General features: G+C 66.9%; 59 protein-coding genes (1 of these 59 running past the window's edge). 26 read left to right on the forward strand and 33 right to left on the reverse strand.

Annotated elements, in window-relative coordinates; genetic code table 11:
• A partial coding sequence (locus BMX17_RS06945) for a transposase (protein WP_170845351.1) occupies positions 1-310 on the forward strand: 310 nt, incomplete at its 5' end.
• Here the strand turns inward: BMX17_RS06945 and BMX17_RS06950 are convergent.
• The gene (locus BMX17_RS06950; RefSeq protein ID WP_092658763.1) at positions 307-1,395 is read right to left on the reverse strand and encodes a hypothetical protein; all 1,089 of its coding nucleotides are present in this window, start codon (positions 1,393-1,395) and stop codon (positions 307-309) included. The genes BMX17_RS06945 and BMX17_RS06950 overlap by 4 nt on opposite strands.
• 399 nt (positions 1,396-1,794) lie before the next feature.
• Positions 1,795-2,796, reverse strand: coding sequence for a PLP-dependent cysteine synthase family protein (locus BMX17_RS06955; protein ID WP_092658764.1), 1,002 nt, complete (start codon positions 2,794-2,796; stop codon positions 1,795-1,797).
• 117 nt (positions 2,797-2,913) lie between these two features.
• Here BMX17_RS06955 and BMX17_RS06960 point away from each other — a divergent pair, with 117 nt between their 5' ends.
• From BMX17_RS06960 to BMX17_RS06975, 4 genes are all read left to right on the forward strand, one after another.
• The gene (locus BMX17_RS06960; protein ID WP_092658765.1) at positions 2,914-3,363 is read left to right on the forward strand and encodes a DUF488 domain-containing protein; all 450 of its coding nucleotides are present in this window, start codon (positions 2,914-2,916) and stop codon (positions 3,361-3,363) included.
• A 54-nt stretch (positions 3,364-3,417) separates the two neighbouring features.
• Positions 3,418-3,822, forward strand: a complete 405-nt coding sequence (locus tag BMX17_RS06965; protein WP_092658766.1) for a TlpA family protein disulfide reductase — start codon at positions 3,418-3,420, stop codon at positions 3,820-3,822.
• Between the two features lie 412 nt (positions 3,823-4,234).
• Positions 4,235-5,548 (forward strand): RNA-guided endonuclease InsQ/TnpB family protein, encoded by a 1,314-nt coding sequence (locus tag BMX17_RS06970; RefSeq protein WP_092658988.1) that lies wholly within the window; start codon positions 4,235-4,237, stop codon positions 5,546-5,548.
• Positions 5,549-5,626: 78 nt separating this feature from the next.
• On the forward strand, positions 5,627-6,667 hold the full coding sequence (locus BMX17_RS06975; RefSeq protein WP_092658767.1) for a hypothetical protein: 1,041 nt from the start codon (positions 5,627-5,629) through the stop codon (positions 6,665-6,667).
• 34 nt (positions 6,668-6,701) lie between these two features.
• Here the strand turns inward: BMX17_RS06975 and BMX17_RS06980 are convergent, their stop codons facing one another.
• A complete protein-coding gene (locus BMX17_RS06980; protein ID WP_092658768.1) occupies positions 6,702-8,936 on the reverse strand; it encodes a DUF2298 domain-containing protein in 2,235 nt (744 codons plus the stop codon).
• Between the two features lie 53 nt (positions 8,937-8,989).
• Complete coding sequence (locus BMX17_RS06985) at positions 8,990-11,131, reverse strand: thioredoxin domain-containing protein (protein ID WP_092658769.1); 2,142 nt, start codon at positions 11,129-11,131, stop codon at positions 8,990-8,992.
• A gap of 104 nt (positions 11,132-11,235) precedes the next feature.
• On the opposite strand from BMX17_RS06985, the gene purD reads away from it, so the two are divergent.
• Together purD and BMX17_RS06995 are read left to right on the forward strand one after the other, a co-directional pair.
• Complete coding sequence (gene purD / locus BMX17_RS06990) at positions 11,236-12,525, forward strand: phosphoribosylamine--glycine ligase (RefSeq protein WP_092658770.1); 1,290 nt, start codon at positions 11,236-11,238, stop codon at positions 12,523-12,525.
• Positions 12,526-12,584: 59 nt separating this feature from the next.
• Positions 12,585-13,139 (forward strand): acyltransferase, encoded by a 555-nt coding sequence (locus tag BMX17_RS06995; protein ID WP_092658771.1) that lies wholly within the window; start codon positions 12,585-12,587, stop codon positions 13,137-13,139.
• On the opposite strand, the gene BMX17_RS07000 is transcribed toward BMX17_RS06995, so the two are convergent.
• Together BMX17_RS07000 and dacZ are read right to left on the reverse strand one after the other, a co-directional pair.
• A complete protein-coding gene (locus tag BMX17_RS07000; RefSeq protein ID WP_092658772.1) occupies positions 13,136-13,915 on the reverse strand; it encodes a mechanosensitive ion channel domain-containing protein in 780 nt (259 codons plus the stop codon). The genes BMX17_RS06995 and BMX17_RS07000 overlap by 4 nt on opposite strands.
• Complete coding sequence (dacZ, locus tag BMX17_RS07005; RefSeq protein WP_092658773.1) at positions 13,915-14,727, reverse strand: diadenylate cyclase DacZ; 813 nt, start codon at positions 14,725-14,727, stop codon at positions 13,915-13,917. Before dacZ ends, BMX17_RS07000 begins: the two co-directional genes overlap by 1 nt.
• A 154-nt stretch (positions 14,728-14,881) precedes the next feature.
• Here dacZ and BMX17_RS07010 point away from each other — a divergent pair, with 154 nt between their 5' ends.
• Positions 14,882-15,706: an alpha/beta fold hydrolase gene (locus BMX17_RS07010; protein WP_092658774.1), complete on the forward strand. Its 825-nt coding sequence runs from the start codon at positions 14,882-14,884 to the stop codon at positions 15,704-15,706.
• A 744-nt stretch (positions 15,707-16,450) separates the two neighbouring features.
• On the opposite strand, the gene BMX17_RS07015 is transcribed toward BMX17_RS07010, so the two are convergent.
• Positions 16,451-17,761, reverse strand: a complete 1,311-nt coding sequence (locus BMX17_RS07015) for a cobyrinic acid a,c-diamide synthase (protein ID WP_092658775.1) — start codon at positions 17,759-17,761, stop codon at positions 16,451-16,453.
• Entirely contained in the window at positions 17,758-18,762 is a 1,005-nt protein-coding gene (locus tag BMX17_RS07020) for a nicotinate-nucleotide--dimethylbenzimidazole phosphoribosyltransferase (RefSeq protein ID WP_092658776.1), read from the reverse strand. Before BMX17_RS07020 ends, BMX17_RS07015 begins: the two co-directional genes overlap by 4 nt.
• 144 nt (positions 18,763-18,906) lie before the next feature.
• Between BMX17_RS07020 and BMX17_RS07025 the strand changes: the two genes are divergently transcribed.
• From BMX17_RS07025 to BMX17_RS07050, 6 genes are all read left to right on the forward strand, one after another.
• Positions 18,907-19,542, forward strand: a complete 636-nt coding sequence (locus tag BMX17_RS07025; RefSeq protein ID WP_092658777.1) for a class I SAM-dependent methyltransferase — start codon at positions 18,907-18,909, stop codon at positions 19,540-19,542.
• Positions 19,539-20,015: an Rpp14/Pop5 family protein gene (locus BMX17_RS07030; RefSeq protein ID WP_092658778.1), complete on the forward strand. Its 477-nt coding sequence runs from the start codon at positions 19,539-19,541 to the stop codon at positions 20,013-20,015. Before BMX17_RS07025 ends, BMX17_RS07030 begins: the two co-directional genes overlap by 4 nt.
• A gap of 2 nt (positions 20,016-20,017) precedes the next feature.
• Entirely contained in the window at positions 20,018-20,806 is a 789-nt protein-coding gene (gene psmA / locus BMX17_RS07035; protein ID WP_092658779.1) for an archaeal proteasome endopeptidase complex subunit alpha, read from the forward strand.
• A 114-nt stretch (positions 20,807-20,920) separates the two neighbouring features.
• Entirely contained in the window at positions 20,921-21,646 is a 726-nt protein-coding gene (locus BMX17_RS07040) for a ribosome assembly factor SBDS (RefSeq protein WP_092658780.1), read from the forward strand.
• 126 nt (positions 21,647-21,772) lie between these two features.
• Positions 21,773-22,705 (forward strand): S49 family peptidase, encoded by a 933-nt coding sequence (locus BMX17_RS07045; RefSeq protein WP_092658781.1) that lies wholly within the window; start codon positions 21,773-21,775, stop codon positions 22,703-22,705.
• Positions 22,698-23,777 (forward strand): motility-associated ABC transporter substrate-binding family protein, encoded by a 1,080-nt coding sequence (locus BMX17_RS07050; RefSeq protein ID WP_092658782.1) that lies wholly within the window; start codon positions 22,698-22,700, stop codon positions 23,775-23,777. The genes BMX17_RS07045 and BMX17_RS07050 overlap by 8 nt, the downstream gene beginning before the upstream one ends.
• Before the next feature lie 9 nt (positions 23,778-23,786).
• On the opposite strand, the gene BMX17_RS07055 is transcribed toward BMX17_RS07050, so the two are convergent.
• Positions 23,787-24,122 carry an FUN14 domain-containing protein gene (locus tag BMX17_RS07055; RefSeq protein WP_092658783.1) on the reverse strand — a complete coding sequence of 112 codons (336 nt, stop codon included), beginning with the start codon at positions 24,120-24,122 and terminating at the stop codon, positions 23,787-23,789.
• A 168-nt stretch (positions 24,123-24,290) separates the two neighbouring features.
• Between BMX17_RS07055 and hflX the strand changes: the two genes are divergently transcribed.
• Complete coding sequence (hflX, locus tag BMX17_RS07060) at positions 24,291-25,601, forward strand: GTPase HflX (protein WP_092658784.1); 1,311 nt, start codon at positions 24,291-24,293, stop codon at positions 25,599-25,601.
• On the opposite strand, the gene BMX17_RS07065 is transcribed toward hflX, so the two are convergent.
• The 6 genes from BMX17_RS07065 to BMX17_RS07090 all read right to left on the reverse strand — a co-directional run bounded on the left by BMX17_RS07065 (position 25,598) and on the right by BMX17_RS07090 (position 29,977).
• Positions 25,598-25,834 (reverse strand): hypothetical protein, encoded by a 237-nt coding sequence (locus tag BMX17_RS07065; RefSeq protein ID WP_244514945.1) that lies wholly within the window; start codon positions 25,832-25,834, stop codon positions 25,598-25,600. The two genes, hflX and BMX17_RS07065, sit on opposite strands and share 4 nt — an antisense overlap.
• Entirely contained in the window at positions 25,834-26,652 is an 819-nt protein-coding gene (locus BMX17_RS07070; protein WP_092658786.1) for a M48 family metallopeptidase, read from the reverse strand. The genes BMX17_RS07065 and BMX17_RS07070 overlap by 1 nt, the downstream gene beginning before the upstream one ends.
• A gap of 115 nt (positions 26,653-26,767) precedes the next feature.
• On the reverse strand, positions 26,768-27,322 hold the full coding sequence (gene moaC, locus BMX17_RS07075; RefSeq protein WP_092658787.1) for a cyclic pyranopterin monophosphate synthase MoaC: 555 nt from the start codon (positions 27,320-27,322) through the stop codon (positions 26,768-26,770).
• Complete coding sequence (locus tag BMX17_RS07080; protein ID WP_170845352.1) at positions 27,315-28,751, reverse strand: NAD(P)H-hydrate dehydratase; 1,437 nt, start codon at positions 28,749-28,751, stop codon at positions 27,315-27,317. The genes moaC and BMX17_RS07080 overlap by 8 nt, the downstream gene beginning before the upstream one ends.
• Before the next feature lie 2 nt (positions 28,752-28,753).
• Complete coding sequence (locus BMX17_RS07085; RefSeq protein ID WP_092658789.1) at positions 28,754-29,032, reverse strand: acylphosphatase; 279 nt, start codon at positions 29,030-29,032, stop codon at positions 28,754-28,756.
• Positions 29,033-29,068: 36 nt separating this feature from the next.
• Complete coding sequence (locus BMX17_RS07090; RefSeq protein ID WP_092658790.1) at positions 29,069-29,977, reverse strand: DNA-3-methyladenine glycosylase family protein; 909 nt, start codon at positions 29,975-29,977, stop codon at positions 29,069-29,071.
• A 142-nt stretch (positions 29,978-30,119) separates the two neighbouring features.
• Between BMX17_RS07090 and BMX17_RS07095 the strand changes: the two genes are divergently transcribed.
• Complete coding sequence (locus tag BMX17_RS07095) at positions 30,120-30,611, forward strand: DUF555 domain-containing protein (RefSeq protein WP_092658791.1); 492 nt, start codon at positions 30,120-30,122, stop codon at positions 30,609-30,611.
• A gap of 89 nt (positions 30,612-30,700) precedes the next feature.
• Here BMX17_RS07095 and BMX17_RS07100 read toward each other — a convergent pair whose 3' ends face one another.
• The gene (locus BMX17_RS07100) at positions 30,701-30,937 is read right to left on the reverse strand and encodes a UPF0058 family protein (RefSeq protein WP_092658792.1); all 237 of its coding nucleotides are present in this window, start codon (positions 30,935-30,937) and stop codon (positions 30,701-30,703) included.
• A 222-nt stretch (positions 30,938-31,159) separates the two neighbouring features.
• Between BMX17_RS07100 and BMX17_RS07105 the strand changes: the two genes are divergently transcribed.
• Positions 31,160-31,564: a translation initiation factor IF-2 subunit beta gene (locus BMX17_RS07105; protein WP_092658793.1), complete on the forward strand. Its 405-nt coding sequence runs from the start codon at positions 31,160-31,162 to the stop codon at positions 31,562-31,564.
• On the opposite strand, the gene BMX17_RS07110 is transcribed toward BMX17_RS07105, so the two are convergent.
• From BMX17_RS07110 to BMX17_RS07135, 6 genes are all read right to left on the reverse strand, one after another.
• A complete protein-coding gene (locus BMX17_RS07110) occupies positions 31,561-31,740 on the reverse strand; it encodes a DUF7836 family putative zinc-binding protein (RefSeq protein WP_092658794.1) in 180 nt (59 codons plus the stop codon). The genes BMX17_RS07105 and BMX17_RS07110 overlap by 4 nt on opposite strands.
• An 83-nt stretch (positions 31,741-31,823) precedes the next feature.
• Positions 31,824-32,804 (reverse strand): transcription initiation factor IIB, encoded by a 981-nt coding sequence (locus tag BMX17_RS07115; RefSeq protein ID WP_092658795.1) that lies wholly within the window; start codon positions 32,802-32,804, stop codon positions 31,824-31,826.
• 241 nt (positions 32,805-33,045) lie between these two features.
• Positions 33,046-33,855, reverse strand: a complete 810-nt coding sequence (locus tag BMX17_RS07120) for a DUF4397 domain-containing protein (RefSeq protein WP_170845353.1) — start codon at positions 33,853-33,855, stop codon at positions 33,046-33,048.
• A gap of 120 nt (positions 33,856-33,975) precedes the next feature.
• Complete coding sequence (locus tag BMX17_RS07125; RefSeq protein WP_092658796.1) at positions 33,976-34,278, reverse strand: DUF8036 family membrane protein; 303 nt, start codon at positions 34,276-34,278, stop codon at positions 33,976-33,978.
• Positions 34,279-34,332: 54 nt separating this feature from the next.
• Positions 34,333-34,608 (reverse strand): ArsR/SmtB family transcription factor, encoded by a 276-nt coding sequence (locus BMX17_RS07130; RefSeq protein ID WP_092658797.1) that lies wholly within the window; start codon positions 34,606-34,608, stop codon positions 34,333-34,335.
• A gap of 74 nt (positions 34,609-34,682) precedes the next feature.
• Positions 34,683-34,967, reverse strand: a complete 285-nt coding sequence (locus BMX17_RS07135) for a DUF357 domain-containing protein (RefSeq protein ID WP_092658798.1) — start codon at positions 34,965-34,967, stop codon at positions 34,683-34,685.
• 142 nt (positions 34,968-35,109) lie between these two features.
• On the opposite strand from BMX17_RS07135, the gene BMX17_RS07140 reads away from it, so the two are divergent.
• Entirely contained in the window at positions 35,110-36,162 is a 1,053-nt protein-coding gene (locus BMX17_RS07140) for an NAD(P)/FAD-dependent oxidoreductase (RefSeq protein ID WP_092658799.1), read from the forward strand.
• On the opposite strand, the gene BMX17_RS07145 is transcribed toward BMX17_RS07140, so the two are convergent.
• From BMX17_RS07145 to BMX17_RS25990, 3 genes are read right to left on the reverse strand one after another with little or no spacing between them, the layout of a single operon-like run.
• Positions 36,163-37,164, reverse strand: a complete 1,002-nt coding sequence (locus BMX17_RS07145; protein WP_092658800.1) for a hypothetical protein — start codon at positions 37,162-37,164, stop codon at positions 36,163-36,165.
• A gap of 46 nt (positions 37,165-37,210) precedes the next feature.
• Positions 37,211-38,275, reverse strand: coding sequence for a hypothetical protein (locus BMX17_RS07150; protein WP_139203440.1), 1,065 nt, complete (start codon positions 38,273-38,275; stop codon positions 37,211-37,213).
• A 54-nt stretch (positions 38,276-38,329) separates the two neighbouring features.
• A complete protein-coding gene (locus tag BMX17_RS25990; RefSeq protein WP_170845354.1) occupies positions 38,330-38,467 on the reverse strand; it encodes a hypothetical protein in 138 nt (45 codons plus the stop codon).
• A gap of 152 nt (positions 38,468-38,619) precedes the next feature.
• Here BMX17_RS25990 and BMX17_RS07155 point away from each other — a divergent pair, with 152 nt between their 5' ends.
• Positions 38,620-38,910, forward strand: coding sequence for a DUF7545 family protein (locus BMX17_RS07155; RefSeq protein ID WP_092658802.1), 291 nt, complete (start codon positions 38,620-38,622; stop codon positions 38,908-38,910).
• A 28-nt stretch (positions 38,911-38,938) separates the two neighbouring features.
• On the opposite strand, the gene BMX17_RS07160 is transcribed toward BMX17_RS07155, so the two are convergent.
• The 3 genes from BMX17_RS07160 to BMX17_RS07170 form a co-directional block, all read right to left on the reverse strand.
• Positions 38,939-39,601 (reverse strand): 2,5-diamino-6-(ribosylamino)-4(3H)-pyrimidinone 5'-phosphate reductase, encoded by a 663-nt coding sequence (locus BMX17_RS07160; RefSeq protein WP_092658803.1) that lies wholly within the window; start codon positions 39,599-39,601, stop codon positions 38,939-38,941.
• A 72-nt stretch (positions 39,602-39,673) separates the two neighbouring features.
• On the reverse strand, positions 39,674-39,934 hold the full coding sequence (locus BMX17_RS07165; protein ID WP_092658804.1) for a DUF7513 family protein: 261 nt from the start codon (positions 39,932-39,934) through the stop codon (positions 39,674-39,676).
• The gene (locus tag BMX17_RS07170) at positions 39,931-41,508 is read right to left on the reverse strand and encodes a Na+/H+ antiporter NhaC family protein (protein WP_092658805.1); all 1,578 of its coding nucleotides are present in this window, start codon (positions 41,506-41,508) and stop codon (positions 39,931-39,933) included. Before BMX17_RS07170 ends, BMX17_RS07165 begins: the two co-directional genes overlap by 4 nt.
• Positions 41,509-41,631: 123 nt before the next feature.
• Between BMX17_RS07170 and BMX17_RS07175 the strand changes: the two genes are divergently transcribed.
• From BMX17_RS07175 to BMX17_RS07205, 7 genes are all read left to right on the forward strand, one after another.
• On the forward strand, positions 41,632-42,906 hold the full coding sequence (locus BMX17_RS07175) for a Single-stranded DNA binding protein (protein WP_092658806.1): 1,275 nt from the start codon (positions 41,632-41,634) through the stop codon (positions 42,904-42,906).
• On the forward strand, positions 42,903-44,582 hold the full coding sequence (locus tag BMX17_RS07180; protein WP_092658807.1) for a hypothetical protein: 1,680 nt from the start codon (positions 42,903-42,905) through the stop codon (positions 44,580-44,582). The genes BMX17_RS07175 and BMX17_RS07180 overlap by 4 nt, the downstream gene beginning before the upstream one ends.
• Positions 44,582-45,328, forward strand: coding sequence for a metallophosphoesterase (locus BMX17_RS07185; protein ID WP_092658808.1), 747 nt, complete (start codon positions 44,582-44,584; stop codon positions 45,326-45,328). The genes BMX17_RS07180 and BMX17_RS07185 overlap by 1 nt, the downstream gene beginning before the upstream one ends.
• 66 nt (positions 45,329-45,394) lie before the next feature.
• Positions 45,395-48,220, forward strand: a complete 2,826-nt coding sequence (locus BMX17_RS07190; RefSeq protein WP_092658809.1) for a DEAD/DEAH box helicase — start codon at positions 45,395-45,397, stop codon at positions 48,218-48,220.
• Positions 48,221-48,249: 29 nt separating this feature from the next.
• Positions 48,250-48,747 carry a macro domain-containing protein gene (locus BMX17_RS07195; protein WP_092658810.1) on the forward strand — a complete coding sequence of 166 codons (498 nt, stop codon included), beginning with the start codon at positions 48,250-48,252 and terminating at the stop codon, positions 48,745-48,747.
• 69 nt (positions 48,748-48,816) lie between these two features.
• Complete coding sequence (locus tag BMX17_RS07200) at positions 48,817-49,401, forward strand: DUF8121 family protein (RefSeq protein WP_092658811.1); 585 nt, start codon at positions 48,817-48,819, stop codon at positions 49,399-49,401.
• A gap of 25 nt (positions 49,402-49,426) precedes the next feature.
• On the forward strand, positions 49,427-49,675 hold the full coding sequence (locus tag BMX17_RS07205; protein WP_092658812.1) for a DUF8145 family protein: 249 nt from the start codon (positions 49,427-49,429) through the stop codon (positions 49,673-49,675).
• On the opposite strand, the gene BMX17_RS07210 is transcribed toward BMX17_RS07205, so the two are convergent.
• The 5 genes from BMX17_RS07210 to BMX17_RS07230 form a co-directional block, all read right to left on the reverse strand.
• Positions 49,658-50,764: an alpha/beta fold hydrolase gene (locus tag BMX17_RS07210; RefSeq protein WP_092658813.1), complete on the reverse strand. Its 1,107-nt coding sequence runs from the start codon at positions 50,762-50,764 to the stop codon at positions 49,658-49,660. The genes BMX17_RS07205 and BMX17_RS07210 overlap by 18 nt on opposite strands.
• Positions 50,764-51,738, reverse strand: a complete 975-nt coding sequence (locus tag BMX17_RS07215) for an aldo/keto reductase (protein WP_092658814.1) — start codon at positions 51,736-51,738, stop codon at positions 50,764-50,766. Before BMX17_RS07215 ends, BMX17_RS07210 begins: the two co-directional genes overlap by 1 nt.
• A gap of 62 nt (positions 51,739-51,800) precedes the next feature.
• Entirely contained in the window at positions 51,801-52,856 is a 1,056-nt protein-coding gene (locus tag BMX17_RS07220; RefSeq protein ID WP_244514947.1) for an ABC transporter permease, read from the reverse strand.
• A complete protein-coding gene (locus BMX17_RS07225) occupies positions 52,846-54,726 on the reverse strand; it encodes a PrsW family intramembrane metalloprotease (protein WP_092658815.1) in 1,881 nt (626 codons plus the stop codon). The genes BMX17_RS07220 and BMX17_RS07225 overlap by 11 nt, the downstream gene beginning before the upstream one ends.
• Positions 54,723-55,010, reverse strand: partial view of an ABC transporter ATP-binding protein gene (locus BMX17_RS07230; RefSeq protein WP_092658816.1) — the final stretch only. The gene runs 588 nt beyond the window's last position; the window shows 288 of its 876 coding nt (coding positions 589-876); its start codon lies off the right edge, out of view; its stop codon occupies positions 54,723-54,725. Before BMX17_RS07230 ends, BMX17_RS07225 begins: the two co-directional genes overlap by 4 nt.

The following is a 55,010-nucleotide window of genomic DNA, read 5'->3' on the forward strand; positions in this document are numbered from 1 at the left end:
CGTCACCGCCGACCACGCAAAACATTTCATTTTAGCTGTATGTGAAGAGTTCGAAGATGATTTGATTGTGGTGCTTGATGGAGCACCGTATTTCCAGGCGTCGGCCGTCACGGACCTAGCGGCCCGTGACGACCTCGCCTTCGTGACGCTACCCTCGTATTCACCGGAGTTGAATCCGGTCGAAGAATGCTGGAGACAGCTGCAAAAGGCTCTTAGCAACCGTTTCTTTGACTCGCTCGACGAGCTAACAACAGCGATCGACACCGCTCTCGACAAACTCTCTGTTCCTAAAGTGAGCAATTACTTCTAGTGTCTACTATAGCCGCGCACCCACAGCACGACGCTGAGTAACGCCAGGACGGCCGCAGCAACCAGTGTGAGGACGCTCTGCAGGAACGGCGATCCCAACAGCGCACCCTGCGTTCGGGGCCGGGGCTCCGAACCGGGATCATCCGCGGGCGTCGCGCGGGTCTCCGGCGGTGGCGTCGTCCCTGCCATCCGCTGGGATTCCCGATTCGTCTTGATATCCGTCTCGGGGGACCCACTCGTCGTCGGTACCGGCGTCAGGGTCGTCGACTGTTCAGTTGTGGCCGTCGTCGTCTCAGCCGACCCCGAGTCCGATGTTGCGGTTCGGTTCCCGCCAGGAGTTTCCGTCCCGGTCTCCGTTCGCTCGTCCCGTGCGTCCGAGTCCGCCGGATCGGTGCCGTCAGGCTCGGTGTCCGTTTCATTCCCGTCGGCCGCCGGGTCCGTCTCGTTCGACCCGGATTCGGGGACGGTCACGAGCGCGAAGTGGCTCGTCGGATCGTCGACCCGCCGGTCGTAGCTCCTGGCGGTGACGAGGCTCGTTCTGTAGGTTCCGTTGGAGAGATTGAACGTCGTCACGTACGCCGTGCCGACGTGGAAGTTCGATTCGCGGTCGGCCACCTCGTCACCATCCATGTCGTAGACGGCGAGGGCGATTTGCCGAAGCCGCTCCGAACTCCCGACCCGAACGGTGAGGGTCGTCCCCGCTGTGGTCGCGGTGTAGGACTCGATCAACGCCGGTTCGTCGGCCGCCTCGCTCTCTGCAGTCTCGTTTTCGGCCGTCCCGTTCCCGGCCGTTTCGTTTTTGGTCCGATTCGTGTTGCCATCCGATTCGTCGCCGTTCGTCCCGTTCCCGGTTCCAGCGTCGGTATCGTCGGTCGAGGATTCGTTCGTCTGGCGAACGAGCAGTCCCGCCTCGAGTGACGACCCACCGCCTCCGTCACCGGCCGTCGCGGACGGCGCGTGACCGGCCGCCGCTGCCGTCGGTTGTCCCCCCGCGACGCCCGCAACTGGAACCGCGACGAGCAGACAACACAGGACGCCGACCAGAGCCTGCGATATCGTGGCATCGAACGCCGATTTCCCTGTCATAGTCGTTCCGGGCTGTGACGGACCGTGCCCTCACCCAGGCGAACCGTCCCACCACAGCCGTTCGTACTAGTCAGTCCGCAACCAGTTATTTAGAGTTTACAGTTCGTAGATTTATCGCCACCGACAGGTCGAATCATGGGCGAGTGGCGGAGGCGGTAGATGTGCCTGTCGCGGTCTCGGAGTCGGCACGCATCCGGCGCGCAAAGCGCGCCGGTTCACCGAAAGACGATCCTGCTCGCCTCGCTTCGCTCGGCTGTGCGGGCTGGGACTTTCGAGTGCTCACGAGAGCGGGGCTCTCGTGGCATCCCGAAAATCTCCGATTTCCCGCTTGCAGCCAGAAGTCTTCGACTTCTGGCGACGTCACGAGCGAGCGAAGCTCTCTCGAACGACAGTAAAAATTTAGTTACCGAACATCCCGGTCGACATATACCGCTCGCCGGAGTCCCAGAAGACGGTGAGGACGAGCGGGCAGTCGTCGAACGCCTCCGCTCCGGGGTCGGCGGGGCCGTCGCCGTCCATCACGATCCCCGTGTCGGGGCCCCCCTCGTCGGGTGAGGGTGGGCACTCGGCGTCGGGGTCGGCCAGTCGCTGGGCGACCCGTCGGGCGACGACGTTGGTCCCGCCGGAGGACTGCCCGACCAGAATCCCTTCCTCGCGGGCGAGACGACAACACTCCGCTTCGGCTTCCTCGATGCCGACGGTTTCGACCGAATCCAGCAGGTCGGTGTCGAGGTTGTCGCTGACGAAGCCCGGGCCCATGCCCTGGAAGTCGTCGGAGCCGGGTTCGCCCGTCGAGAGGACGGCGTTGGCCTCGGGTTCGACGGCGACGACCTCCATGTCGGGAAACTCCTCCAGCAGGCGGCGCGCGGTCCCGGAGAGTGTGCCGCCGGTGCCGACGCCGGCGACGAAGGCGTCGGGGGTGCGGTCGCCCAACTGCGCCAGAATTTCGGGACCGGTCGTGCGGTAGTGGGCTTCGGGGTTGGCGGGATTCTCGAACTGTCGGAGCTGGACCATGCCTTCTTCGGCTTCGAGGCGGTCGGCCCGCTCTTTGGCTTCGTCCATCTCGCCCTCGACGAGTTCGAGGGTCGCACCGTAGGCTCGCATGAGGTTGCGTCGCTCCTCGGATTTGGAGGCTGGCATGACGATGGTGATGTCGTAGCCCTTGGCGGCGGCGACGAGCGAGAGGCCGATCCCGGTGTTGCCGCTCGTCGGTTCGACGAGGTGGTCGCCGGGTTCGATCACGCCGTCGGCCTCGGCGGCCTCGACCATCGCCAGCGCCGGGCGATCCTTGGCCGATCCGCCCGGGTTCTTCGACTCGATCTTCGCGGCCACGGTCGCCCCCGGCGGGGACTTCACCTGCACCAGCGGCGACCCGACGGTCTCCAGAATCGACGAGTGCATTTGGAATCGCTATGCCACCCCGGCTTAAGTGCCCACTGCCGCCGGCAGGGCGTGCCTCGGTCGTTGACGCCTGGCCGGCCGTCGGGTTTTTTGCGCGCGGCCGTTCGAGACGGTACCATGGCACGACCGTCGGCCGCCGGCGAGGTCGCCGAGACCTACGTCGCCGCCCTCCAGCACGATCTGGTGGCGTTCGAGGACGCCGCACTCGTCGGCGTCGTCCGCCAGCCGACGGGCTGGTTCCACGGTGCGGTCGACGAGAATCGGCCGGCACTGGGGCCGCCCCAGGAGCTACTGGCGGAGACGAAACAGCGCCACGAGGACCTGAAGATGCAGGGGCTCTGTGACGAGGGCGCGCACAACGCGGCCTGGGACGAGGTGGGGTTCGAGGAACGGTACCGGGGTCACGTCCGCGAGTCCGCCGACGCGCAGGCAGCCCTCGACGACCTCGCCGAGCGCGTTCGAGACGGCGAGACCGTCGTCCTCGTCTGTTTCGAGGGCGAAGACAAGCGGTGTCATCGACACGTACTGGTCGAACTGCTGGACGAACGGCTTGCCGATGGGATCTGACGGTCGCCTGTCGGGAACACACCGGTTAAGGCCGCCGACCGCGTTGGTGGGGGTATGAGCGACGGACGACTCACGACGATGGAACCGGACCCGGTCTGGGACGAAGACTCCTACGAGGAGACGGTCGAGACGCTGCGCGACCTCGACGAGAGCGTGGTGTTCAAAGTCTGGGGCGGCGACTGGTGCAAGGACTGCCGGTCGCAGCTCCCGGCGTTCGGCGCGGCGCTTCAGGCGGCAGAAATCGCCGAGGACCGGATCGAACACTACCCGACCGAGAAGGAAGACGACGGATCGAAGACCGGTCCCGGCGTCGCGGAGTACGGTATCGAGTACATCCCGACGGTCGTCGTCGAGGACGCGGAGACGGGCGAAGAACTCGCCCGGTTCGTCGAGGACGCCGAGGTCCCCATCGCGGTCGCCCTCGCCGACGACCTCGCCGATGTCGAAACGACGGCCTGAGCGCGCCGATAACCGAATCGGACGCGATCCGCAACCAACGAACGAACAGTCGGTGACCAACTGGTAGCCAGCGCCTAGCCACGCTCCCGGACTCCGTAGGAACATCGTACTCCCGGCTCCCTGTCTCGGAGGTGGGGAGTACACGATTACTGACCTGTACTATTCGGAACATAACGAAGGGCGTCGGTGAGAGAGACTGATAGAGATAAGAGCGCATACTCCCGCCTTCCCGTGAGTGACGAGTGTTCCGACGCTCTGTCGGAACCGAGGAGCGAACAGGCGGGGGTCGAGCGGACAGCAGGGTGGGACAGTCCACCGTTCTATTGCAGTGCCGGATTTCCCACGATTTCACTTTCACCCTGGATGGCTGAGATATATGTCTCTCACAATCCAGAGATGGGGTACGGCGACGATGGGCGAGGTCACGAAAACGCTTGAACTGAAGCTTGTGGACCCGACCCTCCACAAGCGGCGGAAGCTTCGTGAGACACGGGACGCCTACCAGAACGCGCTTCAGGCCGCCTTCGCCGCTGGCTGTGACACACAGTCAGCGGCCAACGACGTGGTTGTCGAGTACGACCTGAGTGGCTACGCCAAAAACGCCCTCAAGCAGTACGTCCCACAACTCCACAACAGCTACGACGCCGACGAGCTTCACGACGACCACCCGGTGCGGTTCACCAACGAGGGACTGCAACTCGACCATCAGCCACAGAACGCGATCGAGTGGTACGTCAAAGTCCCGCACCACGAGGATTACCACCTCTGGATTCCAGTACGCGCCAATCCCGATCAGCGAGAGTGGCTGGAAGCGGTGTACGCTGACGATGCCGAGATGGGTGAAAGTCAGCTGTTCAAGCGCGACGGAACGTGGTATCTCCACATCACTGCTACCCGCGACGTGGCCGAGCAATCTGCGGCGTCCGCCGACGAGCAAACGCCCATCGGTGTAGACATTGGAGAAGCGAGTCTCGTCACGGTGTGTCACCGTGACGACTCTGGTTCTCCTGTTCGCCCCGAACTGTGGGCCGACGACGGCAAGGCCGTTCGTCGGCTCCGCAAAACCTACTTCACCGCCACAAGACGCCTGCAGCAGCGCGGCAGTGAGCGAATCGCAGACTCGTTCGGTGACGCTCTGTGGGACCAGATTGACGATATATTTCACCGCGTGACCCGCGAGGTTGTGGCATACGCAGAGTCCGTCGAGAACCCGGTGCTGGTGCTGGAAGACCTGACGGACATCCGCGAGAACATGGACTACGGCGCATACATGAATCGACGGTTGCACGGATGGGGCTTTGCCAAGCTCCATGCACAGATTCGCTACAAAGCCGCCGAGACGGGGATTCCCATCGAGACGGTGAATCCCCGCAACACGTCGAAGGCGTGCCACGCCTGCGGTGAACATGGCTCCCGGCCACGACAGGCAACGTTCCGATGCTTGAGTGACGACTGTTGGGTCGGTGAGTACCAGGCTGACGTGAACGGGGCGATAAACATTGCAGACCGCTACCGTAGTGGAGAGAGTCACCGCCGAAGCGACCGGAGTTCCCGGCAGAAGGCCGGTGACGATGACTCGGCTACGGATGGGGCCTCTTTGACCGGGCCACAAGACAGCCACGCCGTTAACGAATCGCGCAGCGATTCGTTCGCACACCAGAAATCTCCGATTTCTGGGGACAATGCTGAAACCCAGCAGGTAACGCGTGGAACGAATGCGTCTTGAAACCGACAGGCCGCAACACTCGGCCTGAAATCCCGTGGCGGGATTCCTCCGCGTTCACGCGGAGGAGGAGGTCAATCGATGCGCCGGAACACGAACGCGGGTCTCGACAGGCGGCAATTCATCAGTGGCGTCGCGGCGGGGGCGGGGGCGTTCGCCTCGACAGGGGTCGCAGTCGCGGGCTGTAAGGACCACGACACCCCGGACCTCGACGAGGTCGCGGCCGGGGAATCCGACAAGACCTACTACTGTCTGCAAAAGCGGTGGTTCTTCGAGAAGAAGTTCGTCGAAATCACGCCACTGAAAGGATCGATCCCGGTCGAAGAGCTGTACGGGTGGGACCGGACCCACTACAGTTCCGTCGGGACGAAACCGCTCCAGCGCGAGGACACCTGCACGCTCTTTCTCTACGAGGGACCGGAGGGGGACGTGAGTCTGGTGATCGTCCACGAGAAGTGGACGGGCGACAACGACGGCGGGGCGGCGTCGTTCACCTTCCTCGGCCTGCCGGAAGACGGCTCCTGGGTGGTGCAGGACGACGAGTACGACGCGCCGAGCAACTTCGACCAGTGGGAGACCGAGGGGCTGCTCCAGACCGTCCACTGGACCTGGAAAGGGGGCCGAAACGACGGCGGCGCGTACGGCCCGCTCGACGACGACCTCTACTTCCGGATCGACCCGTCGTTCAACGAGGACGCCGAACTCTACGGCGATGAGTACGAGGGCAGCGTCGAGAAGTGGCAAGTCCTCTCGGGCCGTCTCGACGACCCCGAGCGACACACGCTCTGGATGGACGAGGGCGCGAACTTCTTCAAGGACGTCTTCAGCCACCGCGACCACGAAGACTACTGGGAACAAAAACGCGAGGCGTGGGACGAGGACGGCAAAAAAGACGACGGCAAACACGACGAAGACGAGCAAACTGGCGACGAGGAGGGAACGGACGACGACGAGAAATCGGACGACGGTGGAGAGGAGGATCATGGAAACGACCACGAGGACGATGACGAAGGAGGCTGGTGGGACGACGACGAGGAAGATGACGACGAAGACACCGATGCTGACGACGGTGGTTGGTGGGAAGACGACGAAGACGACGATGACGACGATTGGTGGGACTGATTCGGCGGCGGCCGGCGGCTCGCAGTGACCCCGGTCAGTACTGGAGCGTCGACTGGTTCACACGATAGATCGTCACGGCGTCGTTCTCGAACACGGGTTCAGTGGCGTCGTCGTCGTCGAACCGGTCGGTGCCGTACCGTGCGCGTTCCTCCGGACCGTAGTAGACGTACCGGACACCGTAGCGGTCGAGGAGGCGGTGGCGATCCGATCGGCTCCCGTTGAAGATGACATCAGCGTCGTCGACACGACGCCAGTAGGCGTCGGAATCTCGGAAGCCAGCCTCGTGTGCCCACCCGGCCACGGTGGGGACGCCGGTCAGACTCGACGGGGCGTTGATCCAGTCGTAGTCCGGGCCGGTCCCGGAGCCGGGCGCGGTCAGCAACGTTGGCGTCCCCGACTGATCGTCGAGCCAGGTAATCGCGGCCATCCGGTCCGGATATCGCTCCTCGGCGAACCCGAGCGAATCCAGTGTCGGGTCCGCGACGCTGTTGTGCGGTTCGCCGTCACCGTCGGTCCACTCGACCACTGCGGCTGCGCCGTAGAGACCGGTCGAGAGGACAAGCAGTGTCACGACGACCGGCCGGAGATCGACCCCACCGACCCTGGGGAGTGACGGCCCGTCGCCGTCGGACAGCAGGCGGCCGACGACGACGGCGGCGGCCACGCCGAACAACAGCCAGACCTCGGCGTAGGTCTTGAAGAAGGTGTTCACGCGCCCGATTCTCGTCGGTTCGTTCAGGTAGACGAGTTCTACCAGGACGACGAGGGCGAAGCCAGCGAGCGCGAGGACCGCCTCGTAGCCGACCGGGGTGTCGGCGTCGGAGCGGCGGGCCCGCTGGAGGACGAACCAGGCGACCAGCACGAGGATGGCGAACACGATCACGCCGGCAAAGCCCGAGAGGAGGTAGTTCACCATCGCGACTGCGCCGACGACGATGCCGGCGCTCGTGCGGACCTCGGTGTCCGGCGTCAACCGGACCAGCAGGTACGGGACGAGAACGACGAGGAACGGGCCGTGGACGAGCAGGAGCGATCCCAGCGAACTCCGGGTCGGGAGCACGGCGACGGAGAGGCCGGTGGTCGCCGAGACCGACCAGAACGGCAGCGACCACACCACTGCCAGGAGCGCGACGAGGCCTGTCGACAGCGTCGTCGCGAGCGCGCGCCCGTCTCGGACGAACCGGACGACCGGAGCGTCGCCGGACAGCGGGACGCGTTCGCGCAGGCGGTCGAAGCCCAGCGACACGGGCGACGCGGGGGTAAAGTACAGTGTCAGCCAGACGAGGCCGAGAAGGATCGGGAGCGACCAGCCGTTCGTCACGGTCACGAAGCCGGCGATGGCCGGGACCAGTCCGAACACGACGGCCTGTCGGTACCGTCGCTTCTCCGCGTTCGTCCCGAAGTACGCGTACAGACAGGCGACGGCCAACAGCGAGAACGGTGCCGCGAGCATATGCGCGTGCAGGTCGCCGTTGAGGTAGGCAAAGAGCGGGAACTCGGTTATGGTTCCCGGCACGACGCGACTGGCTGGCCAGTAGTCCAGTCCCCCGATCGCCGCGGTGACCGAGCCGGTTCCGAGATTCCGGAGAAAGCGAACGGTGGGGAGGAAGTTGCTCGCGAAGCCGACGAAGAAGGCAGCGGCGAGCCCGGCGGTGCGACCGGCGTCCCAGCGCCGGCCGATGGCCCCTGCCAGCCCGTAGGCGGCAGTCACCAGCGCCGCGTAGAAGGTGGCCAGCGAGAGGTTGTAAGCGAGCCGTGCGGGCGTGCCGGTGAGTCGCGCCAGCAGCGAGGCCGTGAACTGCCCGCCGTAGTAGTAGCTGAACGGCTCGCCGGCGAACCACATATCTTCGGCCGGCAGGGCCGTCGCTCTGAGGTGTGCACGGAGCAAGCCGAAATCGAGGAACTTCTCGCCGCTCGCCGGGTCGACGGCCGGATCGAAGGCACGGAGCGTGAGCAGAAAGACGAACGCGAGCACGAAGAGACCGTAGGCGGGCAGGCCGGCCCGGAACCGGTCGCGCCAGTCCGTCCGGCGGGCCGTGACGACAGTGGCCAGCCCCAGCACTGTGAGGCCGGCCACGAGCCCGGCCGTGATCGAGCGGTGGCCGATCCAGAGCGCGACGCTACCAACCACGAACAGTGCGGCCGGGACGCCGAAGGCGGGCGCGTAGCGGCCGAGGTTCGCGAGCGGTCCGATCGTGATCAGTCCACCGGCCAGCCCGAGGACGAGACAGACCACCAGCCAGCCGACGACGACATCGAGGGGAATCACCCGTTCTCGGGTGGATGGCTCACAGCGCGGTCACAAAAGCACGGCGGCACCCGTCAATCTCCTGTCTCGAACCACTCTAGCGCCGCTCCGATGTCGTGGCGCGGCGGCGAGCAGGTGAACGCCCGGCAGGCGTACACCGTCGGTTCGCCGTCCCGTGCGCTCCGGTCGGCCCAGATCGGCGGCGCCTCGTCGAGATCGAGTCGGGCGAGCCACTCCGCCAGCCCGTCGGCGGTCGGCGGCCGGCGCGTCAGGATCCGACCCGGGAGGTAGGCCTCGCCGACGGCCGCCCGCCAGTCCTCGGGGAGGGGGTCGGCGGCGACGGTGAGTTCGTGACCGCCGTGTTCGTAGCCGTCGGCGGCCAGTACGAGCGACGCGTGCCGGAGCGGGTCGGACTCGATCTCGTCGCCGTGGGTCGCCAGGACGGTCTCGGCGATATCGGCGAACCCGTCACGGGGGCGGAAGTGATCGAGCGCGAGCAACAGATCGGCGGCGACGCCGGCGCTGGCGGGCGTCGACTGGTCGGTGAGCTCCTGCGGTCGCGCGACCAGCCCCTCGCCGTCGGCCGGCGTGAAGTACAGCGTTCCCGCGTCGGCGTCCCAGAAGTTCGCCTCGATAGCCCGCGCGAGATCCAGCGCGAACGCGAGGTGGTCGAGGTCGCCCGTGGCCTGATACAGGTCGAAGGCACCCCGCGCGAGGAAGGCGTAGTCTTCGAGGTAGCCGTCGACGCTCACGTCGCCGTCCTTGTACCGCCGGGCGAGCCGTTCTTCCTGTTCGTCCCACAGATGCTCCCTGAGAAATGCCAGTGCGTCGACGGCTGGCTCGGTGGCCTCGGGGCCTGCCACGAGGCCGGCCTCGGCGTAGGCCGACAGCATCAATCCGTTCCAGCCCGCGAGGATCTTCTCGTCGCGGCGGGGCCGCGGTCGCTGTTCGCGGGCCGCGTGGACGGCGGTCGTCGTCTCGTCGAGGACGCGCTCCACCGTGTCTGAGTCGAGGTCGTACGCGTCGGCGAGGTCGCCGATCTCCGCGACGACGGTCAGCACGGTCCGGCCCTCGAAGTTGCCCGGTTCGGTGACGCCGTAGCGGTCACAGAACAGGTCTGCGGCGGTGTCCGGGTCCACGGTATCGAAATCCGCCCCGGCGACGGCCTCCTCGACTTCCGCGGGCGTCCAGACGTAGAACGCACCTTCCTCTCGCTCGCCGGACTCGCCCTCGCTCTGGGCGTCGAGCGTGCTGAAGAAGCCGCCGTCGGGATGCTGGAGTTCACGGGTGACGAAGTCGAGCGTGTCGAGTGCGTACTCGCGGTAGCGCTCGTCGCCGGTCGCCTGGTAGCCCGCCAGCAGCGCACGGGGGATCTCGGCGTTGTCGTACAGCATCTTCTCGAAGTGGGGCACGGTCCAGTCCCGATCCGTGCAGTAGCGGTGGAAGCCGCCGCCGACGTGATCGTAGAGGCCGCCCTCGATCATCGCGTCGAGCGCCTCGGTGGCGACCGTGCGGAACTCCTCGCGGCCCGTCCGACGGTGAGCCCGCAGGAGGACGTGAACGCGGCCCGCTTGGGGGAACTTCTGGCCGCGGCCCCAGCCGCCGTGGTCGCGGTCGGCACCGCGGAGGGCGGCCTGGGCGGCCGCGTCCAGGGCCTCCGATGGCGCTTCGCCAACCGATTCGGGCGTCTCTTCGAGTTCGCCTTTGACCGCGTTCGTCCACTTCTCGGCGCGCTGTTCGAGTCCGTCGCGTTCGGTCTCCCAGCTCTCGGTGATGTCTTCGAGCAACTGGCCGAAGCCGGGCATCCCGCGCTTGGATTCGGGCGGGAAGTACGTCCCGACGAAGAACGGCTCGCCCTCGGGTGTGAGGAACACGGAGAGGGGCCAGCCGCCGGTGCCCTGGGTCATCTGGCAGATGGACTGGTAGATCGAATCCAGGTCGGGGCGCTCCTCGCGGTCGACCTTGATCGGGACGAAGTGCTCGTTGAGTTTGCGGGCGATCTCGGGGTCCTCGAAGGACTCGTCTTCCATCACGTGACACCAGTGACAGGCCGAGTAGCCGATCGAGAGGAAGATCGGGTCGTCACGGGCCTGGGCGGCCAGGAGTGCCTGCTCGTCCCACGGCTGCCAGTTGACGGGGTTGTCGGCGTGCTGGCGGAGATACGGACTCTCCTCGTCGTCGAGGCGGTTGCGGTCGGTGGGAGCCGCGTCGGTCATGGGACGGGGTAGGCACGCCGGGCACTTGAGGGCGGGGACCCGGGATTGGGGGCCCACAGCAGGCTATGGCAACGCTTACGTGAGCGTAGTTCGCGGGCTTTCGTATGACAGAGACCGTGCTGCTGGTGGGCGGTGGCGGTCGCGAGCACGCCATCGCTCGCGCGCTCGCCGATTCCGACGCCGACCTGTACGCCTGTGCCGGGAATCGAAACCCCGGCATCGCGGAGATCGCGGTTGGATTCGAGACACTGGACACGACGACGCCGCCTGCGGTCGTCTCCTACGCCGAGGACGTCGAGGCCGACCTCGCGGTCATCGGCCCGGAGGCGGCCCTCGAAGCCGGCGTCGCCGACGCGCTCGACGACGCGGGTATCTACACGTTCGGCCCGCAGGAAGAGGAGGCCCGCATCGAGACGGACAAGGGCTTCCAGCGACGCTTCATGGAGAAAGAGGACGTGCCGGGCTGTCCCGACTTCGAGGAGTTCCGGGACGCCGAGGCCGCCTGCGAGTACATCGACGAGTACGACGGCGACCTCGCGATCAAGCCCGCCGGCCTCACCGGCGGCAAGGGCGTTCGGGTCATGGGCGACCAGGTTGACGCCGAGGAAGCCAAGGCGTACATCCGCGATTCGGACTACGACCGGATCGTCCTCGAAGAGCGTCTGATCGGCGAGGAGTTCACGATCCAGGCGTTTGTCGCCAACGGCGAGTTGCGCGTCACGCCCGCCGTGCAGGACCACAAGCGCGCCTACGAGGGCGACGAGGGGCCCAACACCGGCGGGATGGGCAGTTACAGCGACGGCTCGCTGGAACTCCCGTTCATGACCGAAGACGAGTACCACGACGCGGTGGACGTACTGCGGGCCGTCGTCGACGCGCTCGAGGGCTACAAAGGGGTGCTGTACGGTCAGTTCATGCTCACCGCCGAGGGGATCAAGGTCGTCGAGTTCAACGCTCGCTTTGGCGACCCCGAGGCGATGAACACGCTGCCGGTACTGAACACGGACTTCCTCGACGTGCTGACCGCGGCCCGCGACGGCGAGAAACTCCCGAAACTTGAGTTCCAGCGCCAGGCTACCGTCTGTAAGTACGCCGTCCCCGACGGCTACCCGACCGACCCCGAGGCCGGAGCGAAAGTCCAGATCGATGCGGATTCGGCGGGCGAGGCTATCCTCTTCTACGCCTCCGTCGACGAGCGCGACGACGGCATCTACACGACGACCTCCCGCTCGTTCGCGGTCGTCGGTGTCGCCGACTCGATCACCGAGGCCGAGGAAGTCGCCGAGGACGCCCTCCAGCGGGCCGGTACCGACGGCCTGCGCGTCCGCCACGACATCGGCAAACCCGATCTCGTCCAGCGCCGTATCGACCACATGGCCGAGTTGCGCGACTAGGCGAGGGGGTTCCCTGCTCCGGCCGATGGGTACCTTTGATATCGTTCGCCGACGAACGGATGGCCGTGACCGACGATCCAGCGACCGGGTCGGGGGACGAAGGGCGCGACGCGACCGGTGACACCGACCGGCCCGAACGACACGCGGCGACGACCGTCCACCCGACCGTGGGGCCCAAGAATTCCCTCCAGCACTGGCTGGAGGCGCGCAGTTTCGTCCGGGTCTGTCTCAACTACGTCCTGATCGTGCTCGCACGGATCGCGCCGAGCCTGCGGCTTAAAAGCTGGCTCTTGCGCCGCATCGGCGTCACCGTCGGCGAAGGGGTCTCGTGGGGACTGGAGGCGACGCCGGACGTGTTCTGGCCGGAACTGATCACCGTCGAGGACCACGCCATCGTCGGCTACGACGCGACCTTGCTCTGTCACGAGTTCTTGCAGGAGGAGTACCGGACCGGCGAGGTCGTCGTCGGCGAGCGGGCGATGATCGGCGCGGGAGCAATCGTCCTGCCGGGCGTGGAGATCGGTGCCGGGGCACAGGTTGCGGCGAACTCGCTGGTAACCGAGGACGTCCCGCCGGAGACGACCGTCGCCGGTGTGCCGGCCGAAGAGATTTAATCCCGAATCCGGACGATCCCTTCGCGCAGGATCTGCTGATTGGGGATGATGTACTCGGTGCCGTCGTTCTCGACGTGGGTGACGAACAGGTCGACCTCCTGGACGATTCCCGTGCGGTCACCGACGCGGATCTCGTCGCCGATGCTGTAGGGTTCGTTCAGGAGGAGGTAGACGCCGGCCGCGCCGGCCGAGAGGAGGTCCCGGAAGGCCAGGCCGCCGAGGAAGATGATACCGAAGACGTAGGCGGCGAGCAGGATCAAGAGCGCGCGGGTGGCGACCCCGAGCTGGTTCAGCGCGATCAGGCCAGCGATGTAGAAGATGCTGTACTTGACCAGCGTCGGGATCAGGCCGGCTTCGGGCAGTTTGACGCCCCGCAGGTGTTCGCTGACCAGCAGGGCCGCCTTGTCCCCGACGACCAGGCCCGCGATGACAGCGAGGACGGCGATAAACACCTGCGGGAGGAAGGCCGCGAAGAAGGGCAGGACGGCGGCCATCACCAGCACCCCTGCCACGTCGAGCGCGGCGATGGTCGTCCCCAGATACACCGAGAAGGCCACGAGTTGCGAGAGCAGGCCGACCGTCGAGGTGCCCAGCCCCCGCGCGCTTCGCTCGAAGGCAGTTCCCTCGACCACTCCGGGCAGGCCGATCGCCCGCAGGGCTCGCTTGACGAACTGGCCCAGCAGGTACCCCGAGATCAGCCCGACGATGAAGATCGCGCTCGCAGCGAGAAAGGGTGAACTCGTCAGGTACCGCAGGACCGGCTCGTGCAGTGACATCAGTACTCCTCCGGATCGAGTTCGAGGATCAGTTCACCGCCTTTGAACGCTCGGACGAGGCCGTCACTCTCACTCAGGACGATAGCCACGGCGTTACTGTCCCGCGTGATCGCCCCGGCCGCCATGTGCCGGGCACCGAGCCCCTTTGGGATGTCGACGCCCTCCGCGGAGGGTTCGAGGTAGCGATACGCGGAGACGATCTTCCCGGAGTCGGAGATGACGAACGCCCCGTCCAGCCGGGAGAACTCCTTGAGCATCACGTTCACGATGGGGTCGCCGACGTGGACGTGGGACTTCTCGAAGGGATTGTAGGAGAGCGGCCGGGACTTGTTCATCACTTTGCCGGCGTCGCCGACGACGAACAGCGCACCGACGGGTTTGCCCTTCTGGCCTTTCTTGCCGAGTTCGACGGCGACTTCGAGCACGTCACGGATGACGGCGGGTTCGGCCCGGGAGTTGACGAACAGGCCGTAGACGCCGGAGGGCGAGAAGTTGCTGGCCTTGACTCGCATCACCGTGTCGATGTCCTCGTCGAAGGTCTTGACGGCGCAGACGATCTCGTCCCCGTCGTCGACGAGTTCCTGGTCCATCGCGCCTTCGACCCCGTACCGGACGCGGCTCGACACGTCGCTGAATTCCAGTGGCAGTTCGACGAACTCCTCGGCTCCGACCGAGTCGTCCGGTGCGACGACCACGACCAGCGCGTCGTCCACGTCCTCGAAAGACTCGTAGAACGATGCACTCGGAGAAAACAGAAAGACAGCGTCCACTTCGGACACGAGACCCCCGAGTAGCTCACGCAAGTCGCTCATTGCTGTATCGACCCACCTTACCCGATTAAGTTTTGTGGCCTCGTCGTCCGTCCGTCTTCCGTCCGTCTGACTCGCGGGACCGGTTCCGGTCCCCGATGGGAACCCCCAGCGTTCGGAGACAGCGCTTTTACCCCCTGCCTCCGTGGGCCGTGGTATGTCAGACCTGCCCGAGGACCCAGGCCCGGCGACACAGCTGTACCGACACCGCACAGAGACCGTCTCCGAAGAACGGGGCTCGGGTCCGGCCATCGTCTTCGCCCACGGGACCCTGATGGACTGGACGATGTTCGAACCCCAACTCCAGGCCCTCTCGGACGACTACCGGACCATCGCCTACAACCTCCGAGCCCGAACGGACCGGTTCCAGGGGCCGTACGACCTGGACGACCTGGCAGAGGACTGCCGCGTCCTCATGGACGCCAAAGGAATCGACTCCTGTGTCCTCGCGGGGATGTCGATGGGCGGGTTCATGGCCCTGCGCTTCGCGCTCGAATACCCCGACCTGCTCGACGGCATCGTCCTGATCGACAGCATGGCGACCCCCCACGACGAGGCCGAACAGGAGCAGTACGGCGACATGGTCGAGACGGCAAAAGCGGAGGGCGACGTGCCCGACTCGATGGCCGAAGCGGTCTCGCATATGCTGTTCGGACAGACCTCGATCGAGGAGCGCACCGATCTGGTCGAACACTGGAAGGACCGCTGGCTGACCTACCCCGGCGAGGCCGTCCACGACGAAGTGAACTCCTGGCTCCACCGCCCCGGCGTCGAGGAGCGCCTGGACGAGATCGACGTGCCCGTCCTGATCACTCACGGCGCGGAGGACGTGTCCATCGAACCCGAACGCGCCGAGCCGATGGTCGACCAGCTTCCCGACGCTCGGATGGAGTTGATCCCCGAGGCCGGCCACTCCTCGAACACCGAAAACCCCGAGGCCGCAAACGCCGCGATCCGGGAGTTCCTCGAGGACGTGTACTGAACGCCAACCGGACCTCAGAGCGGCAGTCAGGTTTCGAGTCAGTCTCTCAAAAGACTCGTCGATCACCTTTCGATATGCCTCGAACCAGCTGGTTCGAGTCAGCTTTGGAAGCTGATACGACGACGAGGTTTATATCACACAGTCTCCACTCGGCGATATGCCAGACATATACGAGTGTCAATACTGTGGGTCACACTTCCCGGAACTCGACGAGGGCGAATGTAAGAACTGCAACCGGGCACAGTTGCAGCCGGCGCGGGTGAACACGGAGTACTGGGAGTGTCAGTACTGTGGATCCCACTTCTCCGATCTGGGTGACGGAGTCTGTAAGAGCTGTAATCGAGCGCAATTACAGCCGACTCGGGTGAACACGGAATACTGGGAGTGTCAGTACTGCGGGTCACACTTCTCCGAACTGGATGACGGCGTGTGTGAGGGCTGCAACCGGGCCCAGTTAGAGCCGGTGCAGGTGAGAGGCGGAAAATGGGAGTGTCAGTACTGTGGCTCCTATTTCTCCGAACTGGACGACGGCGTGTGTGAGAACTGCAATCGAGCACAGTTGGAGCCTGCCAAGGTCAGGAACGTCGACTGGGAGTGCCAGTACTGCGGATCACACTTTCCCGACCTCCGAGATGGTGTTTGTAAGAACTGTCACCGGGCGCAACTACAACCGACGTGACGCCGAGGATCTAATGGCCGCCAGCCGTTCGAGAGCGAACTCGAATTCCGACAGCGCAACCGTGACTATCTTTCGATACTATCCAGAAACCGGTCGAAGGCACCGCTCTCGGCGTGGACGTGGGCGTAGGTGCCAAGCGTCCGGTACTCGGTCAGCCCGTCGCGCTCGCCGTGGATGCCGTCGCCCCGCTCCATCTCGAAGGCGAACCGCGCGTCCCGACCCACCGACGCCTCGCTGTAGTGGAATTCGTGCCCTCGTAGGCACTGCCCAGCGTCGGCGGTCAGCGTCCCCTCCGTGGCCCGTAGCTCGACGTGATCGAGCGCCTGGTAGCGGTCGCGCATCTCGATCTCGGCGGGGAGGACGCCAGCCATCTCGCCCGTCTCGCCGTCCGCCGTCGTCAGCGATTGGGCGAGTGCCATCAGCCCGCCACACTCCCCGAGGATCGGCAGGCCCTCGCTGGCTCGGTCGTTGAGGGTGTCGAGGGCTGGACTCGCGGCCAGTTCCGACACGTGGAGTTCGGGGTAGCCGCCGGGGAGGTAGACGCCGTCGCAGTCGGGCAGGTCGTCGTCCGCCGTCGGCGCGAACGTCACCACCTCCGCCCGGTCCCGCAGTCGTTCGAGCGTCGCCGGATAGCGAAAGCAGAAGGCGTCGTCGGCGGCGACGGCGATCCGGGCGTCGGTCGGGTCGGCGGGACGCTCTCCCTCGGATTCGGGTTCGGGCGGTTCCCGCGCCGTGTCGAGCAGTTCCGCCACGTGCAGGTGATCGGCGGCGGCCGCGAGTGCGTCGGCGTCGACGGGTGATTCGTCGCCCATCTCCAGCCCGAGGTGCCGATCCGGAATCTCCAGGTCGGGCGTCGGCGGAATCCGGCCGAAGTACGTGAGTTCCTCGGGCAGGGCCTCGCGGATCCCCTCTGCGTGGCGGCCGCCGTGGGCGCGCTGGGCGATCACGCCGGCCACGTCGATGTCCCGATTCGCGCGGGCGGCGTACTCCCGGAAACCCAGCGCCGTCGCCGCGACGCTCTCCATGCCGGCCTTCGCGTCGACGACCAGGACGACGGGCAGGTCGAGGGCCTCGGCGACCATCGCCGTGCTGGAGCCGTCGCCGTCGTACAGGCCCATGACACCCTCGACGAGACAGAAGTCGCCCTCGCCGCGGCGGTAGTTGCGCCGGAGCCCGTCGGTTCCTTCCAGCCACGTATCCAGCGTCCGGGACGGGCGGTCGGCGACGACGGCGTGATGGCTCGGGTCGATGAAGTCAGGGCCGGCCTTGGCGGGCTGGACGGCGTGCCCGGCGTCCTCGAACGCCCGGATGGCCGCCAGCGTCGCCACGGTCTTGCCGACCCCGGAACTCGTGCCGCCGAGGACGAGCCCTCTCATGTCTCCGGCTCGGGCGATTCCCGACCGTCGAGCAGACGGTCGTAGACGGTGACGATTCGCTCCCGCACGTCGGCCATCGGGATGCCGGCGGCGTCGGCCAGTGCCAGCGCGCCGCCCATGCCGACCCCTTCCTTGGCCTCGCCGGCGACGTAGGCGTTCATCGCCGGATGGTCCCGGTTCTCGAACACTGGGTCGGTGACGGTCAGGTCGACGTTCAACTCCCGGGCCGCCGCCCGCAGGTCGACGCTGTCGTCGTCTGCGACGAACGTGGTGGTCGCCAGCGGGAGGGTGGTCTCGATGCCGGCGTGACGGGCGAGCGCGGCGGCGGTCAGCAGTTGCGTCCCGCCGGCGAGCGTGACCGCGGTGTCGCCCTCGACCAGCCCCACGAGCAGACCGGTGATCGTCGCCAGCACGGGGTCGCCCATCCGCCGGAGCGCGACGGCCGGTTCGTCCGCCGCGTCGCCGGGGTCGAGCGAACTCGCCTGCAACCCCTCCTCGACCACCTCCTGTTTGAGTGCCAGGGGATTCTGGGGGAGCGACGAGGAGACGACCGGTTCCTCACCGAGCGCGCGAAGGACGCCCAGCGCCGTCGTCGTTCCGCCGGGGACGGTCTCGGCCAGATACACCTCGTCGTCGGGGATCGACCGCCCGAACTTCCGGGCCGCCGCGAGGGCGCCCGGTGCGGTCGACACCGGGTCCTGCTCGCGAACGTCGTCCCCGGGACGAGCGCCGACGGTCACGGTCGGCGCGCCCGTCGGCTCCGCGAGGCCGCCGTCGACCACCGTGACGTCCAGTCCGATCAGTTCCTTGACGGCCCGCGTGACGACCGCCGGCGTCGGACAGCCGCTCGGACTCACCGGGACGACCGGCGCGCGGATCGGCTCGCCGTACGTGACGATCTCCGCGTCCGCGCTCGGCGTGTGGACCAGCAGGTCCGAATCCGCACCGGCCGCGCTGATTCCGTCGATCTCGGCCGTCCGCGTCGTTCCTGCAACGAGCATCAGCCGCACGGACGACGCACCCGAAGTTCCATGCCAGTGTGGTTACCACAACTCAGTTTTAACTCGTTCGGTCGGAGCGGCGGGTCGAGTCCGGCCTCGCATCGCCGTCAGCAGACTTTTTGGCGGGCCCGCCCTGGCGCGAGTATGAAGAAGAGTCTCGAAGAACACGCCGCCCGCTTCGACGAGAAGGCCGAGGCCTACGACGACGACGAGACCCCCGAGTACCGCGCCTGTGCGGGACTGGTCGTCGAACTCGCCGCGGCCGAGGCCGACGACACCGTGCTGGACCTGGGGACTGGCACGGGCGCTATCGCCCTCCAGATCGCGCCCGACGCGGGTCGGGTTATCGGTCGGGACATCAGCGACGGAATGCTCGACCGGGCCCGCGAGAAGGCCGCGGAGCGCGGGATCGACAACGTCGCATTCGGCGAGGGACGGTTCCGCGAGCCCAACGTCGACGAACCGGTCGACGTGGTGACGACGAACTTCGCGATGCACCACCTCAGCGACGCCGAGAAACGGGAGGCCATCGCGGTGATCGCCGACCTCGACCCCGACCGGTTCGTCCTCGGTGACGTGATGTTCTTCGGGGAACCCGATCCCGACGACCCGTTCTACACTCCCGAGGTCGACGACCCGGCGACGGTCGGGACGTTGGCCGATGCCCTGACCGACGGCGGGTTCGCGCTGACGAGAGTCGAGCGAGTCCACGATCAGGTCGGCGTGCTGGTCGCGGAACGAGTCCCCGCCGAACGGGCTGTCGTACCCCAGGACAGATGAAACACCTCCCGAAACATCTGCGGCCGCGCTGGCGCTATCTGGCCGTGGCCATCGAGGGCTGGCCCGACGCCGAGTTCGACCGCGGGGACTTTCAGCGCCACCTCTGGTACGCCGCCCAGAACCTGCTGGGCGACGCGGCGAGCGCGGACGTGGACCTGACGGTGGTTCGCTTCTCGTTCGCGGACGGCGACGGCTGGGCGGCGGTGCGGACCCGCCGGGACGAGGTCGACCGGGCCCGGGCCGCGGTGGCGGCGGTCGAAGACATCGACGGACAGCCAGTCGGCCTGCGAGTGGCAGGCGTGAGCGGGACCGTCCGTGCCTGTGAAGAAAAGTATATACGAAGCGCTCCGGAAATCATCACAGAGAGAACGGTCGGCTTCGAGGACGCCGAGCGGACGGCGGTGGTGCGGGACGGCCGCGCCGACGTCCGGCTCGAATCGGCGTTCGCGGGCGCGACCACACTCGATTTGTAACCATGCAGGGACAATCACAACAGCAGGCCTACGACCGGGGGATCACCATCTTCTCCCCGGACGGCCGCCTCTATCAGGTCGAGTACGCACGCGAAGCCGTCAAGCGCGGGACCGCCTCGATCGGCATCCGCGCCGCCGACGGCGTCGTCCTCGCGGTCGACAAGCGTATCCGATCGCCGCTGATGGAACGGTCGAGCGTCGAGAAGTTGCACAAGGCCGACGACCACATCGGAATCGCCAGTGCCGGCCACGTCGCCGACGCCCGCCAGTTGATCGACTTCGCGCGTCGCAACGCCCAGGTCAACCAGCTGCGCTTCGGCGAGCCAATCGGCGTGGAGACGCTGACGAAGGACGTTACCGACCACATCCAGCAGTACACCCAGATCGGCGGCGCACGCCCGTTCGGCGTCGCGCTCATCATCGGCGGCATCGACGCCGACGGCGAGCCGCGTCTGTTCGAGACCGATCCCTCGGGGACGCCCTACGAGTGGAAGGCACTGGCCGTCGGTGCCGACCGCGGCGAGGTCCGGGATTACCTCGAGGAGCACTACGACGAAGGGATCGATCTGGACGATGCCGTCGGGCTGGCGCTTTCGGCGCTTGGCTCGGTCAACGACGACGCCCTCCGACCCGAGGCCGTCGGGCTGGCGACCGTCGGTCTCGACGACCGGGAGTTCAGCCGGCTCGCCGACGACGAGGTCGAGGACTACCTCGTCGATCTGGACCTGCTGGCCGACGAGGAGGCCGCCGAAGGCGACGACGAGACGGGCGACGAGACCACCGAGGAGTAGCGTCGTCACGGGCCGTCGACAGCCCAGTCGACCACGATTTCTCGCCGCCACACCACGAAAACTCCGGTCGGGAACCGGGAAACACCTTTTAACCGGGCCACACAACCCTCGGGTATGATTTCGCTCGACGAGGCGGTGACGGCCCGACTGGAGTCCCACGGGGAACGATTCGAGGTGTTGATCGATCCGGACGCGGCGCTCGCGATCAAGCGCGGCGAGTTCGACGGCGAACTGGAAGACGTCATCGCTGCCGAGGACGTGTTCGAGGACGCCTCCCGTGGCGACCGCCCGCCGGAGGACGCCCTCGAAGAGGTCTTCGACACTACCGACCCACTGGAGATCATTCCGCAGGTCGTCGAAGACGGCGAGATCCAGATCACGGCCGAACAGCGCAAGGAGATGCAGGAACAGAAACACAAACAGCTCGTCCAGCACATCACGCGCAACGCCGTCAACCCGCAGATGGACGACGCTCCACACCCGCCCGAACGCATCGAGAACGCCCTCGAAGAGGCGGGGTTCAAGATCGACCCGATGGAGCCCGTCGAGAACCAGGTCGACGAGGCACTCGACCTCCTTCGGCCGGTGATCCCGATCCGGTTCGACGAGATGACCGTCGCGGTGCAGGTGCCCGCCGACTACGCCGGGTCGGCCCAGGCCCAGATCCGACAGTTCGGCGACCTCGAACGCGAGGAGTGGCAGGCCGACGGCTCCTGGGTCGGCGTCATCACCTTCCCAGCCGGTATGCAAAACGAGTTCTACGACGTGGTGAACGAACACACGAGCGGGGAGGCCGAGACCCGGATCATCTCCGACGAGGACGACATCCCGACGCGCTGAGAATGAGCTGACAGCCTGCCTGACGTATTACTGGCGACGAATCCGTTCCGTGTCCGGAAACGCTCGGCAACCAGTTGTTAGTTTAGTAAACCTTCTAAGTGAGTGCCCCGAGGGTCGGCCTGCATCATGTCAGCAGAAGATAAGGCGGGCGGGACCCCCACGTGGCTGTACGTGGCGGTCGCGGTCGCCGCCGTCCTGATCGGTGTGTTTCTGGCTCCCCAGGCGATGCGCCTCACGCAGGGGGCCGGCCAGGACACGCCGGATTCGGTTGCGGTGGTCCCGATCGAGGGGCCGATCACGAGTTCCACGTCGGACCAGATCAGCGCGAACCTGCGCGAGGCCCGTCGAAACGACTCGATCGAGGCTGTCGTCTTGGACGTCGACAGCCCCGGTGGCACAGTCCCCGCGAGCGAGGCGCTCTACCTCGCGGTGAACAGAACGAGAGCGGCCGGCATCCCCGTGGTCGCGAGCGTCAACGGGCAGGGTGCTTCGGGCGCGTACTGGGCGATGATGCCCGCCAGCCGCATCTACGTGACACCCGGATCCATCGTCGGGAGCGTGGGTGTCATCGGCTCCCAACCTGCCGGTGGCGCGGCCGGGAGTCGGATCATCACGGGTCCGGACAAGGGCGCTGGCGGGACGCAAGCCGAGTTCCGCGACCGTGTCGAGATGCTCAGACGGCAGTTCGTCACGACCGTCATGAACGAACGCGGCGACCGCCTCGACCTGAGCCGGGAGGAACTGTCCTACGCGAAGGTCTACGCCGGGTCGGTCGCCCAGCGCAACGGCGTGGCCGACGAGATCGGCGGCACCGACGCAGCGATCCAGCGCGCCGCCGACAACGCCGACCTCGAAGACTACGCCGTCACCCGGATGGACCCGCCGGAACAGCCCGGCCTCGGGATCGTCCTCGGTAGTCAGGATTCCGTCAGGAACGACTCTGCAACCCGGACGGTCGTCGTCGAGCAATCGCCGTTCGATTATCAGGGTGTCGAGACGCCGCACTATCTGGCCCTGTACGGGGTACCCGAGCGCGGGGAGGTGAGCGCCGATGGCTAACGTTCCGAAACTCGTCGGCGTCTTCGCGCTCGTGTTAGTGCTCGTGCTGGCCGTCGCAGCGGCCGTCCCTCTGGTCGCTTCGCCGGGCGGGGACGCGAACCCGAGACCGCAGAACCCGGCCTCGTTCGAGCCCGGGGAGATCGTCCCACAGGACCTGAGCCAGAATGGGTCGGTCAGTATCGACGCCAGCAGTGGCGAGAAGGTCGTTCTGATCGACCGGGCACACGGCAACGACTTCGACCGCGAGGAGATCGAACCGATGGTGGACGCGCTGGTCGCGCAGGGCTACGAGGTTCGATTCCACGGCGGTGGCGGATCCCGCGGTGCACCGCCCTCGGCCGGTCCCGGGTCGAGCAGTCCGCTCAACCAGTCGCTTCGTGACGCGGACGCGTTCGTCGTAATATCGCCCAGTCAACCCTTCACAGACGCGGCGCGGCGGGGTATCGCCGACTTCGCCGACCGCGGCGGTCGCGTCGCCCTGCTGGGCGAGCCCACGTCACCCAGTCCGGCTGTCGTCAGCCTGTTCGGTCCCGCACCGAGACCGACCGCCACGAGCCAGATGACGCCGCTGTCCTCCCGGTTCGGCATGAGCCTGTCGACGGGCTACCTGTACAACATGTACGAGAACGGGAACAACTTCCAGAACGTCTACGCCACCGCGTCCGGTGACGGCCCGCTCACCGAGGGCGTGGACAGAGTGCTGTTCGACCGGGCGACGGAGGTCGCCGTCGGCGGCGATGCCTCGGTGGCGCTGTCGGCCACCGATCGCACCGCGCTGTCGACGACTCGACAGCAGGGCGAGTATCCCGTCGCCGCGGTCAACGGCAACGTCGCACTGATCGGCGATACGTCGTTCCTGACGCCCTCGAACTACCAGTATGCGGACAACGAGGTGCTGACCGGTAACCTCGCCGCGTTCCTCGTGTCCGGTGACAAAGAGCCGAAACCGATGCCGGAGACACAGCGTTCGGGCGTTCCGCCGAGGCCGGGCCAGCCACGTCCGCCGTCGGCCGGCCAACCACCGACGAACGACACCACGCCACCGACGACGGCGACGCCGGCAGCACCCTGAAAATCCGGGTTATCCTTTTTTGAAGCCGACCAGGAAGCCGCCGCTGAAGCCCGCCGTCACCGGGAGTGCGGCGAGCAGGCTCATGATCCAGCCAGGTGCCTCCGCCGCCTGATCCGCGCCGTCGCTCGCCGCGCCGGTGATCGCACCCCAGTTGACCTGGAGGACACCCTTGGTTTCGAGGAACTTGAACAGGGCCAGTTCGAGGCCGACGATGATGGCGATGATCTTGGCGACCTTCTTGGCGGCGAAGCCGATGACGCCACCGATGACCGCGCCGCCCCCGACCTCGAGGCCGATCTGCTGGGGGTCCAGCCCGGCGACCTGTAGCAACGTTGGATCTACCATGTCACATCAGCTAACTGAGTACGCCAGTATAAGACTTTTGTGCCCGTCTGCGCACCGCTGCCGTCCGTCAGACGCGACCGCCGGCTGGCATATCCCGTGGGACCGACAGGACGTGTCGGTGGGTGGTGGCCCTGTGTTTAAATAGCATCGCGCCGTAGGTTCGGACGAGTGACGGCGAACCATACGGAGCGAGCGGTCATCGCCAAGCGCGTGGACTCGGGAACGGCCGACACGAGTGAGATTCGGGACCTGGCCCGGGCGGCCGGGTACGAGGTCGTGGGTGAAGTCACCCAGACTCGAACCGAGGACCCCGCGATGCACGTCGGGGAGGGGAAAGCCGAGACCATCGCGACGACGGCGGTCCGCGAGGACGCGACGGTCGTCATCTTCGACAACCAGCTTGGCCCCTACCAGACGTACAACCTCGGCAACGTCCTCCCCGAGGACACGCGGGTGATCGATCGGTTCCGCCTCATCCTCGAGATCTTCGGCCAGCGGGCACAGACCCGGAAGGCACAGCTCCAGGTCGAACTCGCGGAGTTGCGGTACGAACTGCCCCGCGCCGAGGCCAAGGCCAGCCTCGCCAAACGCGAGGAACGGCCCGGGTTCATGGGGCTGGGCGAGTACGACGAGAGCCGGGAACGGGACATCAAGGCCCGCATCTCTCGCATCCGGGACGAACTCGAAGATATCGAGCAGACCGAGCAACACCGGCGCGAACAGCGCCGCGAGTCCGGCTTCGACCTCGTGGCGATGGCGGGCTACACCAACGCCGGCAAATCGACCCTGTTGCGTCGGCTGGCCGAGGACCTCGACATCGACGAGAACGAGGAGTTGCATCCCGACCTCGACACGACCGCCGAGAGCGAGGACCGTCTGTTCACGACGCTTGGCACCACCACCCGGAAAGCCGAGATGGATCGCCGGGACGTGCTGGTGACCGACACGGTGGGGTTCATCACGGACCTCCCTCACTGGCTGGTCGAGTCGTTCAAGTCGACGCTCGATGCGGTCTACCGCGCGGATCTGGTGTTGCTCGTGGTCGACGTGAGCGAACCCATCGAGGAGATGCGCGAGAAACTCGTCACCTGCCACGACACGCTCTCGGAGCGTAACCAGGCACCCATCGTCACGGTCCTGAACAAGATCGATCGGGTGGACGACGAGGAACTCGAACGCAAACGGGAGGCGCTGTCGGCGCTGGCTCCGAATCCGGTGGCGATCAGCGCGAAGGAGGGCGCAAACGTCGACGCTCTCAGGGATCGCATCGACCGCGAACTCCCGCCGTTCGAGCGCGAACGCCTCGTGATGCCGATGACCGACGACACTATGAGCGTGGTCTCGTGGATCCACAATCACGCCCACGTCGACGAGGTCGACTACGGCGAACAGGTGATAATCGAGTTCGAGGCCCGGCCGAAGGTCGTCGAGCAGTCACGGGCCAAGGCGGGCGACCTCGTGGCCGCCGAGTCGGCCTAGAGGTACAGCGTCGCACCGAATCCGAGACCGATCAGTGCCACGACCGCGCCGAGACCGCGAACCACCCAGAGCCACTTGTCCTCGAACGTCCCGTCCTCGCCGTACTCGCCGCCGGTGCGGTCGGGTCGGCGACGGCCGGCGGTCCACGACCGGATGAACGCCTGTGGGAAGGCGACGAGTACGAGTCCGAAGCCGACGCCGAGGACGGCCGCGATGAGCTCGCGGGCGACCATCAGTAGCTGCGGAGGCGTTCGATACGCTTCTCGGTGGATGGGTGGGTCGACAGCAGGCTGGTGTCGCTCCCGAAGATACAGAGCGCGTTGACCTCCTTGGCTTCGGGGGTCGGCTCGGCCCGACTGGCGTTCGACGAGATTTTCTCCAGCGCACGGGCGAGCGGGTCACCACGACCGAGAACCTCTGCGGCGTCGCGGTCGGCGACGAACTCGCGGTGTCGGGAGACGGCGAACACGAAGACCATCACCAGCATCTGTGCGATGTTACTCACGATCATGCCGATGAAGATGTCCACGAGTTCGTTGTCACCCGACATGAGCACCGCGAAGTACGCGGCGAAGCCGATGATGGAGGCGATCCCCTGCCCCAGTTGCATGATGATCGAGTCACGGTTCTGAAGGTGGGCCAGTTCGTGGGCGACGACGCCCTCGACCTCGTCCTGTTCGAGCACGCCGAGCAGTTCACGGGAGACCGCGACGGTCCCGTTCCCCCGGCGACCCAGCGCGAAGGCGTTGGGGACGCCCATCTCGACGAGGTAGAGATCGGGCTTTTCGATCCCCATGTCTCGACTGGTCTGCTCGACGAAGCGGTGGAGTTCCCGGAACTGGTCCTCGGGCAGTTCCTGCCCCTTCAGCGACCGGAGCGTGAACCACTTGCTGATCTTGTACTGGGCGAAGACGAAGACGACGCTCAGCCCGATCAGTAGCGGTATCGGTACCTGGAATGTCAGGTAAAAGAACGATATCGCGATGGTGTAGAAGGCGAACAGGATCGAGCCGACGATCGCCATTCGCACCTTGAGTCCTAGGTTGCGCATTGCTGTGCTGATAGTTCGTCGTTCGCGAACTTATGTTTCGTGGTCGGGGAGGGAACCACAAAGTACTCCAAGGCCCAGAACGGGGTCGAGCGGCTGGCTACCGGTTCGGCCGCCGCTACAGCTCTTGCTTTCGCTTCTCCACCACTCGCACGTCCCGGATCGCCGTGTCGGGGTACTGCCCGTCGTCGTCTTTTTCCGCCGCTTTGACCATGTCCCAGACGACGTTCAGGCCCGTCGTCACGCCCTCCAGGGCCTCCATCTCACAGCCCGTCTTGCCAGTGGTCTCGACCGCGACGGTCGCGATCACCCGCTCCTCGCGCACGTCGAACTCGCAGTCGACGTTCGTGATCGGGATCTGGTGACACATCGGGATCGTCTCCCAGGTGTGTTTGACCGCCTGAATCGCGCCGATCCGAGCCGTCGCAAGCACGTCGCCCTTCTCGACCTGATCGTCCCGGATCGACTCGATCGTCGAGGGCTGGAGCCCGATTTCCCCGCGAGCGACCGCCCGGCGCTCCGTGTCGGGTTTGTCGCTCACGTCGACCATCTGCACGTCGCCCTCGTCGTCCGTGTGGGTCAACTCCTCGCTGCCCTCCACAGCGGTTGCCCCGACTTCGTCGAGGGGGTCCTCGTCGTCTGCTACGTCACGGTCTCCGGTCTCGTCACTCATCGGTCTCACCCCACAGCGCCGTCGGTAGCGCGTCCACGAGGTCTGGCGCGACCAGCCCGTGGCCGTACTCCTCGACCGCGAGGTCGCCGGCCCGACCGTTAGCGTAGGCGGCGATAGCGCCGGCGTGGATCGGCTCTTGCGTGGCCAGCAGTGCGCTCGATGCGCCCGCGAGCACGTCGCCGGTGCCGCCGACGGTCATGCCGGGATTGCCCGTCCGGTTGACGCGAGTCGTCTCGCCGTCGCTGATCACGTCGTAGGCACCTTTGACGAGAAGCGTCTGGTCGAGGTCGGCGGCGAAGGACTCGACCAGAGCGGTGCGCGTCTCCCAGTCGGCGTCGGTCTCGCCGCCCATCGTCCGAAGCTCGCCTTGGTGGGGCGTACAGAGCAGGGTCGCGTCGGTGTCGACCTCGGGGACGACCTGCAGGGCGTCGGCGTCGATCACGGCCCGCCCGTCGAACTCGGCGAGGAACTCCCCGACGGCTTCGAGCGTCCCTTTCGCGTTTCCGAGGCCGGGACCGATCACGATCACGTCGTGTTCGACGGCCCGATCCAGCAACTGGTCGACGTGGCCCGGTTCGAGCAGGTCACCCGTGAACGGCCGGACGATGATGCCTTCGGAGAAACTCTGGACCTCGCGAGCGACCGAGGAGGGACAGGCCACCCGCACGAGGTCGGCCCCGGCCCGGAACGCGGCCTGCGCGGTGAGGGCCGGCGCGCCGGTGTAGGGGCCCCCGCCGATCACCAGCACTTCGCCGTGGTCGCCCTTGTGGCTCTGTGGGTCCCGGGAGAGCCGGCGCAGATCGCCGCGTTCGACGAACCGTTCGGCCGCCTCCGGGATGCCGATGTCCGCGACGGTCACCTCGGCGTCTATCTCGGCCAGGCCGGGCTTGTCGTCGTGGAAGGTGACGACGTGATCGGCGTCGACAGCCGCCCCCGCGGCCTCGCCGGTGTCGGCGTCGATCCCCGAGGGGACGTCGACGGCGACGACCGTGGCATCGGTCTCGCCGATGCGCTCGGCCGCCGTCGCTTCCGGTTCCCGGAGCGCGCCAGTGACGCCGGTGCCCAACATCGCGTCGATCACAACGTCCGGGTCGCCGAGATCGAGGTCGGTCGAGTCACGGACCTCGCGGGCGTCGACCGCGGCGCGCTGGAGTGCGTCCCAGTTCTCCCGGGCGATGTCGGTCGTGATGGTCTCGGCGCGACCCAGCAGGTGGACGGTCACGTCGTAGGCTTTCAGAAAGCGAGCCGTGACGAAGGCGTCGCCGCCGTTGTTCCCCCGACCCGCGACGACGGCGACTTCCCTGCCGGACTCGGCCACATCGCGGACGACCCGAGCGACGGCGTTGCCGCTCGACTCCATCAGCTGTTTCCGGGGAACGCCCAGCGCCGCGGCGTTCTCGTCGAGGACGGCCTGGTCTTCGACGCCCATCATCACCACTTCACCTCGAAGCCGTCCAGGCCCTCCGGGTCCCCGTACTCGACTGCTACGTCGTCGACCCGCGCTCGGGGACTCCCGTCGTGACACCACTCGACCATCGCATCCACGTCCCCCTCCGGGCCCTCGAAGACGGCCTCGACGCGGCCGTCGTCCAGGTTGCGGACCCAGCCGTCGAGGCCCGTTTCGCGGGCGGTGTCGCGTGTGTTCGCCCGGTAGTAGACCCCCTGTACTTTCCCGGTGACGTGGACGTGTGCGCGGACGCGTTCGCTCATAGCCAACCCTTCTCTCGCCGCCGACGAAAACCTTGGTCACTCGCCGCCGTTCCGGAGGTAGTGGAAGACGTACGTCTGGACGTAACCGGCGTACTCGTCGCCGAAGGCCGCCCGAATCGCCCGCGAGGTCTCGGCGTAGGACCCCCGGTCGCAGTCGGGGTAGTACTCCTCGATGGTCGTCCGGATCCACGTGTCGAGAGGAACCGCTTCCAGGAAGTCGAGCGAGAACAGCAACACGCAGTCGGCCACCTTCTCGCCGACGCCGACGAACTGTGTGAGATACTCGCGAGCGTCCTCGTAGGGCAAGCGCCGTGCTTCAGCGGGGTGGGCCGTCCCCTCGGCGACCATCTCCGCGCTCCGCTGGACGTATGGGGCGCGGTAACCCAGGCCTACCTCGCGGAGTTGGGCCTCCGTGGCCTCGGCTAGCGCTTCCGGCGTCGGATAGGCGCGGTACGTCTCGCCGTCGAACTCGACTGGCACGCCGAACTCCCGACGGAGCGCCATCTGCATATCGTGGATGCGACCGACACGCATCTGCGCCGAGCAAATGAACGAGATCAGCGCGCCGAAGGGTGGGTCCCGAACCAGCCGCATCCCGCGATAGGTCTCGAAGGCCGCCCGGAGCAGTCGGTCCCCGGGCGTCGCCTCGCGGATGGCGTCGAGGTCGTCGTCGAGTCGGAGCAGGTCCCGGAGGTGAGGCTCGGCGTCGACGTGTGACTCCCACTCCAGCGCGCCGTCGGTCCCTCGGACCCGGAGGACGGCGGGCTCGCTCCGGTTGTCGGGTCGGATCGTGGTCCAGTACCAGGCGTCGCCGCCGTGTGCCCGATCGGCCTCGTAGGTGGTGCCGTCCTCGCGGGCCCACAGGTACGACTGGCCGCTCTCGACGGTCGACTGGAGATCGACGCCACCAGCGAGCGTCGTCGCGTCGATTCGGCCGCGTTGCATCGTCGGTTGGAAGGGATCGGACCGGCTTGGGGGTTTCGAGTTCGATGTCGCCGACGGAGCGGGGGTGGCCACCGTGAGAAGGCACTGAATACCGCGTGAACGGACACCAATCTTCTTACCGTTGGACAGCTAACAGCAAATTATGAACTGCAGAGTTGTCGTAGAGGCCGCAGTTCCGGTCTACGACGTCGAAACACCGGACGAGGCGGTCCGGATCGCCATCTCGAAAACCGGTGAGATGCTCAACCCCGATCTCAACTACGTCGAGATCAACATGGGACAGCGCTCCTGTCCCCACTGCGGCGAGGAACAGGAACCAGCCTTCATCGCCGCCGACGAGAGTCTGGTCGCGCTGGAACTGGAGATGACAGTCTTCAACGTAGAGCGCGAGGAGCACGCCGCACGGATCGCTCGCAAAGAGATCGGGCAGCGCCTGGAGAACATCCCACTGGATGTCCTCGAGATCGAACCCATCGACGAGGAGACGGACGAAGACGATACCGAAGAGTCCGAGCCGGAGACGACCGAGACCGAAACGACAGCGGACGAGATTACGTCGGACACGGACATCGGCGAGCGGGAGGGTGAGGACGGAAAAGTGTTACCGGAGTTCGAGGAGCTCATCGACGAATAGCGCCGTTTTTCGGCGGATAAGGTTCTATCGGAGCTACGTCTGTAGCCGTCGCTCCGGGGCTGTGGGTATCGCGAGAACGGAGAGACAGCTCAGTCGGCGGCGGCTGGAACCTGCTCGGACTTCTCTTCGCCCATCTCGGAGACGATGCCCCCGGCCAGCGCGAAGACGGCGTCCTTGTGGTCGTCTTTCGACATATGGATCGAGGTCGGTCGAACGCTTACGCGCTCGTACTCGTCGTGTTCGACCTCGTTACCTGTCCGCTCTTCGTAGTGGTTCTGCACCTGTGCAAGCAGGCCGTGAAGATGGATGAGCTCCTGCTTTTTCATGGTCACCCATGCGTTACAACTGAAGGGTTATAGTACTACTCTGAGGCCCGTTAACACACGGCCCTTGCGTAGCGCCGTCCATACACGGGTTTTCAAGTGATTCGCAACCGGCCCGAAACCGGCAACGAGTTGTTTACTCCCCGACGATCGGTGTATTTTCGGGGTGGCGGCTGGCGCGCGATCGGTTGAAAGGTTTTTGGCTCGCGCACGGCATGGTCCGATATGGACTACGAGGACCAACTCGACCGGGCGATGGAACAGACTCCCGACATCGAGGGCAACAGCGACCGGTTCGACGTTCCCGAGCCGGAGGTCCGACAGGAGGGGAACATGACCGTCTACGAGAACTTCCAGGACACGACGTCACGCCTCGGGCGCGAGGACGATCACGTGATGAAGTTCCTCCAGGACGAACTCGGGACGAGCGGCCACATCGACGAGAGCGGGCGCGCGCGGCTGACGGGGGAGTTCCGCCAGAGTCGTATCCAGGATGCGCTCGACGAGTACGTCGACGAGTTCGTCCTCTGTTCGGAGTGTGGACTGCCCGATACGAAACTCGAACGGGAGCGCGGGGCGCTGGTACTGCGGTGTGAGGCCTGCGGTGCGATCTCCTCGACGAGCGGCTAACTCAGCGTCTTCAGCGTCTCCAGATCGTGTTCAGTTCGGGTGAACTCCGCCAGCCGCCGGCTCGCGTGGCAGTTCGGGCAGTGAAACGTCCGCTTGTGTGAGGGCAGATCGGTGGGCGAGGACTCCCACCCCTTCTTGCACTCCGGGCAGAGCAACCGGACGTAGGTCTCGGTCATGTGTGCCCTGTTGACAAGCGGCAGAGTCAAAAAGGTTGTCGCTGGTTCGCCTGTCGTGTCCGGCTCAGGACCGCATCGGCCGTTCAGGCCGCCGTCAGGTCGTGTTCCGCTTCCAGGAGCTCCTTGTACCGGTTGCGGATAGTGACCTCGGAGATGCTCGCGACCTCCGAGACCTCCGACTGGGTGACCTTCTCGTTGGTGAGCAGCGAGGCGGCGTAGACGGCGGCGGCCGCCAGTCCGACCGGGGACTTGCCCGAGAGCAGGCCGCTCTCGCGGGCGCTGTCGAGCAGTTCCCGGGCGCGGCGCTCGGTCTCGTCCGAGAGGTCCAGGTCCGAGGCGAAGCGGGGGACGTAGCTCTCGGGGTCGGCCGGCTGGATTTCGAGGTTCAGCTCGCGGACGATGTACCGATACGTCCGTGTCATCTCCATCTCACCGACGCGGGAGACCGTGATCATCTCGTCGATGCTCCGGGGCGTGTTCGCCTGGCGGGCCGCGGCGTACAGCGCCGCGGTGGCGACGCCCTCGATGGACCGTCCGGGGAGGAGATCCTCGTCGAGCGCGCGGCGGTAGATGACACTGGCGGTCTCGCGGACGTTTTTCGGCAGGCCCAGCGCGGAGGCCATGCGGTCGATCTCGCCCAGCGCCTGCTTGAGGTTGCGCTCCTTGGAGTCACGGGTCCGGAACCGCTCGTTCCAGGTCCGCAAGCGCTGCATCTTCTCTCGCTGACTCGAGGACAGGGAGTTTCCGTAGGCGTCCTTGTCCTGCCAGCCGATGTTGGTCGAGAGCCCCTTGTCGTGCATCATGTTGGTGGTCGGGGCACCGACCCGGCTCTTCTCGTCGCGTTCGCTGGCGTCGAAGGCGCGCCACTCGGGGCCGCGGTCGATCTCGTCTTCCTCGACGACCAGTCCGCAGTCTCCACAGACCGTCTCGCCGTGTTCCGTGTCGGTCACCAGCTTCCCGCCACACTCCGGGCAGGTCGTGGTCGATTCCGTCTCGCTCGTCTCCTCCGTGATCTCCTGTTCTGTGCGTTCGTTCGATATCGTCCGGGTTGTGGTGTCGCTCATGGGGGGTTGTCATGGGTTGCCGGCGGCGAAAGCCATAAGAAATTGCCGGCGACTTCCTAACTATCAGTAAGTGCGAAAAGCATATAAACGTTTCGCTGGTCCGCGCGTCATACACGGCCTGTGTGCGGTTCGTTGTCGTGGCGCAGTCGGACGATTTCACCCGGCTTACGGTCACAATCCGGAACGACCGGCGAGTTCGCCGGGGTCGGGCCAGCGGGGAACGGGGCGGGGTCGGCGTCGGTTACTGGGTATCCTGTGCGACGACCAGCTGGAGGGCCTCGTCGGTCGGCTCGTCGTCGGGTGACAGGTACCCGGCGGCGAAGACGGTGTAGCCGGTCCCGCCGTTCAGCGAGAGGTCCTGATCCAGGACGACCTGGCCGTCGTCGTCCTCGTTGGCCGCCCGGACTTGGATCGTGTAGTCGTTGGCTTCGACGGTCGTCGAGCTGGTCTCGCCGTAGGCCACGTCGTCGAAGATGGCGGCCCCGGTCGCGTTCACCGTCACGTCGACCGCGGGCGCGTCCGGGGCCGCGTGGACGAGTCGGACACGGGCCATGTTCCCGCCGGGACTCTCCCGGTCGTCTTCGAGGACCAGCGGCGAGAACGCTTCCCCGTCCTCGGCCAGTTCGCCGGCCGCCGCGATGGTGTAGTCGGCGGCGGCGAGTTCGAGGTCCTGCTCGAAGACGGACGTACTCATGTCGCCCGCGGCCGTGATCTCGACGGTGTGGGTCCCGGCCGAGAGTTCGAGGTAGCCGCTCACGTCGGTGAACGCCACGTCTTCGAGGACGGCCGACCCGTCCACATACACGTCTACGTTGGGCGCGTCCGGCGAGAGATGTGCCACCCGGACGTACGCGTTGCCGTCCATCTCTCCGTCCATCTCGCCCTCGGTCATCTCGTCGTCCATCTCCTCGGTCATCCCGCCGGTCTTGGTCATCCCGTCGGTCTCCGTGGGCGTGCCCCCGGAGTCACCGCCCTGGCTACACCCCGCCAGGCCGACCGCGACTGTTCCACCCAGTGCTGCGAGTACGCGTCGCCGTGTTCTGTCTGCCATCGTCAGGGTAGAGCGGAGACTCCCAAAAGGGGATTTGCCGGAAACCCACCGCACTCTCACCCAAATTCGTGCAGAAACCGTCGGGAATCGGACAGCGGTGGCGGATACGGACCGTACGGATCAGTCGAACGCCGACCAGGTGAGAACGAGCAGTGCACCGAGTTCGAGGATCTGAACGAACATCATCGCGCGACCGGCGATGGGTGCGGCGCTGTTCAGAAGCGCCGCGACCTGTGGATCGAGGACGTAGTAGTAGAAGGCCAGCGCGTTCTCCGCGAGCAGGAGGACGGCGAACAGCGAGAGCGCCAGGGCGTGCTTCGAGCGGAACTGCCGGTAGTTGCGGGCCCAGATCGCGAGCAAGGCCACGAGCAGGACCACGTTCAATGCGGTGGCGGCGCTCGCCGCCGTCATCCAGACTCCCATCTGTCCCTCCGTTCGTCGTGTCCGCGAATATAGTCTTTCCCAAATTCGGCCATACTAGTCGACCTCCGCGATGATCTCTTCGATGGTGTCCCAGTGATGTCGTGCCCGGTCGGTCAGGAGGTAGACCGCACCGTAGTCGTCGCCGCTCTTCTCGACGACGCCGTTGTCGGTCAGCACGTCGAGGTGGTGGCGTACGGTCTTGTAGTCCAGGTCCAATTTTTCGGCCAACTGATTCGCGTTCCGCGGACGGGCCTCGATCGTCTGGAGGATGCGTGCCCGGTTCGCACCGCCACGCGTCCCAGTCAGCACGTACCACAGGACACCCTCCATTCCCACGGAAAAAGCGCCCCCACGCTAATTAATAATACCGACACGCGTCCGGAGGCCGCCGTCGTGCAGTCCGGTCAGACCGTGAAGAGGTGCCCCTCGTCGGGCACGTCGAACAGGCCGATCCGCGCGCCCGCGTCGAGCCAGGCGTGGCCGTAGGAGAACGCGGCGAGCGCGTTGACTGGGTCGTCGTCGGCCCGGAAGTGGCGGCCGTCTTCGAGGTACGAGCGAGCCATCTCCTCACACTCGGCGGCGGCATCACCAAGCGGCGAGTCCGGCGGCACCGCGATCTCCGCGGCGTCGAGCGCTTCGGCGAGCAGGTCCTCGTAGCGGTCGGTCTTCTCGGCGAGATCGGCGGGCATACGCCACCCATCTGTTCGTCCGGTCCTAAGCGTGTCGACGCGGCCACGAGTGCGATCCCGATTCGTGGGGGTGCTTGGCGGCTGTGTTCGAGCCGTACAGGACAGCGTAGGCTTAATACGCCACCGTCGACTATCGTCTCACATGACTGACGAGGCCGTCGAACACCGGAGACTCATCATCACTGGCTCGGGTATCGCGGGCCTGAGCGCCGCGATCTACGCCGCTCGCTCGAACAACGACCCGCTCGTGCTGGAAGGCGACGAGCCGGGTGGACAGCTCACGCTGACGACCGACGTGGCCAATTACCCCGGCTTCCCCGACGGGATCAGTGGCCCCGATCTGGTGAACAAGATGAAAGACCAGGCCACGCAGTTCGGGGCCGAGATCGACCACGGGATCGTCGAGTCGGTGCACGCGGACGACCGACCCTTCCGCGTCGAACTCCGTGACGGCACCGTCTATACCTGCGACGCGCTCATCGTCGCGTCGGGTGCCAGCGCCCGTACGCTGGGCATCCCCGGCGAGGACGACCTGATGGGCTTTGGCGTCTCGACCTGTGCGACCTGCGACGGTGCGTTCTTCCGCGGCGAGGATATGCTCGTCGTCGGCGGCGGCGACGCCGCGATGGAGGAAGCGAACTTCCTCACGAAGTTCGCCGACACGGTCTACATCGCCCACCGCCGCGAGGAGTTCCGCGCGGAAGATTACTGGGTCGACCGGATCGAGGAGAAAGTCGAGGAGGGCGACGTGGAGATCATGAAGAACACCGAGGCCGTCGAGATCCACGGCTCCGAGGAAGACGGCGTCGATCACGTCGATCTGGTCCGCCACCCCGAGGGCCACCCGACCGACAAACTCGACGATCCGGACACCGAGCAGATGCAACTGAACGTCGGCGCGGTCTTCCTCGCCATCGGCCACACGCCCAACACCGACTACCTCGAAGGCACGGGTGTCGAGATGGACGACGCCGGATACCTCCAGACGCAGGGCGGCACAGGCGGTGGCCAGACGAAGACTGCCGTCGAAGGCATCTTCGGGGCCGGCGACGTGGTCGACCACCACTACCAGCAGGCGGCGACGGCCGGCGGGATGGGCGTCAAGGCCGCGCTGGACGCCGACGACTACCTCGAAGAGGCGGTGACAGCCGAGGTCGCGGAGAGTGAGGAAGTCAGTGCGGAAGCCGACGATTGATCAGGCGGGATAGCGGAATCCTGCGACGATTCCGAGCACGCCAGCGTAGACGGCGAACGCAGCAGTGAACAGCGGGGCGAAGGTGTACGGTCGCACCGGCGGCGCGACCCACAGTGCCGGGATCAGATAGAACAACCAGGCGGCGAGCATCCAGGCACCCAGTGCCCGTCTGGAGTCAGTCCGTTCGTGTTTGCTCCAGTGGACGCCAAGCAGCAGCCCCGAGAGTACGACGAGGCCGAGCAGATGAACCGCGACGAACGTCGCTGTGACGAGGGGAGCCAGCGCGGCGGCGACAGCGACCGCCGTCAGGGGGCCCGTGGCCCAGCTGTCGGGGCCGAAGACGAGGAATCCCTCCTCGTAGAGAACTGGACCGTACTCTGGGTCGGAGCCGTCCGGGACCGTCACCGTGAACTGCCTGTCGTCGGCGGCCACCTCGTAACTGTGCAGGTCGACCGCGCTGTGGAACCCCGGATCGTTCGTGATCGTGGTTCCCGGCGGGCCGACGACCGTCAGCCGATCAACGTCGAGCAGCCACCCAGCACCGATTCCACCCTGGTAGAGATAGTCGACGCGAACGATACCACCGGGATACGTCGCACCAGCGTCCGGGTCGGTGAACCGGATCACGGCGGTGCCGGACGCGTTCAGCGTCGCCGAGACGTTCCCGACGGACCCGGTTCGCTCGACCGGGAGTCCATTTCCGTGGTCGAGCGTGTCTTTCGCTACCCGGTCCAGAAGGGCCGGATTCTCGCGGAACTGTTCGACCGTCGAGTGGTTGGCGAGGCGGTTCCGGACGGTCCAGTGGGCCGCTCCCGCCTCGTCGATCCGAATCGTCGCCGTGCTCCAGTGGAGTGATCCGTTGCGGTCTCGGTCAGCGACCTCGCCGCCGAAAGCCGGTCCGCAGGCCGCACAGATCGGTCGAGGCTGGGGACTCGCGGCGGCGCTCGCCACAAGCGAGAGGCCGAGGAGGACCAGAGTGACAGCCAGTCGTGTCCGTCGCACGCTCGACGCTGGTCGACAGTGCGGTATATGTTTTCTGTAGCCTGAGCTATGTTTCGGCGGTGGCTGCCTCGGCTCGACTCCGGTCGTGGAGTACGCCATACCCGTACCAGCCGCCTGCTCCCACTGCGATAGCGACCCCGACCCGGACGAGGTCGGGAAGCGGTCCCAGGGAGAGCCCGACCGGCCGGTAGACCAGCCCGAACAGCGAGAGCGTCGGCAGCAGGTACAGCGAAACCGCGACGCCGAGCCAGAGTGCCAGTGACTTCCGATCCAGCGACTCACCGCGGCGACGACGGAGCCAGAGGACGGTCCCCAGCGCGAGTGCGAGCGCGACGGCCCCGACGAGTTGCGTCGCCACCAGTCCGCCGAGGAACTGCGGTACCGTCACCGAGGCGATGGCGAACGTGGCGACTGTGCCGGCCCACTGCCCGGACGGCGCGAACGCGAGGAAGAACTGGTCGCCGGGCAGGGCCGGCGGATCGGTCACGTTCCCGGTCAGTGTGAGCGTTCGGCCGTCGACGGCCCCGTGGTCGCCGACCGCGCTCTCGACATCGTTTGCCAGCGTCGTCCCGGACGGGCCGACGACCCGGAGCCGGTCCACGTCGACGAACCAACCGGTGTGGGGGCCGTCCGGGCGAAACTCGTCGACGAGGACGACGCCGCCCGGGGCCTGTCGCGCGACCGTCGGCTCCAGAAACCGGAACCGGATCGTGTCGTTCGCGACGGTGACCGACTGGAGGCGGATCTCCTCCGGTACGGTGTCGTCGGTGTGATCGGCCGCTTCGCTGGCGACCGTTCGTCTGAGGTCCCTGTGCCGGGAGAGAAACGACGGATCACCGAAGGACTCGTTCGGGCCGGTGGTGTACCTGTCTGGCACTCGGTGCTCGAACTGGCTGGTGACGGTCCAGGTGGCACTGCCGTTGGGGTGGACCCGGACGGTCGCGTTGCTGTGTGTCACGTCGAGGGCGATGTCGTAGCGATGGGCGTTCCACTCCAACCCCTCCTGGCAGGGGGCACAGACCGACTCCGGCGGCGGAGCCGCGGTGGCGGGGACCACCGCGAGCGCGGCGAGCGCGAGGAGGAGGGCCATCGCGCGGGGCGGGCGAACCACTGGTACGGCCGGCGACACGTCGGCGACGGTGAAGTAGATTTCGGGGGTCGGGATCTACACCTCGACGTCCGTGTCGCTGTTTCGGACACTCGCTTCGCCGTCGACTGTCCCCAGCGCGTCCGTAATCTCGACGTAGAGCCAGCCCACCGTTATGAGCAGGGTCAACACGAGCAGGATGCCCGAGCCAATCATAGTTCGAAATTTCGAGCCCGCGGTAAATAGCTCGCTAACAGGGATATTGAGGGCTACGTACCGAACAGAGCCGACAGTAGGGACAGTCGGGTGTTCCGCCCCGTCCTGCCGGACCCAACAGATGCTTTAGGCCGGTCTGCCAAGGGGGGTTCATGGCAGATCAGGACACTGCGACGCTCACCATCGAGACCGAGGACGGAACCAGCGACGAACTCGAGATCCCGACGGGACTGCTGAATATGCTCCGCGAGGGCGAGGAGTCCGACCCCAAGATCGTCGGCGACATCGCCATGATCGGGCTGGCCCAGCGCATCCACGGCGCGATCCACCACGCGCAGGGAGAACCCGGCGAGGAAGTCGAGGCCGCCGAAGAAGTGACGATGGACCTGTTCGAGGAACGGTTCGGGCAAACCTTCGCCGACATGACCGGCCACGACCACTGATCGGCGACCGCCCGGCCGCGCTTTTCTCTCAGGGCACGTTCCACTCCAGCAGTGCGCCCGCGTCCAGTCGCTCGACCGATTGCAGTTCCAGTTCGGGAAACGCCTCGGTGAACCCGTCGCCGTCGGCCAGCGTCGGCGCGTCCCGGCCGCCGATGACCTTCGGGCCGACGAACACCGAGAGTTCGTCGACCAGATCCGCCTGAAACAGCGAGAAGATGAGCTCGCCCCCACCCTCGACCATCAGTTGCTCGACGCCTTCGCCCTCCAGTTTTCCGAGCGCGGTCGTGAGGTTCACGCGGTCCTCGCCGGTGGCGAGGACGGTCGCGCCGGCCTCCTCCATCTGCTCGACGAAATCGGTCGGTGCGGCCTGACTGACCAGCAGATAGGTGTGGGCCGCGTCGTTCAGCACCGTGGCGTCCGGTGGCGTCCGGACGCGCGAGTCGGCCACGACGCGAGCAGGGTTCTCGGGGTCGCCGCGGTCCCGGCGGGCCTGCTTGCGCTCGTCGCTGTCGATGGTCAGCGACGGATCGTCGGCCAACACTGTCCCGACGCCGACCATGACCGCGTCGCTGTCGGCCCGCAACTGGTCGACCCGGTCGAAGTCGTCGGGACCGCTGATCTCGATCTGTGTCCGCTCTCGCGAGGAGAGCTTACCGTCGACACTCATCGCCGCATTGACGACCACGCGCATACCTGCCGTTCCGAGGCGGGAGACAATTCGCTTACGGAACGACGGGGCGGTGACGATCGGATCGGGACCCGCTCAGAACGTCGCGGTCCCCAGCACGTCCAGCAGTTCCGCCTCGCCCCGGTGGGACTCGCCGTCGAAGGCGGTGACCCGAACGCGGACCTGCGTGTCCGCGGGGACGTGTTCGTCGAGTTCGAGCCGCGTGTCACCGATCCGGAGGACGCTGGTTCCGCCGTCGGTGTCGGTGACGTAGGCCACGAGTTCCGCGTCCGGTTCGAAAGTCGGCTTCCGCGCCCGGAACCGCCAGCCGGCCAGGAACTTCTCGAGGGAACTCATACGCGACCCACCTCCCCGGCCTCGCGGTCGGAGACGTACTCACGCCCGAAGCCGGTCCAGGCGGCGAACAGGAACATGGCGACCAGGAGCCAGCCGTGGAACACGTAGGGGACGACGGCGACGGGATTGACCATCATACTGGGCTCGAACCAGGCGTACTGGTCGGGGAGCCCCTGCATCGCGGCGACGCCGACCAGGACGCCCCCGGCCCAGGGGAAGATGTAGCCCAGCGCGGAGGTGTTGGCGTCGAGGATGTTCGCCCGGCGGTAGCCGTTGATGTTGAACCGACGGCCGATAGTCGAGATGTACGGCGCGATGGCGATCTCGGCCGCTGTGTTGATCGTGATCATCGCGTTGACTGCGGCGGTTCCGAGGACCATCGTGGTCTCGGCGCGGGTGACCGTCGTGGCGACCCGGGAGAGCAGCCACTCCTGGAGTGCGGCGAAGCCGCCGCCCCGGATCATGATGCGCGCGCCGGCGACGATCAGCAGCGTGAGAACGATCAGCGGGAAGAAGCCCTCGGCCCCGCTGTAGAGGCTCCCGGCGACACCGGGCGACTCGCCCGAGCCCGCGATCTCGACGATGGGGAGCCACGAGACTGCCTCGGCCACGCCCGAGCGGGCCGGCGCACGGAACAGGAGCATCTCCGCGGGGCCGGCCAGCTCGAACAGCAGGTTGAACGCGACCGCGACGATCAGCCCCCACGAGATGGCCTCGACGATGTGCCGGCCCCGGACGGCCGTGGCGATGACCACGCCCATCGAGACCAGGTGCAGGAGGCCAGCGGGGTTGGCGCTATCGACGAAGATCTCGCGGGCCTGCCCCGCGACCTCGATCCCGGGCATCAGGTTGCCGGCGACGACGTAGGCGACGAACGCGATCATCGCCGGGACGATGGCGTACTTGAACCGGGAGGCGACGACGCCCCCGATGTCCGCGTCCTGGGTGACGGCGCTGACGATGGTGGTGTCGCTGACGGGCGCGAGGTTGTCGCCGAACACCGCCCCCGAGAGGATCGCGCCGAACACGAGGACGGGGTTCGCGCCGAGCAGGACGCCGGCGGGGAAAAAGAGGGTCGTGAAGGCGACGGCGGTCCCGTAGCCGGTGCCGATGCCGGTCGCCAGCAACGCCGCGAGGATGAAGGTCGCGGCGGGGAACAGCGCGGCTCCCACGTCGAGCGCGGTGGCGGCCCACACGAGGCCGTCGACGAACCCACCGGCCTGCAGGGTCGAGGCGAACATCCCCGCCCACAGCCAGGCGACGATTGCCGTCGCGGCGACGCGCTGTGTCATCCCCTCGAAGATCGTGTTTGCGTAGCTCTTCCAGTCCCCGCGCACGAACAACATCCCCACGATGAGCGAGACGAGCATCCCGATCACGAGACCGGTCGTGTCGGAGATGCCGAACAGGCCGCTCTGGACGATCGCCCAGACGATGAACAGGCCGATCGGGAGCGCACTGACCCCTTTGCCACCGTAGAACTCGATGGCGGGGTCGTCCTGCTGGGCCATCTCCGCCAACTCGGCCTCGAACGGTTCTTCACCGGGGTCGCCGTCGTCGTCTCTCCGTGCCATCGGGGGTCGTTCTCCCACCACCGATACAAGCTTGGCGGTCGGGACGGCACCGACGGCGGCGGGCGACTCCCGGACCGACCTGGCACGCCACGATTTTTATCCCACCCTCCCGAACGGGCGGGCATGGAGTTAGACGATCATGCCGAGGACCTCGCCTCCGACCTCGGCGTCGACAAAGAGGAGGTCAAATCCGACCTTGAGAACCTGGTGAGCTACAGCGTGCCCGTCGACGAGGCCAAACAGAGCCTCCGCCGGAAGTACGGCGACGGCTCCACGGGCTCGACGGGCGCACCCAGCGCCGTCGACGTGGCCGACGTGTCACCGGACGACTCGAACGTCACGGTGACGGCCCGCGTCCTCACCGTGGGGAAGCGCCCGATCAACTACCGCGGCGAGGACCACGTCATCTTCGAGGGCGAACTCGCCGACGAGACGGGGAAGATATCCTACACCGCGTGGGAGGACTTCGACCTCGAAGCCGGCGAAGTCGTCGAGATGGGCAACGCCGGCGTCCGCGAGTGGGAGGGCAACCCGGAACTGAACCTCGGGGAGAGTACGACCCTCTCCCGGGTCGACGAGGACGTCGCCGTCGAGTATCCGATCGGCGGCGACGCAGACCTCGCTGACCTCTCACCCGGCGACCGCGGTGTCAACGTCGACGTGCAGGTCGTCGAGTGCGAGCGAAAGACCATCGACGGCCGCGACGGCGAGACGGAGATCCTCAGCGGGACGCTGGCCGACGAGAGCGCCCGCCTCCCCTTCACCGACTGGGAACCCCGACCGGAACTGGAAGCGGGAACCTCCGTCCGCCTCGAAAACGTCTACGTTCGCGAGTTCCGCGGCGTGCCCTCGGTGAACCTCTCGGAGTTCTCCCGCGCCGAGACGCTCTCCGGCGGCGTCGAGGCCCGGGACGACCCCGAACGGCTGCCGATCCGCGAGGCCGTCGAGCGCGGCGGGGCCTACGACGTGGAACTCGTGGGCAACGTCATCTCGATCCGCGACGGATCCGGCCTCATCGAGCGCTGTCCGGAGTGCGGTCGCGTCATCCAGAAGGGCCAGTGCCGGAGCCACGGCGCGGTCGAGGGCGAGGACGACCTGCGGACCAAGGCTATCCTCGACGACGGCACGGGGACCGTGACCGTCGTCCTCGACGCGGAGCTGACTGCCGAGGTGTACGGCGGCGGTCTGGAGGACGCGAAAGACCACGCTCGCGACGAGATGGACCAGTCCGTGGTTGCCGAGACCATCGCCGATAGCGTCGTCGGCCACGAGTACGCGGTGCGGGGATCGCTGTCGGTCGACGAGTACGGCGCGAACCTCGACGCGACCGCGTTCGCACAGAGCAACGACGACCCCGCCGAGCGTGCGCGTGACCTGCTCGCGGAGGTGGACGGATGAGCGGTTCCGAGGACGACGCCGACCAGGGCGGCGCGGGCCGCCGCGAGGTCGCCTACCGCATCTTCGCCGCCGAGTACGACGACGCCGATTTCTCGTATTCCGAAAGCGACGAGGAGCGCGCCCCGAACTACGTGGTCACGCCCAGCGGCGCGCGCGTGAACCGCCTGTTCGTCGTCGGCGTCCTCACGGAAGTCGAACAGGTCAACGAAGACGTACTCCGTGCCCGGATCGTCGACCCGACGGGCGCGTTCGTGGCCTACGCCGGGCAGTACCAGCCCGACGAGATGGCCTTCCTCGACCGCGCGGAGCCGCCGACGTTCGTCGCGCTCACCGGCAAGGCCCGCACCTTCCAGCCCGACGACGCCGATACCGTCTACACCTCGGTCAGACCCGAGAGCATCAACGAGGTCGACGCCGAGACCCGCGACCGCTGGACCGTCGCCACCGCCGAACGGACGCTGGCCCGGATCGCCACGATGGCGGGCGCACTTTCCCGCGAGGAACGCGGCGACGACCTCAGTGACGCCCTGATCGAAAGCGGCGTCGACGAGGGGCTGGCTGCCGGGACCGCACTCGCACTGGAACACTACGGGACGACGCCGACGTATCTCGACGCGCTCCGGGAGACCGCACTGGACGCCGCCCGCGTGGTCTCCGGCGACGTCGACGAAGTCGACGCGCTCACCGTCGATCCCGACGACCGGGGCAGTGTCACGGTCGCCGATCTCGATGGCCTGGAGATCTCGGCCGGTGGGGCGGCCGAACCGAGCGAGGGCGACGAACCCGACGCGGAGACGGCGACCGCGACGGCCGAATCCGGCGGGACCGCGTCGACGAGCGACGACAGCGGATCGACCGAAACCGCCGAATCGGCGACTTCGGCGACCGACGCGTCCGAACCGGAGCCCGTCACCGGCGACGCCGGTACCGAGACGCCCGGCGTCGAGACCGACGAGGAACCGGTCGAATCCGTCGAGACCGAGGCAGAGACGGACACCGAGTCCGTCGATGCCGAGTCCGAATCGGCGGAATCAACCGAGTCCGCTCCCGGTTCGACCGACGACGACATCGGCGATTTCGAACCCAGCGGCGGTGCTGGAGCCGACGACGAGGGGGTCGGCGACTTCGATCCCGGGGAGTTCGAACTCGACGAGGACGAACGCGAGGAGATCGAGGAGGAGTACGGTACGGACTTCTCGACCGGGACGGAGGTGAGCGAACCCGGCGAGGCCGACATCGAGACGCCCGATCCCGAACCGGACGAGGGGGAACCGACGGCCGAGTCCGAGCCGGTCGAACCGACCGGCGAGACAGCCACTGCCCCCGAGGACGCCGAATCCGAATCGGCCGAGGAACCCGCCGACGCCGCGACGGGGACGGCCACCGAGTCCGCGGAACCGGCTGCTTCGACCGAGCCGGCCGAGAGCGACGACACGGACGAGACGGCGGCCGAGGAAACCACCGACGAACCCGCCGAGGACGTGGATCTGGAAGACGCTGTGATGGACGCGATGAACGAACTGGACGACGGCGACGGGGCCGACCGCGAGACGCTGATCGAGCAGGTCGCCGACCGGACGGGGGCCGACCCCGGTGCGGTCGCGGACGCCGTGCAGGACGCGCTGATGGACGGCCGCTGTTACGAGCCCGACGAGGCGACGCTCAAGCCGATCTGATGGCGGTCGAACCGGTACCCGGCGAGCCCGCCGCCGTTGCCGACCTGCCCGACGAGCGGGCGCTGGTAATCGCCGACTACCACGCCGGCCTCGAAGTCGGCCTGCGCTACGAGGGGGTGGAACTCCGGAGTCGCGCCGACGAGCGCCGCAGGACGGTGCTCGATTTGCTCGACCGGACCGACGCCGACCGACTCGTCGTCCTCGGTGACTTCGGCCACGCCATCGGCGACCCCGGCGGCGAAGAACGCGAGGAGATCGAGGTCCTGCTGGACGCGCTCTCGGTGCCCGTCACGGTGGTCAAGGGCAACCACGACGGCGACCTCGGGGGCCTGCTGGACGACCGGGATGGCGTCGCCCTCACGCCGGGCCACGGTGTCCGCATGGGGGGAGTCGGGTTCGTCCACGGTCACACGTGGCCGTCGCCGGACGTGCTGACCGCCGACGTGGTCTGTATGGGTCACGAACACCCGATGGTCCGGCTGGAGGACGAGGTCGGCGGCGCGCGGGCCGAGCGAGCGTGGTTGCGAGGATCGCTCGATCCCGCACCCTTCGAGGAATTTCACGATGCCGACCTCGCCATCGACGGCGAACTCGTCGTCTTCCCGTCGGTCAACGATCTGACGGGCGGCACCTGGATCAACGTCGCGGGCCAGGAGTTTCTCGCCCCCTTCCTGCCCGCAGGGCTGGACGGGGGGCAGGCCTACCTGCTGGACGGGACGCGGCTGGGCGCGTATCGGCGGGTCTGAGGGGCGACGGCGAGCCACGCATCAAAAAACGGTGTGCTTAATCGGCTGAGACCGCTAGGCCTGTCGATGGCAGAGACGGGGTCGGCGGCGGCCTTCGCCGAACTCGGGTCGGCGGTCCGCGCGGCGCTCTCGGAGCGAGGCTTTTCCACACCGACGGAGCCACAGCGCCGCGCGATTCCACCGCTCGTGGCGGGCGACCACGGTCTCATCGTCGCCCCTACTGGTACCGGCAAGACCGAGACGGCGATGCTCCCGGTGTTCGACGCGCTCGAAGGCACGGACAACTTCGGCATCGGCGCGCTGTACGTGACGCCGTTGCGGGCGCTGAACCGCGATATGCGCGACCGGTTGGAGTGGTGGGGCGAGACGCTGGACCTCGACGTGGACGTGCGCCACGGCGACACCACCGATTACCAGCGCCAGAAGCAGGCCGAGAACCCGCCGGACGTGCTGGTGACGACGCCGGAGACGTTGCAGGCCATGCTCACTGGCGAGAAGCTACGGATCGCGCTGGCGGACGTGGATCACGTCGTGATCGACGAGGTGCACGAACTCGCGGCCTCGAAGCGCGGCGCGCAGTTGACGCTCGGCCTGGAGCGGTTGCGCGAGGTGTCCGGACCATTCCAGCGGATCGGCCTGTCCGCGACCGTCGGCGACCCCGGCGAGGTCGGGAAGTTCCTCACCGGCGACCGGGGCTGTACGGTCGTGGAAGTCGACGTGGGGAGCGAACTCGATATCGAGGTTCGGGAACCGCGAGTGACCGACGCCGACGAGCAGTTGGCCAGCGAGTTGATGACCGACGCCGACGTGGCGAGTCACGTCCGGGCCATCGACGAGATCGTGAGCGCCCACGAGTCGACGCTCGTGTTCGTCAACACCCGTCAGACCGCCGAGGCGCTGGGCTCGCGGTTCAAAGAGTTAGGGACCGACATCGAGGTCCACCACGGCTCGCTCTCGAAAGAGGCCCGGATCGAGGTCGAAGACCAGTTCAAGGCCGGCGAGCTGTCGGGCCTGCTCTGTACCTCCTCGATGGAACTGGGGATCGACGTGGGGAGCATCGACCACGTCGTCCAGTACCGGAGCCCGCGGCAGGTCTCGCGGCTCCTCCAGCGGATCGGGCGAGCGGGGCACAGCCGCGACGAGATCTCTTCGGGGACTGTGATCACGACCCGGCCGGACGACACCTTCGAGGCGCTGGCCATCGCCCGGCAGGCACGGGACGGCGACGTGGAGCCGGCGAACATCCACCACGGCAGTCTCGACACGGTCGCCAACCAGATCGCCGGCCTCGTCATGGACTTCGGCGAGCTCTCGGCGATGGAAGCCTTCGAGATCGTCACCCGCGCCTATCCGTTCCGGGATCTCTCTGCGGACGAGTTCAAGGCCGTCGTCCGCGAGCTGGCCGAGAACCGCGTGGTCTGGCTGGAGGAGGGTGCCGACCGAATCGAGAAACGCCGTGGGACCTGGCAGTATTTCTACCACAATCTCTCGATGATCCCCGACGAGGCGACCTTCGAGGTGAAAGACATGGCCAGCGGAAACCAGGTCGGGACCCTCGACGAGCGGTTCGTCGTGAACTTCGCCCAGCCCGGCGAGATCTTCATCCAGCGCGGCGAGATGTGGCGCATCACGGAGGTCGACGAGGAAGAGGAAGACGTCCTCGTCACACCCGTCGAGGACCCCGCCGGCGAGGTCCCCTCCTGGATCGGACAGGAGATTCCCGTCCCCCGTGACGTAGCCCAGGAGGTCGGTGAGATCCGCGCGGTCGGAGGCAGTCAACTCGACGGCGCGATCGGGACCGACGCCGTGGCGCGGGACCTCTCGCGCCGATATCCGGCGGACGAGTACACCGTCGGGGAAGCACTCGTCCAGCTGGACCGTCACGACGCACCGATCCCCTCGGGGGACCGCATCCTCGTCGAGTCTCACGGGCGCGAGGTCGTCCTGAACGCCCACTTCGGGCACACGATCAACGAGACGCTCGGCCGGGTACTGTCGGCCCTGCTGGGCCAGCGCACCGGCTCGTCGGTCGGCATGGAGATCGACCCCTATCGGATCGAACTCGAAGTGCCCGGCGGGATCACCGTCAACGACGTGCTGGCGACGCTCCGGGAGACCGAGCCCGAACACGTCGCGGGGATCGTCGAGCTCTCCCTGAAAAACGCCGACGCGCTGAAGTTCAAACTCGCGCAGGTCGCGGCGAAGTTCGGCGCGCTCAAGAGCTACCAGCGCGGTTCCAGCGGCGGGTTCGGGAAACGGCGCCTGCTGGAAGCACTGGAGGACACGCCGATCTACGACGAGGCGCTTCGGGAGTTGCTCCACGAGGAGTTGGCCGTCGAGGGGGCCAGCGAGGTTCTTGCGGCGATCCAGTCTGGTGAGATCGAGATCGCGACCGTCGCCGAGCGCACGCCGGTCGGGCTGGGCGGGCGCTCGTCGGGCCAGGAGTTGCTCGCGCCCGAAAACGCCGACGCCAGCGTGATCCAGACGGTCAAAGAACGCATCCAGAACGACCGCGTCCTCCTGTTCTGCCTGCACTGCCAGGACTGGGAGACGAAACGGCAGGTCTCCCGGGTATCCGACCAGCCGACGTGTCCACACTGCGGGTCGACCCGCATCGCCGCGCTGAACCCCTGGGCCGACGAGGTGGTGTCGGCGGTCAAGCAACCGGAGAAAGACGACGAGCAGGAGAAACAGACCCAGCGGGCGTACAAAGCGGCGAATCTGGTCCAGAGCCACGGCAAGCAGGCGGTGATCGCACTGGCGGCCCGTGGGGTCGGTCCGCACAACGCCGCCCGGATCATCTCGAAACTCCGGGCGGACGAAAACGAGTTCTATCGGGACATCCTGGCCCAGGAACGCCAGTACGCGCGCACCCAGTCGTTCTGGGATTGATTTTTCCTGCTGGCAGCCAATCGACACACATGGACTTCGAGGTCGTGCAGGGAGACATCGCGGCACAGGAGGCAGACGCCCTCGTGAACGCGGCGAACACGGGGCTGCGGATGGGGTCGGGCGTCGCGGGCGCGCTCCGGCGGGCGGCCGGCGACGAACTGAACGACGAGGCCGTCTCGAAGGGGCCGGTCGATCTCGGTGGGGTGGCGACGACCGACGCATACGATCTGGACGCCGAGTACGTGATCCACGCGGCGGCGATGCCGGCCGGCGGGCAGGCGACGGCCGACTCGATCCGGGACGCGACCCGGAACACACTCGAAGAGGCAGACCTGCTGGACTGTGAGACGCTGGTGATCCCGGCGCTGGGGACGGGCGTCGCCGGCTTCTCGCTCCGACAGGGGGCCGAGATCATCTGCGAGGAGATCGCAGCGTTCGCGCCGTCCAGTCTGCGAGACGTGCGCGTCATCGCCTACAGCGACGAGGACTACGAGACGATCCGGTCGGTCGCCGAGTCGGTCCGGTGAGGGCAGATCGGTACCGGCCGGCCGCAGTTCGCCAACAACGTCTTGACAGTCCCCCCGGTAGGAGGTGGCATGGACAGACGGAGGGCACTCGTCACGGTCGGGAGCGCGCTCTCGCTCCCGCTGGCCGGGTGTGTCGTCGGGGGTGAACCGGTTGCGGGGACGACGGCGCTTTCGGGGCCGACGCGGACCACCGACGGCCCGGAGACGCACCTGGAGTACGCTCGTGACGGCGAGACGGTCGCGACGATGAGTCTGCTCGGGCGTGGATTCGATCCCGAAGACGGGGAGAGCCGATTCCGTCTGTCGGTATCGCACGACAGCGACCTCCGGGTCCAGCGGCTCCGGTACCGCCTCCACGCGCCGGCGGGTGATCTGGAGACGGCCGTGGACCTCTACCTGCAACGGCCGTCGGGTGACTCGTGGCCACCGATCACGTTCCACCAGGAGGACGGGCCATCGCGGACGCTGGTCGAACTCGACGACCTGGGCCGGCAGGGGATCGGGACGGTCACACTCGACTTCCTGGGCGACACTGCGGCGGAGGTAGATGGGTTCGACCTGACCGTCGACGCCCTGGCCACGTTCTCCGGGTTCGGCGTGGGGCAGTTCAGTGCGACGGGGACCTTCGAACACCGATTCGGGCAAAACGCCTGAGTGGCCCGGGACCCCACTGCTGACGATGGACGTTCCGGAGGACGCGCCCGTCGAGTGTCCGGTCTGTGAGACGGCCTACGATTCGGTATCGGTCCACGAGGGGGGTGTGATGGTCAACCTGCTCGACAACGACCGCTACCGGCGGGTCTGCTTCGAGCCGACGACTCACGACGGTCGCGCTGTGGTACGGTTCTACCACCATACGCACGAACAGATCGAGACAGAGAACGGTAGCCACCGGGAGAGCGCGGCCGACTCAGAGCACGACGGCTGAGCGGATCGCCGACGCGACCGCACGCGGTCGCTCCTCCTCGACGAAGTGGCCCACGTCCTCGAAGGCGGTGACGTTACCCGAGAGTTGCGGGAGTTCTTCCTGCCAGCGCCCGAGTACCGAGGGTTTCCCGCAGGGGTCCCAGCGGCCGACGACCGCCCGGACGCCGATCTCCCGCCCGCGTGGCCCCCACGTCTTGCCGAGCGAGCGCCGGATGCGCTCGTAGAAGGGGCCGGTGTCGCGCGGCCCCAGGTCGGGATCCTCGTAGACGTTCCCGTGGCCCCAGTACGGCGTCTGTCGGACGAGTCGCTTGGAACTGCGGACGTTCACTGGGTCGCGGAACTGCTGTCTGAAGACGCGATGGGCCGCCGGGTCCCGCGCGGGCGAGCGGCCGAGTCGTCGGGCCGCGGCGTAGCGCGCCCACCCCCCGTAGAGGCGGGCCGGGTGCATCGGCGACGCGTGAAAGAGGACGTACGCCGCCAGGTCGCCCCAGAGCGCGTCGGGGATCACGTCCGGCGTCCGCGCCCAGGGCAGCCAGCGAGCGGGGTAGTTCGTGTACGTCGGCCTGTCGGCCGGCATCGGCAGCACGGTGCTGTTACAGATCACGAGGTTCGAGACCAGATCCGGGTACTGGAGGAAGGCTCCGACGCCGATGGGGCCGCCCCAGTCGTGGACCACGAGCGTCACGTCGTCGAGATCCAGCGCCGGGACGAGGCTGGCGAGGTTCTCGGCGTGGTCCATACAGACCATCTCGTAGTCGGCCGTATCCGAGAGGCCGAATCCGACGTGGTCCATCGCGACGATCCGCACCGTTTCGGCGGTGTCGTTCAGCAGGTTCGTGATGACGTGCCGGTAGGTGTAGGACGATTCGGGGTTGCCGTGAACGAACACGACGGTGTGGTCCGGGTCGGTATCGTCGCTCCGGCCCGACTCGATGCGTCCGTCCCCGTGGACGCTGTCCCGGACGAACAGTCGCTTGCCCGTGTCACGACCCTCGGGAATCTCGAACCACGAGCCACAGCCGGTGGGGTAGTAGTCGGCCGGCACGTCCTCGACCGGCGTATCACCGGGCCGGTCGTACCAGACCGACATCACTCGTGGCCCGACACCGGAACGGGTTCGTAGGGCTCTTCGAGCCACTCGACGTCGCTGTCCGCGAGGTCGATGTCGAGTGCCTCGACGGCCTGTTCGAGGTGTTCGATACTCGTCGTGCCGATGATCGGCGCGTCCACCACGTCCTTGTCCAGCACCCACGCGAGCGCGATCTGGGCCATCGTGGCGTCGTACTCGTCGGCCAGTTCCTGCACCCGGCGGTTGATCTCCGGCCCGCCGCCCTCCATGTAGGGGTGTTCGTACAGGTACTCCTCGCTCTCCCCGCGGGCGGTCGCGTCCACGTCCTCGTGGGGTCGCGTGAGATACCCCCGCGCCATCGGACTCCACGGGATGACGCCGATGCCCTCTTTCTCACAGTAGGGGAGCATCTCGCGTTCCTCCTCGCGATAGACGAGGTTGTAGTGGTTCTGCATGGTGGCGAACCGGTCGAGGCCGAGGCGGTCGCTCGTGTGCAGGGCGTCGGCGAACTGGTGGACCCACATGGAACTCCCCCCGATGTACCGGGTCTTCCCGCGCCGCACCGCGTCGTCGAGCGCGCGCAGGGTCTCCTCGATGGGCGTGTCGTAGTCCCAGCGGTGGATCTGGTAGAGGTCCACCGTGTCCATCCCCAGCCGCTCCAGCGAGGCGTCCAGTTCCTGCTCGACGGTCTTCCGGGAGAGGCCCCCCGAATTCGGGTCGTCCTCGTCCATCTGGAAGAAGACCTTCGTGGCGACCACGTTCTCCTCGCGACGGCCCGCCAGCGCGTCGCCGAGAACGCGCTCGGACTCGCCCGTCGAGTACATATTTGCCGTGTCGAAGAAGTTGATCCCGAGGTCGATGGCGCGGTCGATGATCTCGTGGGATTCGTCGTCTTCGAGGACCCACTCGCGCCAGTCCGGATCGCCGAAACTCATACAGCCCAGACAGAGCCGGCTGACCTCCATCCCCGTCGAGCCGAGGGTCGTGTACTCCATGGCGGGCGGTCGGGCGGCGGGTGGAAAAAGCTACCTCGACGCGGTGGCGTCGAGCCGGCAACTCACAGGCTCTCCACGTCCAGCCCGCGCGTGTACCGCCGGGCCAGTCCGTACAGCCCGACGGCGACTGCGACGTACACGACGACCAGTACGTAGGTCGTCGTGGTCGCGCTGTCGACGGCCAGTTTCGCCACCGTCGTCGCGGGGTGTTCGGGCAGGAACACCGCGGAGGCGAACAGCGCGAGCACGCCGATGGAGTAGAGCAACTGCGCGCTCTTGCGCTCACCCATCACCAGTCCGAGCGTCACGCCGACCACGACGACGATGGCGGCCATCGCGCCGACGGTGACGAGCAAGAGCGGGACGTTCGAGACGGTGATGCCGTTGAACGAGAGCAGGACGATCCACATGAGCGCCTGCACGGGCGCGAGGACAGCCATGGCGGCGGCCTTGCCGTCGACGATGTCCACCAGATCGACGGGCGCGACCCGGAGCAGGTCGAGCGTGCCGCGTTCGATCTCCTCGGTGATCGCGTCGACGGCGACGGAGCCGCTGATGAACGGTGGGAGGAACAGCAAGAGGGGCAGGAGGATGGTGTACGTGAACCCGAAGTACGGGCTGGCCGACACCTCGCCGGGCAGGGGGACCGGCGGATCGTCGAGGAACGCCGCACGAATGTCGCGTTGCTGGCGTTCGAGGGTCTGGAGGACCTCTCGCAACTGGACGACGACCAGTGTCGTCCGGATGCTCCCCTCCGGTGCGGTGGCCTGGACGGAGATGCGGCTATCCGGCTGTCTCGTCGCGATCATCACCGCGTCGACCGCGCCGTTCTGGAACCCCTCGAAGGCGGTGGCGTTGCTCCGGTACTGGACCGCCTCCGCGCCCTCGGTGTCCTCGATGGCGCGCAAGAGACTCTCGTTTGCCTCGCCCGTGACACCGATGTCGACTTCGCCCTGGGCGCTTGCCCCGGGGTCGTACAGCGAGGTCAGCCCGACGACGAGGAACGACGAGAACGCCGCCACGAACAGCTGGATGAGCAGGGCGAGGACGATGGTCTTCTCCCGGGACAGCGAGGCCAGGTCGCGTCGCGCGATGGCGACGCGTGGATCAGAAACCACCGATACTCACCACCGTGTAGTTGTAGGCGAAGTGAATCGCCATGGCTACGACCACCGCCGCGAGGTAGGCGCGCCTGTTCCGGCTGGCTCCGACCGCCGAGATCGCGGCGGTGACGACGTGCAGGGCCAACGGTGCCAGCAGGAACCCGATGGCGATCGGAATCGACGGGACGCCCGTCGCCGTCCCGGTGGCGATCAGTCCCTCCACGACCTCGCTCGGCAGTCCGACGAGCTGGGCCAGCAGCATGATCTTCTCGCCGAGGAAAAAGCCGATCCCCGAGAACGCGCCGACGACCACGGCGGGCCAGAGGCCCGCCTCGAACCGGTCGTGGGCGTAGCCGGCGTAGACGTGTAGCGACTTGGCGAACTCCTCGACGACGACGACCACGACGAGCATCGTCGGGATCGACAGCGCGTCCGGGATGGCGAACAGCGCCGCGACGCCGACGAGTTCGGTGACGAACACGAACGGCAGGAGGATCGCGGTGACCGCCGCCACGGACCACTTGCCGTGGACCCGTGCTGCCAGCGCGTCGAGCGCCTTCAGCGGGATCGACCGCTGGGTGAACATATCCTCCTCGCGGTAGATGCCTGCCCCGAGCCCGAAGAATACCCCCGCGGTGAGCAGGGGCGGGACCAGGGAGAACGCGAACTCGCCGAGGCCGATGGCCTGGCCCTGCAGGTTGCGGACGACGATGGTCAGCGGCGAGATGAGCGCGACCGCGCCCACGTCGGTGAAGATCGCGGGCACGAAGGCGTAGGTCGTCAGCGACACCGTCACCGTCACCGTCACGAACGTCAACTCCTTGAACGACCGGGCGAACATCGCGCCCAGGAAGGTCGCCCCCAGGAAGAGCAGGGCGATGGGCGTGACGGCCAGCACCGAGATACCCACGGAGACGGGATCGACCGCCGGCAACTCCAGTGCGGCGGCGATCACCGCGGCGATACCGATGGCCCCAGTCAGGTACGGCAGCGTCTTCCCGCCGATGATGTCGAACCGCGAGACGGGCGCGACCAACAGGAGTTCGCCACGGCGGTTGAGCCGCTCCGAGACCATCGTGCTCCCGTAGGCCTGGATGATGAAGTTCAGCGGGAGGACGAACAGGAACGCGAGCACGAGCGACTGGAAGGGGAAGGGTGGCGAGATGTCCGCCGGCGTCCCGGAGGTGTTGCCGCCGGCGAGCTGGCCGGCGATACCGCCGACGCCGCCCGTGCCACCGGCCACGTCGTCGATGTTCTCCCCGCCACCGCCGCCGGCCGTCCCGTCGTTCCCGTTGCCGTCGGTCCCGCTGCCGTCGTCCGTTCCGGTACCGCCCTCGTCACCGCCGCCGCTACCGTCGCCATCACCGCCGTCGGTGCCGTCACCGGTTCCCTCGTCGTCGGCGGTCTGGTCTTGCCCGTCGCCCGTCGAGATGACCTCACGGACCTGCGTGCGCTCGGTGTAGCCCAGCGAGACGCGGACGGGGAACGCGGCCGACTGGTTCGATTCCTGGCGCATCTGACGGTTGTTGTACGCTCTGACCGACGAACGCAACTCCGTCTGTGCCGCTGCGGCTTTCGGCGTGGGTGCGGCGTCTATCGCCAGCCTGTCGATCCGCAGTTCGATCTCCTCGCCGAGGTCGGCCTGGGGATCCCTGACGGCGAACGTGGGGTCCTCGCGGACCACGTCGTAGTACGCACTCTCGTTCGTGATGCCGACGCGGTAGATGCCGCTGTCGACGGCCACGCCCGAGGTTGCCGCGTAGGGGGTGGCGATCCCAACGGCCAGCAGGGCCAGCGCACCGACGACGATGGTCCGGCGGTCGACACCGCCCGCGTTCTTGGTCACTTCCCAGCGCGCGATCCGCAGGAGCTTCCGGGGATTCACGTTGTGGCCCCCGACTCGGCCAGATCGAGGAACACCTCCTCGAGGCTGGACTCCTCGGTCCGAATGTCGACCACCGACCCGTCGGCGGCCTGGGCGTCGGCGCGAATCCGCTCGACGCCCTCCATGGAGTCGACGACGCTCCGATAGCGCCCGTTCTCCTGGACACTGCCGGGTACTTCGACGGTGGTGAAGACGTGATACTCTGTCTCGCCGTGTTCGGCTCGGAGGTCCTCGAGGGCCCCCTGTGCGACGACACGGCCCTCGTTCATGATGGCGATCCGGTC

This window comes from Halorientalis persicus (assembly GCF_900110215.1).
GTDB classification, from domain to species: Archaea; Halobacteriota; Halobacteria; order Halobacteriales; family Haloarculaceae; genus Halorientalis; species Halorientalis persica.

Bases quoted from the DNA above. Each gene is read 5' to 3' on its own strand.
- BMX17_RS06950 (WP_092658763.1), bottom strand. From the start codon at position 1,395: ATGACAGGGAAATCGGCGTTCGATGCCACGATATCGCAGGCTCTGGTC.
- BMX17_RS06955 (WP_092658764.1), bottom strand. From the start codon at position 2,796: ATGCACTCGTCGATTCTGGAGACCGTCGGGTCGCCGCTGGTGCAGGTG.
- BMX17_RS06960 (WP_092658765.1), top strand. From the start codon at position 2,914: ATGGCACGACCGTCGGCCGCCGGCGAGGTCGCCGAGACCTACGTCGCC.
- BMX17_RS06965 (WP_092658766.1), top strand. From the start codon at position 3,418: ATGAGCGACGGACGACTCACGACGATGGAACCGGACCCGGTCTGGGAC.
- BMX17_RS06970 (WP_092658988.1), top strand. From the start codon at position 4,235: ATGGGCGAGGTCACGAAAACGCTTGAACTGAAGCTTGTGGACCCGACC.
- BMX17_RS06975 (WP_092658767.1), top strand. From the start codon at position 5,627: ATGCGCCGGAACACGAACGCGGGTCTCGACAGGCGGCAATTCATCAGT.
- BMX17_RS06985 (WP_092658769.1), bottom strand. From the start codon at position 11,131: ATGACCGACGCGGCTCCCACCGACCGCAACCGCCTCGACGACGAGGAG.
- purD (WP_092658770.1), top strand. From the start codon at position 11,236: ATGACAGAGACCGTGCTGCTGGTGGGCGGTGGCGGTCGCGAGCACGCC.
- BMX17_RS06995 (WP_092658771.1), top strand. From the start codon at position 12,585: ATGGCCGTGACCGACGATCCAGCGACCGGGTCGGGGGACGAAGGGCGC.
- BMX17_RS07000 (WP_092658772.1), bottom strand. From the start codon at position 13,915: ATGTCACTGCACGAGCCGGTCCTGCGGTACCTGACGAGTTCACCCTTT.
- dacZ (WP_092658773.1), bottom strand. From the start codon at position 14,727: ATGAGCGACTTGCGTGAGCTACTCGGGGGTCTCGTGTCCGAAGTGGAC.
- BMX17_RS07010 (WP_092658774.1), top strand. From the start codon at position 14,882: ATGTCAGACCTGCCCGAGGACCCAGGCCCGGCGACACAGCTGTACCGA.
- BMX17_RS07015 (WP_092658775.1), bottom strand. From the start codon at position 17,761: ATGAGAGGGCTCGTCCTCGGCGGCACGAGTTCCGGGGTCGGCAAGACC.
- BMX17_RS07020 (WP_092658776.1), bottom strand. From the start codon at position 18,762: ATGCTCGTTGCAGGAACGACGCGGACGGCCGAGATCGACGGAATCAGC.
- BMX17_RS07025 (WP_092658777.1), top strand. From the start codon at position 18,907: ATGAAGAAGAGTCTCGAAGAACACGCCGCCCGCTTCGACGAGAAGGCC.
- BMX17_RS07030 (WP_092658778.1), top strand. From the start codon at position 19,539: ATGAAACACCTCCCGAAACATCTGCGGCCGCGCTGGCGCTATCTGGCC.
- psmA (WP_092658779.1), top strand. From the start codon at position 20,018: ATGCAGGGACAATCACAACAGCAGGCCTACGACCGGGGGATCACCATC.
- BMX17_RS07040 (WP_092658780.1), top strand. From the start codon at position 20,921: ATGATTTCGCTCGACGAGGCGGTGACGGCCCGACTGGAGTCCCACGGG.
- BMX17_RS07045 (WP_092658781.1), top strand. From the start codon at position 21,773: ATGTCAGCAGAAGATAAGGCGGGCGGGACCCCCACGTGGCTGTACGTG.
- BMX17_RS07050 (WP_092658782.1), top strand. From the start codon at position 22,698: ATGGCTAACGTTCCGAAACTCGTCGGCGTCTTCGCGCTCGTGTTAGTG.
- BMX17_RS07055 (WP_092658783.1), bottom strand. From the start codon at position 24,122: ATGGTAGATCCAACGTTGCTACAGGTCGCCGGGCTGGACCCCCAGCAG.
- BMX17_RS07065 (WP_244514945.1), bottom strand. From the start codon at position 25,834: ATGGTCGCCCGCGAGCTCATCGCGGCCGTCCTCGGCGTCGGCTTCGGA.
- BMX17_RS07070 (WP_092658786.1), bottom strand. From the start codon at position 26,652: ATGCGCAACCTAGGACTCAAGGTGCGAATGGCGATCGTCGGCTCGATC.
- moaC (WP_092658787.1), bottom strand. From the start codon at position 27,322: ATGAGTGACGAGACCGGAGACCGTGACGTAGCAGACGACGAGGACCCC.
- BMX17_RS07080 (WP_170845352.1), bottom strand. From the start codon at position 28,751: ATGGGCGTCGAAGACCAGGCCGTCCTCGACGAGAACGCCGCGGCGCTG.
- BMX17_RS07085 (WP_092658789.1), bottom strand. From the start codon at position 29,032: ATGAGCGAACGCGTCCGCGCACACGTCCACGTCACCGGGAAAGTACAG.
- BMX17_RS07090 (WP_092658790.1), bottom strand. From the start codon at position 29,977: ATGCAACGCGGCCGAATCGACGCGACGACGCTCGCTGGTGGCGTCGAT.
- BMX17_RS07095 (WP_092658791.1), top strand. From the start codon at position 30,120: ATGAACTGCAGAGTTGTCGTAGAGGCCGCAGTTCCGGTCTACGACGTC.
- BMX17_RS07100 (WP_092658792.1), bottom strand. From the start codon at position 30,937: ATGAAAAAGCAGGAGCTCATCCATCTTCACGGCCTGCTTGCACAGGTG.
- BMX17_RS07105 (WP_092658793.1), top strand. From the start codon at position 31,160: ATGGACTACGAGGACCAACTCGACCGGGCGATGGAACAGACTCCCGAC.
- BMX17_RS07110 (WP_092658794.1), bottom strand. From the start codon at position 31,740: ATGACCGAGACCTACGTCCGGTTGCTCTGCCCGGAGTGCAAGAAGGGG.
- BMX17_RS07115 (WP_092658795.1), bottom strand. From the start codon at position 32,804: ATGAGCGACACCACAACCCGGACGATATCGAACGAACGCACAGAACAG.
- BMX17_RS07120 (WP_170845353.1), bottom strand. From the start codon at position 33,855: ATGGCAGACAGAACACGGCGACGCGTACTCGCAGCACTGGGTGGAACA.
- BMX17_RS07125 (WP_092658796.1), bottom strand. From the start codon at position 34,278: ATGGGAGTCTGGATGACGGCGGCGAGCGCCGCCACCGCATTGAACGTG.
- BMX17_RS07130 (WP_092658797.1), bottom strand. From the start codon at position 34,608: ATGGAGGGTGTCCTGTGGTACGTGCTGACTGGGACGCGTGGCGGTGCG.
- BMX17_RS07135 (WP_092658798.1), bottom strand. From the start codon at position 34,967: ATGCCCGCCGATCTCGCCGAGAAGACCGACCGCTACGAGGACCTGCTC.
- BMX17_RS07140 (WP_092658799.1), top strand. From the start codon at position 35,110: ATGACTGACGAGGCCGTCGAACACCGGAGACTCATCATCACTGGCTCG.
- BMX17_RS25990 (WP_170845354.1), bottom strand. From the start codon at position 38,467: ATGATTGGCTCGGGCATCCTGCTCGTGTTGACCCTGCTCATAACGGTG.
- BMX17_RS07155 (WP_092658802.1), top strand. From the start codon at position 38,620: ATGGCAGATCAGGACACTGCGACGCTCACCATCGAGACCGAGGACGGA.
- BMX17_RS07160 (WP_092658803.1), bottom strand. From the start codon at position 39,601: ATGCGCGTGGTCGTCAATGCGGCGATGAGTGTCGACGGTAAGCTCTCC.
- BMX17_RS07165 (WP_092658804.1), bottom strand. From the start codon at position 39,934: ATGAGTTCCCTCGAGAAGTTCCTGGCCGGCTGGCGGTTCCGGGCGCGG.
- BMX17_RS07170 (WP_092658805.1), bottom strand. From the start codon at position 41,508: ATGGCACGGAGAGACGACGACGGCGACCCCGGTGAAGAACCGTTCGAG.
- BMX17_RS07175 (WP_092658806.1), top strand. From the start codon at position 41,632: ATGGAGTTAGACGATCATGCCGAGGACCTCGCCTCCGACCTCGGCGTC.
- BMX17_RS07180 (WP_092658807.1), top strand. From the start codon at position 42,903: ATGAGCGGTTCCGAGGACGACGCCGACCAGGGCGGCGCGGGCCGCCGC.
- BMX17_RS07185 (WP_092658808.1), top strand. From the start codon at position 44,582: ATGGCGGTCGAACCGGTACCCGGCGAGCCCGCCGCCGTTGCCGACCTG.
- BMX17_RS07190 (WP_092658809.1), top strand. From the start codon at position 45,395: ATGGCAGAGACGGGGTCGGCGGCGGCCTTCGCCGAACTCGGGTCGGCG.
- BMX17_RS07195 (WP_092658810.1), top strand. From the start codon at position 48,250: ATGGACTTCGAGGTCGTGCAGGGAGACATCGCGGCACAGGAGGCAGAC.
- BMX17_RS07200 (WP_092658811.1), top strand. From the start codon at position 48,817: ATGGACAGACGGAGGGCACTCGTCACGGTCGGGAGCGCGCTCTCGCTC.
- BMX17_RS07205 (WP_092658812.1), top strand. From the start codon at position 49,427: ATGGACGTTCCGGAGGACGCGCCCGTCGAGTGTCCGGTCTGTGAGACG.
- BMX17_RS07210 (WP_092658813.1), bottom strand. From the start codon at position 50,764: ATGTCGGTCTGGTACGACCGGCCCGGTGATACGCCGGTCGAGGACGTG.
- BMX17_RS07215 (WP_092658814.1), bottom strand. From the start codon at position 51,738: ATGGAGTACACGACCCTCGGCTCGACGGGGATGGAGGTCAGCCGGCTC.